Raw genomic sequence first — 55,876 nt, forward strand, 5'->3', positions numbered from 1 at the left:
CTGCTCGCACAAAACTCGCCATCGCAACCTCCTTCGCTGAAGTGTTGCGACGAACGGTTGAATCCGCCCAGTACGCCGCGGCCGTCGTGATGAATCTCGCTGCCTCTGGAATACTGGATGCCCCGGTCGAGCCGGGGCATGACACCGTTGGTGTGGCTCCTGCGCGCGCCTCAACGCCTCAATGCAAATGCAGCAGATGCGGCCACCACAGGCCGAGGGCGGTCATGACGAGGCCGGCGATCGTCAGCACGCCGCTGACATAGGCGAGTGCGAGCATGCCCGTGATGATGGTGGCCGAGGCCAGCACGATGCCGATCTGGAAGGCGGCTGAGGCCAGCTCGAAATGGTGGTATTTCGCGGTCGCCTCGTCGCGATCGTGCTCGGCGTGCTTGGCCTTGTCGGCGAGCTGCTCGGTACCTTCGCCGGTCTCCGGCTCGGAGCGGTAGCGCTGTGCGGTCTTGGTCCAGTCGTCGATCTGCTTCTGCACGGCCGGCTTCATGGCGGCGTCATCGGCCAGCGAGCCCAGCGTCAGCTTGCCCTGCTCGGCCGCAGTGATCACCACGGTGCGGCGGATGCTCTTGGCCTGGAAGAACGCCCAGAGATTGGCGGCCTCGACGTTCTTGCTGATCGATTCGGTCTGGGCGCCCTTGCCGAGCGTCTCCGAGATCGCCAGGAACAGCGCCAGCACCGCGATCAGCAGCGCGATCTTCTTGTTCGAGCCGGACGCGTGCTCGGCGTGCTCGGCGTGCTCCATGCTTTCGTGTGCGCCCATGATTCCCCTCTTGGTCGGTTCCGCAACGATTGACCGAACCGCGGCTGCCGCGCAAGAGGCACGCGAGCTATGACGAGAGTGTGTCAGCGCCGCGGATGCGCGCTCGCGTACACTTCCAGCAGCCGCTCGGAATCGATGCCGGTGTAGACCTGCGTGGTCGAGAGCGAGGAATGGCCGAGCAACTCCTGGATGGCGCGCAAGTCGCCGCCGCGCGAGAGCAGATGCGTGGCGAAGGAATGGCGGAGTGCGTGCGGCGTGGCGCTGTCGGGCAGGCCGAGTGCGCCGCGCAGCCGCTCCATCGCGAGCTGGATGATGCGCGGGTTCAAGGGGCCGCCGCGCGCGCCGACGAAGATCGGCCCCTCCGCCGGCAGCGGATAGGGGCACATCGCGACGTACTCCTGAATCAGCGCGAGCACGTTCTGGAGCACCGGCACCATCCGGGTCTTGTTGCCTTTTCCTGTGACAACCAGCACATCGCCTTCGCCGGGGCGCGGCACCTCGCGGCGCTTCAGGCCGAGCGCTTCGGAGATGCGCAGGCCCGACCCGTACAGCAGCGCCATCACCGCCGCGTCGCGCGCGAGAATCCAGGTCTCGCGGTCCTCGCCGGCGCGCTCGTCGGCGTCGGCCAGCCGTTTGGCCGAGGCCATCGGCAACGGCTTCGGCAGGCTCTTCGCAACCTTTGGCGCACGGATCGCGGAGAGTGCACCGACCTTGCCCTTGCCCTCGCGCTCGAGGAAGCGGCCGAACGAGCGCAGGCCCGCCAGCGCGCGCATCAGGCTGCGGCCGGCAATGTCGTCGGCCCTGCGCATCGCCATGAAGGCGCGGATATCGGTGGCTTCCAGCGCCGCGAAGCGCGCCAGCGTGACGCGCTCGCCCCAATGATTGCTGAGGAAATCCAGGCACTGCCGCAAGTCGCGGCCATAGGCCTCCAGCGTCTTCGGCGACAGCCGCCGCTCGGCGCCGAGATGCGACAGCCAGCGCGCCATCTCCTGCGCGATCGAGGGATCGGCGCTGGCGAGCTCGATCTGTGGGACGGCTGCTTTGCTCATGCGCTCTGGACGTGGTGATTCCGCACAGTATATCGCATCACACTCGTTTATCGTTCGCTAAGGCCGGCCCGTGGCGCTAGCCTTGAAGACCCCGGTTCCGATTCTCCCCTCATGGATCATTCGTCGCGCAGCAACGCCGCCCCCGCCAACGCGACCCGCATGGTCGACGTGCTGGTGCCGGTCGCGCTCGACCAGGCCTACTCCTACAAGGTGCCGCGCGGGATGGAGCTGAAGGCGGGCGATCTCGTCGGGGTGCCGCTCGGGCCCCGCGAGGTGCTCGCGGTGGTCTGGGGCGAAAACGCCAATCCGGATCCGCGCCTGCATAATCGCCTGAAGGAGGTCAGCGAGAAGCTCGACATCCCGCCGCTCAAGCCCGAGCTGCGGTCGGTGGTGGATTGGGTCGCCAATTACACGCTGAGCCCGCGCGGCATGGTGCTGCGCATGTGCCTGCGCATGGGCGAGAATCTCGGCCCGGAGCGGGTGCGCGCCGGCGTGCGCCTGGTCGGCGAGCCCCCGAAGCGCCTGACGCCGGCCCGGCAGCGGGTGATCGCGGTGCTGTCGGACCGGCTGCTGCACGGCAAGTCGGAGGCGGCCAAGGAAGCGGGCGTTTCGGCCGGCGTGATCGACGGCCTCGTCGATGAAGGCACGCTGACGGTCGAGCCGATGCCGCCGCCTCCGCCCCCTCCGGCGCCCGATCCGGATTTCGGCCGGCCGGATTTCTCGCCGCTGCAGCGTGCCGGTGTGGATGCGATGCGCGCGCTCGCGACCAACGGCACCTTCCACGTCGCGCTGCTCGACGGCGTCACCGGCTCGGGCAAGACCGAGGTGTATTTCGAGGCCGTTGCGGAAACCATCCGCCGTGGAAAACAGTCGCTGATCCTGATGCCGGAGATCGCGCTGACCGGCCAGTTCCTCGATCGCTTCGCGCAGCGCTTTGGCGTGCGGCCGATCGAATGGCATTCTGAATTGACGCCGCGCACGCGCGCACGCAATTGGGCGGCGATCTCCAATGGCACCGCGCCGGTCGTGGTCGGTGCGCGCTCGGCGCTGTTCCTGCCTTACGCCGATCTCGGCCTCATCGTGGTCGATGAGGAGCACGACCAGGCCTACAAGCAGGACGACGGCGTGCATTATCACGCCCGCGACATGGCGGTGGTGCGCGCGCACATCGCCAGGATCCCGGTCGTGCTGGCCTCCGCGACGCCTTCGGTGGAGTCCGAGGTCAATGCGCGCAAGAAGCGCTACCAGCGTATCGCGCTGCCCTCGCGCTTCGGTGGCCAGCACATGCCGCATATCGAGGCGATTGACCTGCGCCGCGAACCGCCCGCGCGCGGCCGCTTCATCTCGCCGCGGCTTGCCGGCGAGATCAGGACCGCGATCGAGCGGCGCGAGCAGGCGCTCTTGTTCCTCAACCGACGCGGCTACGCGCCGCTGACCTTGTGCCGTGCCTGCGGCCATCGCTTCGCCTGCACCATCTGCGATGCCTGGCTGGTCGATCATCGCTTTCGCCAGCGCCTCGTCTGTCACCATTGCGGCTTCTCGATGCCGCGTCCGCACATCTGCCCGAACTGTTCGGCGGAGGAATCGCTGGTGGCCGTCGGCCCCGGCGTCGAGCGCCTGCAGGAGGAGGCGGCCGCGCTGTTCCCGGAGGCGCGCACCATGGTGCTGTCGAGCGACCTCATCACCTCGATCGAGACGATGCGGTCAGAACTCGCCGAGATTGCGGAGGGCCGTGTCGACATCATCATCGGCACGCAGCTCGTGGCAAAGGGCCACAACTTTCCCCGGCTCAATCTGGTCGGCGTGGTCGATGCGGATCTCGGCCTCAGCAACGGCGATCCGCGCGCGGCGGAGCGCACCTGGCAATTGCTCAACCAGGTGATCGGCCGCGCCGGCCGCGAGCAGGGCCGCGGCGTGGGCTATCTCCAGACCCACCAGCCCGATCATCCCGTGATGAAGGCGCTGATCGCCTGCGACCGCGAGGCCTTCTACGACAGCGAGATCGATCTGCGCGAGAAGACGCTCTATCCGCCGTTCGGACGGCTCGCGAGCCTGATCATCTCCGCGGGCGACCGCCCAAGCGCGGAAGGTTTTGGCCGCAAGCTCGTCGCGCTGGCGCCGCGCGACGAACGCGTCGTCGTGCTGGGGCCAGCAGAAGCGCCGCTCGCCGTCATCAAGGGCCGCTATCGCTTCCGCATCCTGCTGAAATCGGCGCGCGGTTTTGATCTGTCGGATTATCTGCGCAGCTGGCTTGCGGTCTGCCCGAAGCCATCAGGCAATCTCAAGCTCGAAGTCGACGTCGATCCCCAGAGCTTTTTGTAGGTCGCGGTCGCGGCCTCATTCTCCGCCGTCATTCCGGGGCGCGCGAAGCGCGAGCCCGGAATCCAATTCACCGCAGACTTCGCCGCCTGGTGGATTCCGGGCTCGATGCTGCGCATCGCCCCGGAATGACAGAACGTAAAAAAGCCCGCGGTCCCCCAAGACCGCGGGCTTGTTTCATGCGCGCACCAAACTGATGAAAACTGCGCGTGTGAGAGGGCGCGTCGACGCCTTAGATGACTTCCGCGGTGACGCGGCCGACGCCGCGGCTGGTGAGGCCGATGGCACGGGCGGCGCCCGTGGAGAGGTCGAGCACGCGGCCGCGAATGAACGGGCCGCGGTCGTTGATGGTGACGACGACGCTCTGGCCGCCATGGGTGACGCGCAGCTTGGTACCGAACGGCAGAGAGCGGTGCGCCGCGGTCATGGCGTTCTGGTTGAAGCGCTGGCCCGACGCGGTCCGGCTGCCGGACTCGTTGCCGTAAAAGGAAGCCATGCCGGAGAAGCTGCGGCCCGTGCCGGAGGTCGGCGTCATCGACGCATTGGCGTTGCGCCAATCGGAGGTCGCGTTGGTATCGGTTTGGGCGTGGTGGCGGTGATGGTGACGGTGATGCCGGGATTTGGCGGCGGCTTCGGTGGCGGTTCCACCGACGAGGAGAGTTGCGGCTACGAACGCGATCGCCGTACGCGGCCGGGTCACAAGGCCCAGCGACTTCAAAGACAGCATTTAGTGGTCCCTAAGCTAGTATTGCCACACATGTGGCTAGTGAAGCTCCCATCAGTTTGTGAGCGGGTTGGCGTTTCGATTCCTAATGAGGCGTGAATTGGGCAGTAAATCCGCTATGTGTCGTCTTGAAACATCTTGTGACCCGAACCCGATATTGGGCTGATGTTCCGTAATCTTGCGCTTTAATGATCTATTAACCAGTTGATTACTTCAAATTACTGTAGAACGAAGTCATCGCTCTGATTGTTTAGAATTGGGTAAGTATTCGGCGAGTGGAACCGACGACGTCGGATTCACGCCTCTGCGATCCGTGTTCATGGCGGCTATGCGCTGAAAGCAGGAACCAAGGGAGAGGCGGGCGGCAGGCTCGTTTCATTCCGCGGGGTGGGATGTCATCGGCCTCAATGCGTCACTGGGCCCCTCTGGGATCGCCTTCTGCGACGAACTGGCGACAGAAGCTCGTGCCTTTAGTTTGGCGTCATGTTGCACCTGCGTGGCTGCTATGTTAGCAAAGCCGCGATTTTAACGACCCGGCACCTCCCGTGTTGGTCGAAAATCGAAGTCCCGCTTGAATTCCAAGGGCTTGGATCGCTAGGCGCCGCTTCGTGGCGACGGTTTTTCCCTTGCGAGTTTGACAGCAAAAAGAGCGCGTCTGTGGCAGCAGAAGATACGTCCGTTTCCGGTGTGTCGGGCCGTTATGCAACGGCCTTGTTTGAACTGGCCCGCGACCAGAAAGCGGTCGACGAGGTCAAGGCCGATCTCGATAAATTCGAGGCCCTGCTGACCGAGAGCGCCGATCTCAATCGCCTCGTCCGCAGCCCGGTGTTCGCGGCCGACGCCCAGTCGCGAGCCCTGTCGGCCGTGCTGGCCAAGGCCGGTATCGCCGGCATTGCCGCCAACTTCCTCAAGGTGCTGACCGCGAACCGTCGTCTGTTCGTGGTGGCCGACGTCATCCGCGCCTATCGCGCCCTGGTCGCCAAGTTCAAGGGCGAGGCGACGGCGGATGTGACCGTCGCGGAAGCGCTCTCTGACAAGAATCTCGACGCCCTCAAGGCCGCCCTGAAGTCGGTGACCGGCAAGGACGTCGCGCTGAACGTGAAGGTCGATCCCTCGATCATCGGTGGCCTCGTCGTCAAGGTGGGCAGCCGCATGGTGGATGGTTCGCTTCGCACCAAACTCAATTCGATCAAGCACGCGATGAAAGAGGCAGGCTGATGGACATCCGCGCCGCGGAAATTTCCGCGATCCTCAAGGACCAGATCAAGAATTTCGGCCAGGAAGCTGAAGTCTCCGAAGTCGGACAGGTGCTGTCCGTCGGCGACGGTATCGCCCGCGTCTACGGTCTGGACAACGTCCAGGCCGGTGAAATGGTCGAGTTCGAGAACGGCACCCGCGGCATGGCGCTGAACCTCGAAACCGACAACGTCGGTGTCGTCATCTTCGGTGCCGACCGCGAGATCAAGGAAGGCCAGACCGTCAAGCGCACCCGCGCCATCGTGGACGCGCCGGTCGGCAAGGGTCTGCTCGGCCGCGTCGTCGACGCGCTGGGTAACCCGATCGACGGCAAGGGTCCGATCCAGGCCGAGAAGCGCATGCGCGTCGACGTCAAGGCGCCCGGCATCATTCCGCGCAAATCGGTGAACGAGCCGATGGCGACCGGCCTCAAGGCGATCGACGCCCTGATCCCGATCGGCCGCGGCCAGCGCGAGCTGATCATCGGCGACCGTCAGACCGGCAAGACCGCGATCGCGCTCGACACCATCCTGAACCAGAAGCCGCTCAACGCGCAGCCCGACGAGAACATCAAGCTGTACTGCGTCTATGTCGCGGTCGGCCAGAAGCGTTCGACCGTCGCCCAGTTCGTGAAGGTGCTGGAAGAGCAGGGCGCGCTCGAATACTCGATCGTCGTCGCCGCCACCGCCTCGGATCCGGCGCCGATGCAGTACATCGCGCCGTTCACCGGCTGCACCATGGGCGAGTACTTCCGCGACAACGGCATGCACGCCGTCATCATCTATGACGATCTGTCCAAGCAGGCCGTCGCCTACCGCCAGATGTCGCTGCTGCTGCGCCGCCCGCCGGGTCGCGAGGCCTATCCGGGCGACGTGTTCTATCTGCACTCCCGCCTGCTCGAGCGCGCGGCGAAGCTGAACAAGGACCAGGGCTCCGGCTCGCTGACCGCGCTGCCGGTCATCGAAACCCAGGCCAACGACGTGTCGGCCTACATTCCGACCAACGTCATCTCGATCACCGACGGCCAGATCTTCCTGGAAACCGACCTGTTCTTCCAGGGCATCCGTCCTGCCGTGAACGTCGGTCTGTCGGTGTCGCGCGTCGGCTCCTCGGCGCAGACCAAGGCCACCAAGAAGGTCGCCGGCAAGATCAAGGGCGAGCTGGCGCAATACCGCGAAATGGCGGCGTTCGCGCAGTTCGGCTCCGACCTCGACGCCTCGACTCAGCGCCTGCTCAACCGCGGCTCGCGTCTCACCGAGCTGCTGAAGCAGCCGCAGTTCGCGCCGCTGAAGATGGAAGAGCAGGTCTGCGTGATCTGGGCCGGCACCAACGGCTATCTCGATCCGCTCCCGCTCAACAAGGTGCGCGCGTTCGAGGACGGTCTGCTCTCGCTGCTGCGCGGCAAGAACGTCGATATTCTCAACTCGATCCGCGACACCCGCGACCTCACCGACGACACCGCTGCCAAGCTGAAGTCGGTGGTCGAGGGTTTTGCGAAGAGCTTCGCGTAAGAGAGAACCGTCACGGCCGGGCTGAAGCGCGAGGCGCGTCTTCGCAACTGAAGTCCCGGCCATCCACGTCAATCGACGTGTGAGGCGGCAGGTGGATGCCCGGGACAAGCCCGGGCATGACGACTGGGATAGGCTAGCGGCTCGATCAATAGGCGTCGAACCGCCGGGGTGAACGAAGAATGGCGTCACTTAAAGACATGCGCGTCCGCATCGCCTCCACCAAGGCGACGCAAAAGATCACCAAGGCCATGCAGATGGTCGCGGCCTCCAAGCTGCGCCGCGCGCAGACCGCCGCGGAAGCGGCGCGTCCCTATGCCGACAAGATGAGCGCGGTGATCTCGAACATCGCCAGCGCCGCGGTCGGCTCGCCCGGCGCGCCGGTGCTGCTGGCCGGCACCGGCAAGGACCAGGTTCACCTGCTGCTGGTCTGCACCGGCGAGCGCGGCCTGTCCGGCGCCTTCAACTCCTCGATCGTGCGTCTCGCCCGCGAGCGCGCCCTGGCGCTGATGGCGCAGGGCAAGGACGTGAAGTTCTTCTGCGTCGGCCGCAAGGGCTACGAGCAGCTGCGCCGCCAGTTCGACAAGCAGATCGTCGAGCATCTCGACCTGCGCAGCGTCCGCCAGATCGGCTTCGTCAACGCCGAGGAGATCGCCAGGAAGGTATTGGCGCGCTTCGAGAATGGCGAGTTCGACGTCTGCACGCTGTTCTACGCGCGCTTCAAGTCGGTCATCGCGCAGGTCCCGACCGCCCAGCAGGTCATCCCGCTGGTCGTCGAGGAGGGCGCCGCCGCGAACACGACGTCTTACGAATACGAGCCGGAAGAGGACGAGATCCTCGCCCGCCTGTTGCCCCGCAACCTCGCGGTCCAGATCTTTCGCGCGCTGCTCGAGAACAACGCTTCGTTCTACGGCGCACAGATGAGCGCGATGGACAACGCGACGCGCAACGCCGGCGAAATGATCCGCAAGCAGACGCTGGTCTACAACCGTACGCGTCAGGCGCAGATCACCAAGGAACTGATCGAAATCATCTCGGGCGCCGAGGCCGTCTGATCAAGGCGCATCGGCACCCATCATACGCAACATCCCGGTCAAGCTGACCGAGGTTTAGAAGTTCGGATCGAAGGAGACATTCAATGGCAGCCCAGGTCGGTCGCGTCACCCAGGTCATCGGCGCCGTCGTCGACGTGCAGTTCGAAGGCCACCTCCCGGCCATTCTCAATGCGCTCGAGACCAAGAACGGCGGCAACCGCCTGGTGCTCGAAGTCGCCCAGCATCTCGGTGAATCCACCGTGCGCACGATCGCGATGGACACCACCGAAGGTCTGGTCCGCGGCCAGGAAGTGACCGACACCGGCGCGCCGATCCGCGTTCCCGTCGGCGAAGGCACGCTCGGCCGCATCATCAACGTCATCGGCGAGCCGATCGACGAAGCAGGTCCCGTCAAGTCGGAAGGCCTGCGCGCCATCCACCAGGAGGCGCCGTCCTACACCGACCAGTCGACCGAAGCCGAAATTCTCGTCACCGGCATCAAGGTCGTCGATCTTCTTGCTCCCTATGCGAAGGGCGGCAAGATCGGCCTGTTCGGCGGCGCCGGCGTCGGCAAGACCGTGCTGATTCAGGAGCTGATCAACAACGTCGCGAAGGCGCACGGCGGCTACTCCGTGTTCGCCGGCGTCGGCGAGCGTACCCGCGAGGGCAACGACCTCTATCACGAGTTCATCGAGTCCAAGGTCAACGCCGATCCGCACAATCCGGATCCGAGCGTGAAGTCGAAGTGCGCGCTGGTGTTCGGCCAGATGAACGAGCCGCCGGGCGCCCGCGCCCGCGTCGCGCTCACGGGTCTCACCATCGCGGAAGACTTCCGCGACAAGGGCCAGGACGTGCTGTTCTTCGTGGACAACATCTTCCGCTTCACCCAGGCCGGCTCGGAAGTGTCGGCGCTGCTCGGCCGTATTCCTTCGGCGGTGGGTTATCAGCCGACGCTGGCCACCGACATGGGCGCGCTGCAGGAGCGCATCACCACCACGCAGAAGGGCTCGATCACCTCGGTGCAGGCCATCTACGTTCCGGCCGACGACTTGACCGACCCGGCGCCGGCGACCTCGTTCGCGCATCTTGACGCGACCACGACGCTGTCGCGCTCGATCGCCGAAAAGGGCATCTATCCGGCGGTGGACCCGCTCGACTCGACCTCGCGCATGCTCTCCCCGCTGGTCGTCGGCGAGGAGCACTACGCGGTCGCCCGTCAGGTCCAGCAGGTGCTGCAGCGCTACAAGGCGCTCCAGGACATCATCGCCATTCTCGGCATGGACGAGCTTTCGGAAGAGGACAAGCTGACCGTGGCGCGCGCCCGCAAGGTCGAGCGATTCATGTCGCAGCCGTTCCACGTCGCCGAAATCTTCACGGGTTCGCCGGGCAAGTTCGTCGACCTCGCCGACACCATCAAGGGCTTCAAGGGCTTGGTGGAAGGCAAGTACGACCACCTGCCGGAAGCCGCCTTCTACATGGTCGGCACCATCGAAGAAGCCGTCGAGAAGGGCAAAAAGCTCGCCGCTGAAGCGGCTTAAGAGGCGAATGGCGAATGGGGAGTAGCGAATAGTCCGCTGCTCCCGACCGCCACTCGCTATTCGCCACTCGCTATTCGCAGGTTTCCCATGGCCACCTTCCATTTCGATCTCGTCTCTCCGGAGCAGCTCGCCTTTTCGGGTGAGGTCGATCAGGTCGACATCCCCGGCGTCGAGGGTGATTTCGGCGTGCTGGCCGGACATGCGCCGGTCGTGGCCGCGATCCGCCCCGGCATCCTCACCATCACCACGGGCGGCAAGCACGAGAAGATCATCGTTCTCGGCGGCGTCGCCGAAGTCTCCGAAAAGGGTCTGACTGTGCTCGCCAACGTCGCGACGTCGCTGGCCGAGCTCGACCGTGCGCAGTTCGCCGAGACCATCGCCGAGATGGAAGAGGGACTGAAGGAAAAGGAAGGCGACGAGCTGGACAACGCGATTGCTCGGCTCGACCACTTCAAGAGCATCCAGCAGCAGCTCAGCTCCACGGCTATGCACTAAGCCCCGGCGCAGCCGCTCCGGGGCTCGAGCCTGGAATTCCTGAACAGGTTCAGCGCTCGTCGCGAAAGCGGCGGGCGCTGAATTTTGTCGCACGAGCGACGGAGCTGCGATGCTTGGGCATTGCCGCCCATTTTATCTCGGCGGGTCAGCCACTTCGCTACGGTGCATGGGGTTGTTTTCGCAGCTTTCAGTTTCCGAAGGCCGCAAACTCTCGCGCCACCGCGGCATACACCTCACGCCGGAACGGCACCACGAGATCGGCGACACGGTCGAGACGCTCCCACCGCCAGGCGTCGAACTCCGCGGGCTGGCCGTTGCGCGGCGTCAGCGGATCGATCTCGTCGTCGCGGCCGGTGAAGCGCAGCGCGAACCATTTCTGGCGCTGGCCGCGGAACTTCGCCAGCCGGTGTGTCTGCGGTCCGTCGTAAGGAGGGAATTCGTAGGTGAGCCAGCCGGTCTCGCCGAGATAGCTGGCGCTGACGACGCTCGTCTCCTCCCAGAGTTCGCGCATCGCGGCATCGCGCAGATCCTCGCCCTCGTCGACGCCCCCCTGCGGCATCTGCCAGTCGAGCCCCGGCAGGATGATCTCGGGCCCGTCGCCCTTGAAGCGATGGCCGATCAGCACACGGCCATCGGCATTGAACAGGGCAATGCCCACGTTGGGCCGGTAGGGCTTTTCATTGGTCACGCGCGGATCTCTCGTGGTCGTTCCCGGCGATGGATTAGCACCGAACCCGGAATGACAACGGCCTTTATTCCTCCGCCAGGGCGGAAAATTCCTTCACCACGCGCTCGTAGACCGGGCGCTTGAACGGGATGATCAATCCGGGGAGATTCTTCATCGGCTCCCAGCGCCAGCTCACGAACTCGGCCTTGTGGCCGCCGCCGGGCTTTTCGACGTTGATCTCGCTGTCCTTGCCGGTGAAGCGCACCGCGTACCATTTCTGGCGCTGGCCGCGGTAGCGGCCCTTCCAGGCGCGCCCCGCGACCGTGCGTGGAATGTCGTAAGTGAGCCAGTCCGGGACTTCGCCGAGCCGCTCGACCGAGCGCACGCTGGTCTCCTCGTAGAGCTCGCGCTTGGCCGCCTCCCAGGTGTCCTCGCCGGGATCGACGCCGCCTTGCGGCATCTGCCAGACATGGGTGTCGTCGACATGCTCGATGCCGCCGGCGCGGCGACCGATGAACACCAGTCCCTTTGGATTGATCAGCATCACACCGACGCAGGTCCGGTAGGGCAGATCCTCGTAACGCGCCATTCCGCCAGACCTCTCGCATGCCCTGGGTGCGGCTCGACGCGGCCCCGCGGGGACACGTGCCGTACCAATTCGTTGATTTAGCTGGATTTTGATTTCAGCATCGCGGTTGTCAATGGCACCAAAAGGATACCTCGGTCGCCCAATGTCCTGGTCCAGGCGGCGATGCGCTCGATCGAGACGGGCAGCGCGGAGGCCGTGCCGACAGCGATGCCGCGCTCGCGCGCGGTCGATTCGAGCTTGTTCAGGGCGCGGTCGATCTCGGCCGAGGTCGGAACCACGTCGATCGCGATGTCGCCCTTGCCGAACGGCATGGACTGGCTCGCCGCAGCCTGGAGCGCGATGCTGCGCGGCGAGGAGCCGTCGTCGAAGAAGCCGAGCCCGCGCTTGGCCGCCTCGCGGATGATCGGCTGCATCGCCGGTTCCGTTGCGATGAAGCGGGCGCCCATGAAATTCGTCAGGCCGGCATAGCCCTGCATCCGGCTCAGGTGCCAGTACAGGCGGTCCATGTTCTGGTCGGGGCTGAGCGAGGTCAGCAGCGTCTGCGGTCCCGGATCATTGTCGGGGAAGTCGTAGGGCTCCATCGGGATCTGGAGGAAGATCTCGTGGCGCTGCGCGCGGGCGCGCTCGGCGAGCTTGCCGGGGTCGGTGCCATAGGGCGTGAAGGCCAGCGTCACCGCCGGCGGCAGCTTCATGATGGCATCGGTGGTCTTGGCGGCCCCGACGCCGAGGCCGCCGATCACGATCGCGACCACGGGCATCTTGGCGGCCTGGGCGCGGTCGGCGTCCGCCGCATAGACGTTGAACGGCTTCAATCCGTCGGCCGCCACCGGAATCATGCCGTAGCGTGATTTCTCCAGCAGCTTCGGATTGATCCCGGCCATCACGGGCGGCGATGCGGAAGCCGCACCACCACCCTTGTCACCATCCTCGCCAGCGCCGATCACCACGTCGTGGCGGGCTCCGGTGGAGCCGTCGATCATGGTGATGGTCTTCTGCGCGCCGGGAGCGGCCTGCTTCGGGGCTTCCTTGCTTTCCTGCTTGCCGTCCTGCCCGTGGCCGGCGGAGGGTTTCTCATCACTCGCCTTGTCCGCGGCATCGGGAGCGCGGATCGCGAGCCGGGTCATCGGCTCGCCGCCGAGCGGATCCTTGTTGAAGATGGCGAAGCCGGCAAAGGTGAGGAGGAACAGGCCGAGCAGGGCGGCAAGCAGCTGCATGGCCGTGAACGGCAGCCGCAGCCGGCGTTTCCGGCGCGGCTTATCCTGTCCGAGCGGCGCGCTCAGATCATCGGCCGTTTCAGTCATGCGAGATCCCGAATCACTCCAGCCGACGATACCACGCCGAGGTCAAGCGGCGGCAGGCCGGGATAGGCCGGGGGATCGGAGTTGCCAGCAAAAAGGGCGGCTCCGGGAGCCGCCCTTTTCCGTCAGATCGTAAACCGCGCGGACTTAGTTCGCCGCTTTGGGCTTGTCGGTCGTCGCCTTGTTGTCGCCGCCCGGCGTGGGCGCGGCGGAGGCGCTGTTCTTGATGCCGTGGAGCAGGTCGCCGGCGAGCTTGAGCGCCTTGTCGTCCTTGGCATCCGGCGGGACGTAGGACTGCGAGCCGGTCTTCTCGTCGCCGTCGTTCTTCAGATGGCCGCGCAGCGAAGCCTCGCCCTTGGTGTCGGTACGCGACTTCAGCTCGTCCGGCACGTCCTGCAGCACCTCGATGTCGGGCACGATGCCCTTGGCCTGGATCGACTTGCCCGACGGCGTGTAGTAGCGCGCCGTGGTCAGCCGCAGCGCGCCGTTGCCGCTTCCGAGCGGAATGATGGTCTGCACCGAGCCCTTGCCGAACGAGCGCGTGCCGACGATCGTCGCGCGCTTGTGGTCCTGCAGCGCGCCGGCGACGATTTCCGAAGCCGAGGCCGAGCCGCCATTGACCAGCACGATGACCGGCTTGCCCTTCGTCAGGTCGCCCGCATGCGCGGTGCGGCGCTGGGTTTCCTCGGCATTGCGGCCGCGGGTCGAGACGATCTCGCCCTTCTCGAGGAACGAGTCGGAGACGGTGACCGCTTCCTCGAGCAGGCCGCCCGGATTGTTGCGGAGGTCGATGATGAAGCCCTTGAGCTTGTCGCCGATCTGGTTCGTGAGGTTGGAGACCTCGCGCTTCAGGCCTTCGGTGGTCTGCTCGTTGAAGGTGGTGATTCGGATATAGGCGATGTCGTCCTGCTCGACGCGCGCGCGCACGGAGCGGACGCGGATGTTGTCGCGCACCAGGGTGACGTCGATCGGATTGTCCTGGCCCTTGCGGATGATCTTGAGCTTGATCTTGGTGTTGACCGGGCCGCGCATCTTCTCGACCGCCTGGTTCAGGGTCAGGCCCTGCACCGCCTCGTCGTCGAGATTGGTGATGATGTCGTTGGCCATGACGCCGGCGCGCGAGGCTGGCGTGTCGTCGATCGGCGAGACGACCTTGATCAGGCCGTCTTCCATCGTGACCTCGATGCCGAGGCCGCCGAACTCACCGCGCGTCTGCACCTGCATGTCGCGGAAGCTCTTGGCGTCCATGTAGCTCGAATGCGGATCGAGGCCGGTGAGCATGCCGCTGATGGCGGATTCGATCAGCTTGGTGTCGTCGGGCTTCTCCACATAGTCGGAGCGCACGCGCTCGAAGACGTCGCCGAACAGATTGAGCTGGCGATAGGTGTCCGCGGTGGCGGCTCGCGCGCTGGAGCCCATGAACACGGCGCGGGGCTGGGTCACGAACAGCGTCAGCGCTGCACCGGTGGCGGCGCTGAGGAGGATTACTGAAGTCTTGCGCATCATCCGCGAACCTTCTCGCCTTCATTTGCGGCCCACCATGGGCCTGGATCGACTGGAGTGCCGTCTTTACGGAACTCGACATACAGCACAGGTTGACTTGCGTTCGTGGCGAGAATGGAGGCGACTTGAGATGTCGACCCCATGGTCGCGACTGGCTCCCCCGTGAGCACAAACTGACCGATGCTGACCGAAATGCGCTCCATCCCGGCGATCAGGACATGATACCCGCCCCCGGCGTTGAGGATCAAGAGTTGTCCATAGCTGCGGAAGGGTCCGGCATAGACCACCCAGCCGTCACACGGGGTCGTGACCTGGGAGCCGGGCTTGGTAGCCAGCGAAATGCCCTTCTGGACCCCGCCGATTCCGTCGGAACCGCCAAAGTCCCTGATCTTGTTACCGTTAACAGGGAGGGGCAAAAGGCCCTTGGCTGAGGCAAAGGCGATCGCCGGGGTGGTGCGGGACTTGTCCTTGAAAGCGCCGGGTCCCGACTTGGCGCTCGCGGCCGCCTTTGCCTCGGCCTGCCTTGCGGCCTCCGCGGCCTTCTCGGCAGCCTTGGCGGCGCTTTGCAGGTCCTGCTCCATCTTGGCGATCAGCCCCTGGAGATCGCCGACCTGCTTTGACAGCGCGATGGCGCGCGAGCTCTCGGCGTCCAGATCCTTCTCGCGCGCCGCCTGCTGGCGCTGCCGCTCGTCGACCAGGGCGGCGAGCCGGGTCTGGTCGTTACGGACCTTGTCGCGATCGGAGGCGAGCTGGTCGCGCTCGGTGGCGATGGTCTTGCGCAGGGCCACGAGCTCGCCGAGCTCGGCCGCGATCTTCTCGGCGCGGCCGCGCAATTCCGGCACGACGGCGCCGAGCAGCATCGCCGTGCGCAGCGAATGCAGCGCGTCTTCGGGCCGCACCAGCAGCGCCGGCGGCGTGCGCCTTCCGGCGCGCTGCAAGGCCGCCAGCACCTCGACGATGTCGGCGCGGCGCGAATCGAGCGAGGCGCGCATCTGCTGCTCGCGGCCGTTCAGCGCGCGCAGTCGCGCTTCGGTCTCGTCGATCTTGGTCTCCACGGTGCGCACGTTGGCGGCGGTCTCGATCAGCTGCTGATTGAGCTGGGTGCGGTCCTGGCCGAGCGCGGCGATCTCGGCCTTGAGCTTGGCTTGCGCTTCTTCCGCGATCTTCTGCCTCGCACGCGCGGCCTCCAGCTCCTGCTCGCGCTGCTTGATCGCATCGGGCGAGATCGCCGCGGTCTGCGGAGCCGGTGTCGCCGTCTGGGCTTGCGCGAGGCTTTCTTCGGCGAAGAGGCTTGCGCCGGCGACGTTGGCGATCAGCAACAGGTTGAGGAGCGGCGCTCGCATCGTGTCGGCAAAGGTGCTCGTTGTGGCGCGCATCACGCGCGGTGATAGGGATGGCCGGCCAGAATGGTGGTGGCCCGATAAAGCTGTTCCAGAAGCATGACGCGGACCATTTGGTGCGGCCAGGTCGCAGAGCCGAACGCGATCGCGAGCTTGGCCTTACGGCGCAATTCGGGCGAAAGTCCGTCCGCCCCTCCGATCACGAAGAAAGTATGTCCGGCACCCTCGTCGCGCCAGCGCCCGAGATGCCGTGCGAATACGGTGGAGTCGAGATTCTGGCCCCGCTCGTCCAGCGCCACCAGGATCGATTTCTCCGGCATATGCGCGCTGATTGCCGCGGCCTCTTCGGCCATCCGCGTCGCAGCGTCGCGCGCACGGCTTTCTGGAACTTCATAAACGGCCAGATCGCGAAATCCGAGCTTGCGGCCGGTCTCCATGAACCGCTCGAAATAGCGGTCGGCAAGTTCCCGTTCGGGGCCTTGCTTCAGCCGGCCCACCGCAATGACGGCAACACGCATGATCTTCTTCAGGGTCGCGTTTCAAGACCGCGCGCCATGAGCGCGCGCACGACGCTAGCATGCGCGTCAGCCGATTCGAAATCGGCTCCAAGAGCCTGGATCGCCCTTCGAGCCTAGATCGCCTTCGCCGCCCCCGGGCCCTGCGTGTACAATCTCTCGAGATTGTAGAACTCGCGGACTTCGGGTCTGAACACGTGCACGATCACGTCGCCGCAATCGATCAGCACCCAGTCGCAATTGGGCAAGCCCTCGACATGGATGTTCTTGATGCCGTTTTCCTTGAGGCTCTTGGTGACGTTTTCCGCGATCGCGCCGACGTGCCGGTTCACCCGGCCGGTGGTGACGATCATGTAGTCGGAATACGCCGATTTGCCGCGAAGGTCGATGGTGACCGTCTCTTCCGCCTTCATGTCCTCGAGGCGGGAGAGGATCAGGCTCAGAGTCTTGTCGGCGTCGGGTTGCGCCTTCAAGGCCGCAGCTTGGGTCGAAGTCTTACGCGTTGGCTTGGCAACCTTGGGTAAAACAGACTTCGTCGAAGCTGACTTGGACAATACAGATGTGGCCAGGGACCATTCCTTTCACTGTATCGCGAACGCCGAATCCGGCGCTCACCGGTTACACTACATCATGTGGGGTTAAGGGTTTCAATATGCCAGAGAGCCCCTAGCCCGCACACTTCGTCTCACTTCGTACCTTTCCAGCTCCCGTCCGGGTTCCGCAGGCCCGTCGAGGACAGATTCAGCTTCAATCCGGTCAGGAAGACCCAGGCCGGCGCCGGCCGATCCGCAAGCAGTGCTGCCTTATTCTCCGGCAGCCGGTACCTCGATAACGCCTGGGCGGCGACCGAGCCGAGAGCGCGAAAACTCTGCGGAGGGCGATCGATGACTGCAATCGGCACCAGTGCGGCGATGCGGCGCCACTCCTGCCAACGATGGAATTGAGCCAGATTGTCGGCGCCCATGATCCAGACAAAGCGCAAGCCGGGAAAGCGGCGGCGCAAGATGTTGATCGTGTCGATAGTGTAGCGCGTGTGAATGACGGATTCGAGACAGCTCACCTCGATGCGCGGATCGTTCGCGACGTCGCGCGCGGCCTGCACACGTGCGCCGAGCTCGTGCAGCGTGCCGTTCTCCTTGAGCGGATTGCCCGGCGTGACCAGCCACCACACGCGATCGAGCTGCAATCGCTTCAACGCGAACCGGCTGATGGCGCGATGCGCCTGATGCGGCGGATTGAACGAGCCGCCGAGCAGGCCGATGCGCATGCCCGGCGTGTGGGGCGGGACTGCTTGCGCCGGGAAACGCGGCACGACGAAGTTGTTGCTCAATGTCCGCGCCTCGCGACGTCTACGGCCGCGTCTGCCCGGTGCCGCGAACGCGATATTTGAAGCTGGTCAACTGCTCGGCGCCGACGGGGCCGCGGGCGTGGAAGCGGCCGGTGGCGATGCCGATCTCCGCGCCGAAGCCGAACTCGCCGCCATCGGCGAACTGCGTCGAGGCGTTGTGGAGCACGATCGCGGAATCGACCTCGTTCAGGAACTTCTGCGCCGCACGCTCGTCCGCGCTCACGATCGCATCGGTGTGATGCGAGCCGTGGTTCTGGATATGCGCGATCGCGCCGTCGACGCCGTCGACCACCTTCGCCGCGATGATCGCGTCGAGATATTCGGTGTCCCAATCCTCTTCGCTGGCAGGCTTGACCCGCGCATCGGTCTTCTGCACGGCGTCGTCGCCGCGCACCTCGCAGCCGGCATCGAGAAGCATCTCCACCAGCGGCTTCAGGTTCTTGCCGGCAGCGGCGCGATCGACCAGCAACGTCTCGGCCGCGCCGCAGACGCCGGTGCGTCGCATCTTGGCGTTGAGCACGATCGACTTCGCCATGGCGAGGTCGGCGCTGCCGTCGACATAGACGTGGTTGACGCCTTCGAGATGCGCGAACACGGGAACGCGCGCCTCCTGCTCGACGCGTGCGACGAGGCTCTTGCCCCCGCGCGGCACGATCACGTCGATGGCGCCGTTCAACCCCGACAGCATCATGCCGACCGCGGCGCGGTCGCGCGTCGGGACCAGCGTGATCGCGGCTTCGGGCAGGCCAGCTTCGCGCAGGCCCTGCACAAGGCATTCGTGAATGGCGCGGCACGACCGGAAACTGTCGGAGCCGCCGCGCAGGATCACGGCATTGCCGGACTTCAGGCACAGCACTCCGGCGTCGGCCGCGACGTTGGGCCGGCTCTCGAAGATCACGCCGACGACGCCGAGCGGCACGCGCACGCGCTCGATCGTCATGCCGTTCGGCCGCTGCCAGCTCTCGGTGACGACGCCGATGGGATCGGCAATGCCGCGCACGATGGCGATCCCTTCGGCCATGCCCTCGATCCGCGCCGCCGTCAGCGTCAGGCGGTCGATGAAGGAAGCGGTCATGTTGCCGGAGGCACGGGCCTCGGCGACGTCCTCGGCATTGGCGGCAAGGATCGCTGGAGCGTGCTCGCGGATCGCCCGCTCCATGGCCTCGAGCGCCCGGTTCTTCTGCTCCGGCGGCGCCAGCGCCAGCACACGCGCGGCAGCGCGGGCTCGGGTGGCGAGATCGGACATCAGCGCCAAGAGTTCGCTCGTTCGATCGGCAGTGCCGTCAACGGCTTTGAGGGGGGCGGCCATGGGGTCAAACCTTCTGCTAAGGCAGTGTCCTAGCACGGAAATCCCGCTTCTGCGAAGGGCGGGAAGGGTATGGCAGGTCTCCCTGATGGTTTGGCACTGGTCAACCCGGACGTCATGGCCGGGCCTGTCCGGGCCATCCACGACCTTTCGCGCGGCACCAAGAACGTGGATGCCTGGGACAAGCCCGGGCATAACGGCAGCGTGCTACCCGCCCACCACGAGATCGTCGCGGTGGATCATCTCGGACCGCCCGCTGATGCCGAGGATGGACATCACGTCCGGGGAGGAGCGGCCCTTGATCCGCTCGGCGACCTCCGCGTCATAGGCGATCAGGCCGCGGCCGATTTCGCTGGTGTCGGGGCCACGCACGATCACGGCATCGCCGCGGGCGAACTGGCCCTCGACCTTGATCACGCCGGCCGGCAGCAGGCTGGCGCCGGCGCGCAGCGCCGTCACGGCGCCGGCATCGATGGTCAGCGTGCCCTTCGGCTCCAGCGTGCCCGCGATCCAGCGCTTGCGCGAGGTGATGGGATTGGCCGGCGTCAGGAACCAGGTGCAGCGGCCGCCATCTGCGATGGCCTGCAGCGGATGTTCGATCTTGCCGGATGCGATCAGCATATGCGTGCCGCCGGTGGTGGCGATCTTGGCCGCCTCGACCTTGGTGCGCATGCCGCCGCGCGACAGCTCGGACTCGGCGTCTCCCGCCACCGCCTCGATCTCCGAGGAGATGCTCTCGACCACGGGAATCAGCCTGGCGTTCGGATTGTTCTTCGGCGGGGCGTCGTAGAGCCCGTCGATGTCGGACAGCAGCACGAGCAGGTCGGCGCTCGCCATGGTGGCGACGCGCGCGGCGAGGCGGTCATTGTCGCCGTAGCGGATCTCGTTGGTGGCGACCGTGTCGTTCTCGTTGATCACGGGAATGGCGCGCCACTCCAGCAGCTTGCCGATGGTGGAGCGGGCATTGAGGTAGCGGCGGCGCTCCTCGGTGTCCTGGAGCGTCACCAGGATCTGGCCGGCGCCGATGCCGTGGGCGCCCAGCACCTCCGACCAGATCCGGGCCAGTGCGATCTGGCCGACCGCGGCGGCGGCCTGGCTCTCCTCCAGCTTCAGCGGGCCGCGCGGCAGCTTGAGCCGGCTGCGGCCGAGCGCGATCGAGCCCGAGGAGACCACCAGCACGTCGCGGCCCTCGCGGTGCAACTTCGCCATGTCGTCGGCCAGGGCCGCCAGCCAGGACGCCCGCACCTCGCCCTTGTCGGAATCGACCAGCAGCGCGGAGCCGACCTTGACGACGATACGGCGGAATTGACTGAGTTCGGGGCTGGCCATGTGTATGTGGGTCGGCGCTGGATGCGAATTGCTCGGGAACGGCGGAGCGACAGGCGGCGCCGATGAGCCCTGCTTTTGCAGCAGGACCGTGACCGGCGCAAGGTATCGGCGTGGTAAACGGCGCAGGTCGGCCTTGTGTCCGGCGTCCGCCTGGCTCTAATGGCCGCCAACGATAACGAGCCGAAAGAGGAAACGAATGGATCGCCGCAAATTCATGGCCGGATGTCTTGGGGGATATCTTGGGCTGCCGCTGTTGGCGCAGGCGGGCGGGGCGCACGCGCAGGCGGGGCTGACCAAGGTCATCTTCCCGTTCGCAGCGGGAGCTGGCGGCGACACGTTGTGCCGTCTCATCGCGCAGGAAATGGCGCCACTGCTGCAACGGACCATCGTGGTCGAGAACCGCACCGGCGGCGACGGCCTGATCGGCATCAAGGCGGTGAAGGGGGCAAGCCCCGACGGCAGCATGGTGCTGGTGACGACCGGCCCGACCATGTACCTGCTGCCGATGGTGGAGACGACACCGAGCTTCGACACGGCCACGGATTTCATGCCGGTGTCGCTGCTGGCGCGGTTCGAGTTCGCCGTCGTGATCAGCCCGGGGATCGACGTCCCGGATTTCAAGAGTTTCGTCACGTGGCTGAAGGCGCATCCGGACAAGACCTCGTTCGGCGTGCCGAGCAACGGCACCATCCCGCATTTCACGGGCTCCAAGCTCGAGAAGGACCTCGGTATTCCCCTGACCCGCGTGCCCTATCGGGGCAGCGCGCCCATCCTCAACGATCTCGTCGGCGGCCATCTCTCGTTCGGCATCACGACATTGGCCGACGCTCTGCCGCAGCATCGCGCCAAGGGCGTTAAGATCATCGCGGTCGCAAGCGCCGAGCGCTCGCCCTTCGCGCCCGACGTTCCGACGCTGAAGGAGAACGGCATCGATCTCGTCGCGGACGCCTGGTACGGCATGTGGCTTCCCGCGGGCAGTCCGCCGGAGTTCGCCGGCAAGCTTGGTGCGGCCGCGAGCGCCGCGCTGGCCAAGCCCGAGGTGAAGGAAAAGCTGACGGCGATCGGGATGATCCCGGTCGGCAGCAATGCGGATGGGCTTGCGAAGGAGCTCGCCGCGAATATCGCGCTGTGGCAGCCGATCGTGAAGGCGACGGGCTACAAGATCGAGAATTAGACCTTCGCGGTCTTTCTGTCCCCTCATCCTGAGGAGCTTGCGAAGCAAGCGTCTCGAAGGATGCAGGCCGAGGTGCGAGGGCCGGGCCTGCATGGTTCGAGACGGCGCTGTCGCGCCTCCTCACCATGAGGGTTCTACATCTTCGCGCGCTGTGCGATGCCGTCCTTGATCGCGGCGAGCTCTCTCTCGTCCCAGATGCCGATCAAAACCCCGCCCTTCACCTGGAGCTGGTTGTCCGCATAGGCCGCGATCTTCTCGCGCGGCGTCGTGATGTGGCCGTTCGGATGCAGCGCCCAGTCGAACAGCTCGGCCTGCAATCGCGCGATGATCGCAGCGCAATCGGGGTCGTCGCCGCGATCCAGATACTCGTCCGGATCGGTTTCGAGATCGTACAGCATCGGCCGGAAGCCGGAGGCGTGGATGTACTTCCAGCGGCCGTCGAAAACCATGAACAGGCGGCAGCGCTCGATCGGCTGGTTCAGCTTCAGCCGCACGTCCTGCATGGCATAGTCGTATTCGGAGAACGCGACCTTGCGCCAGTCCGGCGGCGCCGGCCCGCGCAGCAGCGGGAGCAGCGAGCGTCCTTCGAGAATGTGGCCCGGCACCTTGCCGCCGAAATAATCGACGAAGGTCGGCGCGAGATCGATCGCCTCCACCAGCGCGTCGCTGCGCGTGCCCCGCGTGGCGTCGGCCTCCTTCGAGGGATCGATAATGATGAGCGGGATCTTCGCGGACTGCTCGTGGAACAGATCCTTCTCGCCCATCCAGTGATCGCCGAGATAATCGCCATGATCGGAGGTGAACACGATCATCGTCGTCTCCAGCAGGCCGCGCTCACCTAAGAATTTCATCAGTACGCCCATCTGGTCGTCGATCTGGGTGATCAGGCCCATATAGGTCGGGATCACCTTTTCGCGGGCATCGTCGCGCGCCATGTTGCGGGAGTAGCGCATGTCCATATAGGCGCCGAACACGGGATGCGGATTTTGCCGCTCGCGCTCGGAGCGAGTCACTGGGATCATGTCGTCGGTCGAGTACATGCTGGCGTAAGGTTCGGGCGCGATGTAGGGCCAGTGCGGCTTGATGTAGGACAGATGCAGGCACCACGGCCTGCCGTCGGTCTCGGCCTCGCTGATGAAGTCCATCGCCCGCCGCGTCATGTAGGGCGTCTCGGAATGCTCGTCCGGCACGCGCGCGGCCTTGTCCGCATGCACCAGCAGCCAGCCGTTCTGCAACGAGCCGTCGTCGGCCGCGCCTGAATTCGCCCAATGCTCCCAGGGATTGGCGGCTTCGAACCCCTGCCGGCGCAGATAGTCATCGTATTTCGGCCGCGGCCGTCCGGTCGGATGCAGGCCGTCGTCGCGCTCATAGGGCTCGAAACCGCATTCGGCGACATGCACGCCGATCACCGATTCCGGGGGAATGCCGAGTGCCTTCATGCCTTCGAGATCGGGAGCCATGTGGGTCTTGCCGACCAGCACATTGCGCACGCCGATCTTTTTGAGGTGATCGCCGAGCGTGGGCTCGCCGACGCGCAGCGGCCAGCCGTTCCAATGCGAGCCGTGCGAGCGCATGTAGCGGCCGGTGTAGAACGACATCCGCGACGGGCCGCAGATCGGCGATTGCACATAGGCCTTGGTGAAGAGCACGCCGCGCCTCGCCATGGCGTCGATGTTCGGCGTCTTCAGCGTGGGATGGCCGGTGCAGCCGAGATAGTCATAGCGAAGCTGGTCGCACATGATCCAGAGAACGTTCTTCGCGCGCGCCATGCGTCATCCCTGCCGTTTTTTGATCGTGCGATGCTGCGATATCGGAGCGGCGAAGACAAGCCAGTGCTCAATTTGCTCCCGTCAAGACCACCGACCCTCATCCTGAGGAGCCCGCGCAGCGGGCGTCTCGAAGGATGGCAACGGGCGAGAGCCGGGCCTTCATGGTTCGAGACGCGCGTTCCGCGCTCCTCACCATGATGGTCTCCGAGTTGGATCGTTCACGCCGACCACGGCTCCGCTTCGGCCGCGCTCTTGGCCTTGGCCGACACCGGGGCCTCGCCGATCACCGCGACGAGCGCGCGCAGCGCTTCCTTGACGCCGTCGCCGGTGACCGCCGACAGCAGCAGCGGCGTCTTCTTGGCGGCGCGCTTCAGCCGGTCCTTCTGCTTCTTCAATTCGTCCGGCTCGACCGCATCGATCTTGTTCAGCGCGACGATCTCGATCTTGTCGGTGAGCTGCCCGCCATAGGCGTCGAGCTCCGTCCGGACCGTCTTGTACGCCTTGCCGGCATGCTCGCAGGTCGCATCGACCAGATGCAGCAGCACGCGGCAGCGCTCGACATGGCCGAGGAAACGATCGCCGAGGCCGGTGCCTTCATGCGCGCCTTCGATCAGGCCCGGGATGTCCGCCAGCACGAACTCACGGCCGTCGGCATTCACGACGCCGAGCTGAGGATGCAGCGTGGTGAAGGGATAATCGGCGATCTTCGGCTTCGCCGCGCTCACCTTGGAGAGGAAGGTCGACTTGCCGGCATTGGGCATGCCGACGAGGCCGGCATCGGCGATCAGCTTCAGCCGCAGCCAGATCCAGCGCTCTTCGCCGGGCTGGCCGGGATTGGCGTTGCGCGGCGCGCGGTTGGTCGACGATTTGAAATGCGCGTTGCCGAAGCCGCCATTGCCGCCCTCGGCCAGCACGAACTTCTCGCCGACCTCAGTGAAGTCGTGGATCAGCGTCTCGCGATCCTCGTCGAAGATCTGCGTGCCCAGCGGCACCTTGAGCACGATGTTCTTGCCGTTGGCGCCGTGACGGTCGGAGCCCATGCCGTTCTCGCCCTTCTGGGCCTTGAAGTGCTGCTGGTAGCGGTAGTCGATCAGCGTGTTGAGGCCGTCGGCGACCTCGATGATGACATTGCCGCCGCGGCCGCCATTGCCGCCGGAGGGGCCGCCGAATTCGATGAACTTCTCGCGGCGGAACGCCACGCAGCCGTTCCCGCCGTCGCCGGAGCGGATATAGACCTTTGCTTCGTCAAGGAATTTCATGGGGCATAGGTAGGCCAGCCGGCGCCCTGCGGCAACCCGCATTGCCCCGCGGATAGGCCGAATTTCTCCTGAAGTCGCGCCTTGCTTAACTCGCCGGGCGGCGCCGGATCAGGAATTTCTGCATGCCCTCCAGCACCAATTCCTTGCGCTGGTTGAAGATCGTGCTTCGAAGCGTCACGACGCCGGTCGATCGTCCCGGGACCAGCTCGGCGACTTCCAGCGCCGGATAGATCGTGTCGTCGGCGAACACCGGTTTGAGGAACCGGCTCGATTGCTCGAGGAAGCCGACCAGGGAGTCCTCGACCATGAACGGAAACAGGCCGGCGCCGGGCGCTGTGTGGATCAAGGTCTGGAAGCCGTGGGCGAGCAGATGCGGCATGCCGCGGCTGAGGCAATATTCGACGTCATAGTGCACCGGATGGGTGTCGCCGCTCGCGGTCTGGAATGCGGCGAACACCGCCGAGGTCTGGGTGCGGCTAGGCAGCACGAAACGCTCGCCGAGGACGAAATCCTCGAACCAGCGCTGCGTCGGGATCATGCGATGCCGGGTTGGATCGAAATCGGTCATGCGCTGCACCATCGGAACGGAGTTGGAGAATGATCCGTATCGCGCTGCACGCAGTGCGACAATCCGTTCAATTCGGCTTGCGTGGGCTTGTCGCGGTCGCTCACGTCATTAAAACGACCGCAAGCGACCCTACCAGCCGATTCCCGACGCTCTCTCCGCCGTCTGCGCTCGCAATGACGAGCTCTCAGATCCAGACTCGTTTCAATGCCCCTGTTCAAGAACCTCTCCGCCTATGACGACCGCTCGGCGCGGCTGGCCGGCATCGCCTTGATGGTGCTGTCGATCTTCATGTTCTCGTTCGGCGACGCCATGGGCAAGTTCCTGGTCGGCACGTATTCCGTGGGGCAGCTGCTGTTCCTGCGCGCCTGCGCGGCGCTGCTCCTGCTGGCACCGCTGATCTGGCGGCAGCGTCACGAGTTCCTGCATCTGGAGCGGCCGCGCCTGCAGCTGATTCGCGTCGTGCTGTCGACGCTGGAGGTGGCGGCCTTCTTCCTCGCGACCGTCTATCTGCCGCTCGCCGACGTCATCACCTACTATCTCGCCGGACCGATCTTCGTCACTGCGATGTCGGCGATCTTCCTGGGGGAGAAGGTCGGCTGGCGGCGCTGGACCGCCATCCTGATCGGCTTCTGCGGCGTCCTGATCGCACTGCGCCCGTCGGCGCAGACCGTCAGCCTGCCGGCGCTGATCGCGCTCGGCGGCAGCCTGTCGTTTGCGACCCTGATGCTGATCACGCGCAGCCTGCGCAAGACGCCCGACATCGTGATGGCGTCCTCGCAATTCATCGGCACGTTTTCGCTGGGGGCCGTGCTGTCGGCCTTCCATTGGGTGCCGCCGACACCCGGCAGCCTCGTGATCTTCGCGCTGGCGGGCTGCGTTTCGGTCGCCGCGCTGTTCTGCGTCAACCGCTCGCTCAAGCTCGCGCCGGCCAGCGTCGTCGTGCCCTACCAATATTCGATGATTGTCTGGGCCGTGATCTTCGGCTTCGTCGTGTTCGGCGATGTGCCGTCGATCGCAACCCTCGTGGGCGCCGCCATCATCATCGGCGCCGGGTTCTACATCTATTTGCGCGAGCGCGATCTGGGGCGCCCGAGCGCCGACGTGAATCCGCCTGCGTGAACGCTTCCTCTTCGTCCCGGGCCGCGCGAAGCGTGAGCCCGGGACGACAGCGGAGAATGTGGCGCGCCCGTGCCCTACCTCATGCGCCGCGCACTGCTCCAGCTCTTCAGCGACGCCCAGACGCCGCGTGAGAGGCGGAAGCAGTCGACGGGCGTCGAGGAGCCCAGCGCGAGGAAACGGTGCAGCTGCACGCCGCTCCACTGGAAGCCGCACTTCTCCAGCACCTTGCGCGAGGCCGGATTGGTGACGCGCGCACCGGCATGGAGATGCTCGTCCTCGAACTCCTCGAAGAAGAAGTCGATCGCACCGCGCGCCGCTTCGGTCGCATAGCCCCGGCCCCAATGCTCGACGCCGAGCCAGTAGCCGAGCTCGGCATTGCCGGGCGTGGAGCAGTCGATGCCGACCATGCCGACCGGCCCTGAATCGTGCTCGATCAGGAACACGGTCTCGCTGCCGAGCGCGGCGGTGGCGCGGATGAATTCCACGGCGTGGTCCTGCGAATAGGGATGCGGCAGCCGGCGGGTGTTTTCCGCGATGCGGCGGTCGTTGGCGAGCCGGGCGATGGTCCTGACGTCGGCGAGTGTCGGCCGCCGCAAGGTCAGCCGCTCGGTGGCGACGACGCTGGGTCTCGCCTCCTGCAAGGTCACGCTCGAGAAATCCTGCAACATGTCCGGCTCCGTGAAAGTCACTAAGTCAAAGTGAGCAACGAAAAGGGGAGGCCGGTTTCCCGCCTCCCCTGGAGCCTTTGATCTCTCGATCTCTAGGACTCCGCCGGTTCAGTCAGGACCCGGCGGACTCCAAATTTGATCCACCGTCTATTCAGCCGCCTCGGCGATCGGGAGCACCGATACGAAGGTGCGGCCGTTGGCTTTGGCCTGGAACGCAACACGACCCTCGATCTTGGCGAACAGGGTGTGGTCCGTGCCCATGCCGACATTGAGGCCGGGGTGCCAGGTCGTGCCGCGCTGACGCGCAATGATGTTGCCGGGAGTGACGATCTCCCCGCCGAACGCCTTGATACCGAGGCGCTTGCCTTTGGAATCGCGTCCGTTACGCGATGAACCGCCTGCTTTTTTGTGAGCCATGGCTCGTCTCCGAAATCCTGCGTATGTCTAGGTCAATTCCTTGACGGAATCATTTCAAAAGGTCTCACGCATCAATTCGTGAACTGGCGTGATCGATTCTCGTTACTCGGCGGCTTCCGCTGCCGGCTCCTTGGCCACCTTCTCCCGCTTCGGGCGCGGGCCCTTGGTGGGCTTGGCGCCATCCGTCAGGATCTCGCTGATGCGGAGCACCGTGATCTCGTCGCGATAGCCGCGCTTGCGGCGCGAATTCTTGCGGCGGCGCTTCTTGAACGCGATGACCTTGGGGCCGCGCTTGTGGTCGAGCACCTCGACCGCAACGGACGCACCCGCCACCGTCGGAACGCCCAGCACCGGCGTGTCGCCGCCTACCACCAGAACTTCATTCAACTGCACGATCGAGCCGACTTCGCCTTCGATCTTGCCAACTTCCAGGACATCATCCGGCACGACGCGGTATTGCTTGCCGCCGGTTTTGATGACTGCGAACATCGTTTTTTTCCTTCGTGTTCAATCCCGGCCTCGCGACAGTTTGTCCGGGCCGGCTTTTTATCAGTCGCTAAGGGTTCATGCGCGTTTGTGCGGGTGGGGCTTACCCCTTTGAAAACCCACGCAAAAGCAAGCGGCGCGAGAAACGCCCCGCGCCGATTGTGGGACTTATAGCCGCTGGACGCCGCGAGTCAAGGAAAACCGCGGGAAAAGGGCCGAGATTTGAAGGATTTGCAGCGTTTGCAAGGGCCGAGCGGAATCTCGGCCCGCGCTGCAACCAAGGGGTTCCCTCGCCGTTGTCCTCGCAAATCTCACGCGGGCCAAATCTCAAGCGGGCAGGGCTATCATGGCAACGGACGAACTGGTCAAGACGACGGGCATTGCCCAGCACGGGGCCGAGCGGCTGCCGTCGGTGGATGTCGACAGCTTCAACATCGAGATCAAGGACGAGGACGGTTTTCTCGGCGACCGCGCCAGCAGGGGCGCCTTTCGCGAGATCCTCGACCATTGGCGCAAGCCGCTGCGCAAGAGCGGCGAGGACCCGTTCGGCAAGGAGCCCACGGAAGACATCAGCAAGAAGACGCTGGACGCCATCATGGTCGGCGACGACGTCGAGGCCTCGGCCGTGGTGCACAGCGCCATCGAGGAGTTCGCGCAGGAGCTTGCCTATGTCACGCGCCGCTTCCTCAAGACCAAGGCCTGGGCCAAGACCGAGTGCATCGTGGTCGGCGGCGGCTTCCGCGATTCCCGGCTCGGGGAGCTCGCGATCGCGCGCACCGAGATCATCCTGAAATCCGAGGATTTCAAGATCGACCTCCACCCGATCCGCCATCATCCCGACGAAGCCGGCCTGATCGGGGCGCTGCATCTGGCGCCGTCCTGGATCTTCGAGGCCCATGACAGCATTCTCGCCGTCGACATCGGCGGCACCAACATCCGCTGCGGCCTGGTGGAAACCGGCTGGAAGAAGGCCAAGGATCTGTCGAAGGCCAAGGTGGTGCATTCGGAGCTGTGGCGCCACGCCGACGACGAGCCCACGCGCGAAGGCGCGGTGAAGCGGCTCACCAAGATGTTGAAGGGGCTGATCACGGTCGCCGAGACGGAAGGCTACAAGCTCGCGCCTTTCATTGGGATCGCCTGCCCCGGCGTGATCAATCCGGACGGATCGATCGAGAAGGGTGCGCAGAACCTGCCGGGCAATTGGGAGAGCAGCAAGTTCAACCTGCCGGCGAGCCTGATCGAGGGCATCCCCGCCATCGGCGATCACGACACCGCCATCCTGATGCACAATGACGGTGTCGTTCAGGGCCTGTCGGAAGTGCCGTTCATGCAGGATGTCGAGCGCTGGGGCGTGCTCACCATCGGCACCGGGCTCGGCAATGCCCGCTTCACCAACCGCCGCAAGGAGAACGGCAAGGACAAGGAGAAGGACGCGCCGGAGAACGGCAAGAAGAAGAGCAAGAACGACAAGAACGACAAGAACGACAAGAACGACTAGCTCGCGACGGGCCTTGCTTGAACCAGTGCGCGCCCGGAACTCGACACCTCTCCCAATGGGAGAGGTCGAATTGCATCGCAGATGCAATTCGGGTGAGGGATTTCGGCCCCCGGCAACGTGGACCGATCGGGTTCTCTGGTCCCGGTCCGGCCTCATCGGCGCCGGAGTAACCTTGACCGGTTAGGTTAAGGAGCGGATTGCGTTGCGGTGCCCGGGGTGCACGCTACGGTCGAATCGTCGCTTCCACTCGGCCGGCGAAGCCGCCCTTCCCGGTCAGTATTTCAATAAGCGGCACCGGGACCGCCAGTTTTTACCGCGTCTGGCGGTCCCACCCCTCTCCTGAGTGATTCGAGCGCACCCCAGGCCCCTGTCGCCGGGAGCGTGGCGCTCCGATCGACCTGCGTCCGCGCCAATTCTCTCCATCTGCCGCTGAAAACCTGCTTGATCGGCTTGGTCGCCGCCACTTGGCATCGCCAGTTCCGAAAACGGCGCCGATTTTCGTCTCCCGTGCCTTGTCTGACCCGCCATCCTCGCCTATTAACGCCCCCAACCACAGGGGCCACTGCTCCTATATGGCGCCTTCAGGAGAGGTGGCAGAGTGGTTGAATGCACCGCACTCGAAATGCGGCATAGGTGCAAGCCTATCGGGGGTTCGAATCCCTCCCTCTCCGCCACCCCCCTCGAAAACCCCTAGAAAACAGCGGACCTTTTGAATCCAAAGGGTTTTCCGGATCCACCGTCGGTACACAACGTCGGTACACACGGATCATGGTTAACGCATCGTTTACGCCCAAGCGCCATCCGGAAAGCGGAATCTATCTGTTCCGGAAACGCGTCCCCGAACGATTGAAGGACGTCGTCGGCAAGAGCGAGATCAAGTTCTCGCTGCAGACGCGCGATCCCGCCACGGCGCGGATCCGCAACCTCGAAGAGCTGGCGCGGCTCGAGCGCGCCTGGGCGGAGATCGACGGCACGCGCACCACGAATTCGGAGCGCTTCGCCTCCTACCTGGACGCCAAATTCTCGCGCGCGCCCGCGGCGGCCCGTCAGCCGGCTCCGGCCGCCACCGACACCGCGCCGATGCCGGCCGCGCCCGCCTCGTCGCCGATATCCGCGACGGCAGCTATGTCCGCGACGGCAGCCTCGCCGACGGCACGGGCCGGAGGGGCGCCGAAGCCGCCGGTGCCGCTGCGCCGGGTGTTCAAGTCCTACGCCAAGGAGGCGAAGCTCTCCCACGGTACCGTCAAGCGGTGGTCGCCGGTGATCGACCGCCTGATCGCGCGTCTTGGCCACGAGGACGCCGCGGCGATCCAGCCCGCCGACCTGGTCGCCTGGAAGGACGCCCTGCTGGAGGAGGGCATGTCCAACATCACGGTCCGCGACGTCTACATCGCGGCGACCAAGGCGACGCTGCAGTTCGCGGTCGACCAGCGCTGGCTTTCCGCGAATCCGGCGAAGGAGGTCAGGGTGCGCGTGCCGAAGAAGGTCAAGGAGCGCGAGAAGGGCTTCGACGGCGACGAGGCGATCACCATCCTGTCCGCCACGCTGCGTCCGTTCTCGCATCTGATCAGCAAGGAGATGAAGGCGGCGCGGCGCTGGGTGCCGTGGATCTGCGCCTACACCGGCGCGCGGGTCAACGAGATCACGCCGGTCACCGGCGCCTCCTTCGTCAAGCGCGACGGGATCTGGATGATCCGCATCCGCGGCGCCGACGCGAAGACGCGCAACTACCGCGAGGTGCCGCTGCACAGCCACCTGATCGAGATGGGCCTTCTGGATCTCGCGAAGTCGTGCGGCGCGAAGCCGCTGTTCTACGACCCGGGCCGCAGCCGCGGGGGCAAGGACTCGAACCCGCACCACAAGAAGGTGGCCGAGCGCCTCGCCGAGTGGGTCCGCTCGCTCGGCATCGACGGGGACGTCGCGCCGAACCACGGCTGGCGCCACCGCTTCTCGTCGATGTCGCGCCTGATCGGCATGAGCGAGGAGGTGCGCAACATCATACAGGGCCATGCCGGAACGCGGACCGCCGGCGACTACGGCGAGACCTGGCCGCTGGTGGCGCTGCGCGAGATCGAAAAGTTGCCGCGCTACGCGGCCTGAAGGAGAAGAGAATGTCCGACGTCACCTACACCATGTTCATCGACCGCTGCGGCAGGCCGGGGGAGATCGTCGCGCGCCGCGTCACGTCGTCCCGGGCGCTGGTCATCGCGCTGGGGCACGGCGGCGCCGGCCAAGCCGAGGTCGTCCACAAGGACGTCGGCCGGCTGCGCTACTTCGCGATCGGGCGGCGGCTCGCAGACGGCTCCTTCGAGTGCGCGAAGCATGTCGTGATGCCGCGCTCCGACGACATGTCGCTCGACACCGAACGCGCGATGGAGGCGTTCGAGCGAGTGCTGCTGCAGCACCCCCACGAATTCTGGGACGGCCGCGTCGTGGTCGACGAGGCGTTCGCGCGCCGGCACGTCCACTGAGATCGGAGGAAACGATGCAGTCCAGATACACGATGTTCATCGAGAACGCAGATGGCCGCGAGGAGGTCGTGGCGCGCGGCGTGTCGCTGCCCGGCGCGCTGGTCGTGGCGCTCGCGCATGGCGGCAAGGGTAAGCCCGCGATCGTCTACAGCGACCTCGGCAGTCAGCGTTGTTTCGCGATCGGGCGGCGTCCGATCGCCGGCGGCCCGTTCGAATGCGCGACCTACACCCTCGTGCAGCGCTCGGACGACGCCGGCCGCGACGCGGACCGCGCCTTCGAGGTCTTCGAGCAGATCCTGCTGCAGCATCCCCATGAGTTCTGGAACGGCCGCGTCGTGACCGACGAGGAATACCGGCGCCGGCAACATGATCAGGAGAGCGCGACGTGACCGAGACGACGAGACTGACGACCTTCCTGCCGGGCTTCGGCGGCTTCCACGGCACGCGATGGACGGACCTGTTCCCGTTCGCACTGCAAAGCTGCGCGGAGCGCTTCGCGCGTCACGAAGCCGCCGACGAACTGACCGCCGCCGACCTCGCCGCGATCCTGCGCGAGGCCAGCGAGGCGCCGCGCTTCTTCGCTGCGCTGGCGGAGCGCTTCTGCCGCCGCTACGACGCGGAGATTTCGCGCTGGCTCGGCTTCGAGCTGGAGCTGAAGTTCGCGGAGCTCGACATCCCGCGCGCGCACGGCAGCACCACGGACTTTATCCTCGCGACGATGCCGGCGAGCAGCGCCGGCAAGCTGCTCGCGCGCAGCGCCGCGGAAGGGCACCAGCGGCTGATCGGCTCGATCCGGGACCGCTTCGCGCCCCCGGGCGGCGCCGTTCCCTATCCCGCCGACGTCGTGGAGGAATGGCTGGCCCTGCCGATTGAACGCTGGAGCCGCACCGAGCTCTGCGACCTGCTCGCCGGCTTCGTCGATCCCGAGATCGACGAGCGGCTCTACGCCGACATGACGCGCGGAAGCGACGTCAGCACGGCATTCGAGGCGGCCGTCGACTGGGAGCGGTTCGCCGCGACCCGCGAAGCGGCCCGCCGCGCGCTCTCGGCCGCCCCGGCGAAGCTCTAGTCCGACCACAACGAAAGGAAGAAGGAAATGCGGATCGTTCCGATGTTCGAAGCTCACCTGCCGGAGTTCTCCGGCTTCGCCTCGCCCGGCTGGGCGGCGCTGCTGTCCGGCCCCAGGCTGCAGGCCGCACAGAGCCGCGAACTGATCGCGATGAACGACCACGTGCTCGACGCCGATGAGTACCTGGAGATCTTCGACCAGACCGTGGACGAAGCCCGGCAGCGCTCGGCGCTCTCGAGGTCGTTCTTCGAGATCTTCCGCACCCATCTGTCGGCCGGTCACGGTCTCGGCGACGGCCTGCGTTTCAAGGAATACGACGCGAAGGCCGACCGCGTCGTGGCGCTCGTCCCGCTGCCTACGGTCATGCGCATCGTCGGTCTGCGCGCGGACGACGGCACCCTGCCGGAGGCGTTCGCGCCGTTCGCGGAGATCGCCCGCGGATCGGGGGAACGCTCCTACGAGATCGCGCTGCGCCGCCTGCGGCCGCTCGACCCCGCGTCGTTCGGCGACCTGCTGCGGTCGGTCACCACGACGGGGCTGGAGACTTCGGCGATCACGGCGATCTGGCACCGCCAGGCCGACGATGCGCTGGAGCATTCGGTCGACTGGAGCCGCTTCTGGACCCTAGTGGAAGCGCGATGGCGCAAGAAGGTGGCTTCGATCGCCGAGAGGAGCTGTTCATGAGCCGGCCGAAGGAGAGCGGGCGCGCCCAGGCGGCCGACGACTGGTATTCGGTCTTGATCGCCTCGCCGCGCCACCTGAGCGGCGCCGCCACCTACGCGATGGTCGTCAGGCGCGACGACGGCGACGAGATCATCGCGCCCCACGCGACGATCGCGCAGGCCCTCATCATCGCGCTGGAGTATCGCAAGGGACACAGCGCCGCGATGTTCTACCGCGACCGCGGCGACCTCCGCGAATACGTCATCGGTCGCCGCCGGTTGGACACGGGCGGCTTCGAGCCCGTCCTGCGCGGAGCCGTCCCGCGCACCGCTCGCATCGCGATCGATCACGTCCGCGCGCTCGAATTCTTCGAGGAGGTTATGGAGCACGACCCGCGCGTGTTCTTCGACGGACGCCTAGTGCGGAATCGCCCGGAGCGTCGCGCCGACCTCGATGGAGACGCGACATGAACGAAGCGACGGGGATGGGCAAGACGCAAGGCGAGGGGCGGTCGAAGCGCTTCTTCGCGTATTGCAAGGTCGCGAGCCCGACCTCCGCCGTAAGGCGGCGCCAGCAATGTCGATCCTTTGTCGCCGCGCAAGGCGGCGCGATCGTCGACGAGGCGTTCGACGTCGGGACCGGCGCTGTCGTCGACATGCCCGGATACGCGCGTCTCTACGACGCGCTGGACTTGGGAACGGTCGACGCCTTCGTGACGGACATGACGATGTTCGGTCCAACCGTGATCCTCGGCCTGTTCGCGATCTGCACCGTCAGCGGCGTCGAGATGTGGGATCTCGCCGGAGGAGGGGTCACGGACGAGCAGATCGACGCGCTCGGCGAATCGTTCCGGCAGGGGCTCGCGGCGAACGAGACCGTGCACGACATGCTGGATCCGAAGCGTTCGGTAAATTGACGGCCGAAAGGAATAGAGAATGACCAAGAAAACGAGCGTGGAAACCTTCCTGCCGGCCTTCGGCGGCTTCTACCAGAGCCATTGGGAACAGCTGCTGTCCGACACCGAAGAGCTGTACACGACCATGCACGCCGAAGCCGAGCGGGCGCAGGGCGGCCTGTCCAGGGACGATATCGCGAGCATCTTCTCCGAGACGGCCAGCGGCTCCCTCCTCTGCACCGGCCTTGCGCGTAGCTTCTGCGAGCGCTTCGACGAGGAGATGTCCGAGAGGCTCGGCTTTCGGTTGGGCTTGAAGTTCGTCGAACTCAAGAGCCCGAGCGAGTACAATTTCACGACCGACCGAATCCTCGCCACGATGCCGCTGCGCAGCGCCAAGAAGTTGTTCTATGCGAGCATGGGCGAGCGGCACCAGCGATTGAACGACGAGATCGTCGATTGGTTCACGCCGTTTCCGGGTTTCGTCCCGTACTACAGCGATTACATCGGCGACTGGATCGCCAAACCCATCGGCAAGTGGGACAAGAACGAGCTCTGCGTCCTGCTGGACGCCTTCGTGGACACCGACATCGACGAGGAGATCTATCATGCCGTCGCCGAGCACGACGCCTGCAGCGCGTTCGAGGAATCGGTCGACTGGAAGAAGTTCGAAAGGAAGGCGGCCACTCTCCGCCACAGCAAGACGAAGGCGTTTCTGAAGAATCTGGAATTCGACGGCGAGGCATCATGAACAAGACGCAGACCTACACGCTCTATCTCCCCGAGGACCACATCGACAACGACGACACCGTGATCGCGCGGGGGCTGTCGGCCATGGAAGCGATGAAGGTCGTCTTCGGCTACGAGAGCGGCTGGAAGACCTACGTGCACGACACCGAGTATGACGGCTTCACGCACTATGTGCTCGCGGCCTCGCCCGACAAGCGCCCGCCCGAGCGGACCTTCAACGAGCGCCTGCACGCCACGGTGATCCGCAGCAGCGACTCCGGCCGCGACAAGGCGCTCGCGATGGAGATGATTGCGGCGCAGGTCATCCGGTTCAACCATCTATACTGGGAAGGCCGGGTGGATAGCGACAAGAACTTCGACGAACGCCTCGTCCGCACGGCGAGGGCGCGCGAGGTCCGCCGCATCGACCGCGAGATCACGACCAAGCTCGTCGACGCCTTGCTGGCCGACGGCTACACCATCACATGCGACCTGCAGGACGACGAGCCGGAGTTCGACCGTTCGACCGATCGCGCTGGCATCCTCGACTACCTCTGCGCGGTCGAGTGCGCCGAACTGGCCGTGCACAAAGGCAAGAAGAACGGCTCCGTCCGCCTGACGTTCGACGAGGACGGCTGGGACGTGGTCCGCGACTACAGCGTCGGCCTCGAACGCATCGTCGATCCGATCTGCGAGCCGTACCTGCCGTGGAACCAGCCGGACGCCGACCCGCGCGACCACGGCATCCGCGTCCTGGTTCTGAACTCGCCCGACGACGTCCTCAAGATCGAGAAGATGCTCGAATGACGGGGCACGCCGACACGCGCTCGTTCACGGTGTACGTCCCGCGCGAGACCACTCACGAAGAAGATTTGGTCGTCGCCCGCGCCCTTTCCGGTCCGGCGGCGATCAAGACGGCGCTCGAACTCGACGGCTCCTGGAGCGTCCATCTCTGGGAGGACGAATACGAGCAGTTCAGGCTCTACCGGTGGCAGCCTCATGCCAACCATTGGCCTCACGACGCACGCGCACCCGAGGTGTTGCAGGCCACCGTGGTCAAGACGACCGACGGCGCGCGCGACCGCGCGCTCGGCATGTCGATGATCGTCGATCAGTTCATGCGACGGAGCGGCAAGTATTCGATAGCCTACGTCGAAACCGACAAGGCGTTCGACAAGCGGCTGCTCCACGTCGCGAAGCGGCGCGAGGTCCACCGCCTCGACAAGGCGATCGCCACGGCGCTGCTCGACGCCCTGCTCGCCGAAGGCTACGTCGTCACCGACGCGTCGTACCAGGAATTCGAACGCTCCACCAATCGTGAAGCGATCCTCGAGATATTGCTGGACGTCGATCGGATCGAACTCGTCGCCGAGAGGAACGGCGAGGAATCGTCGCTGCGGCTGATCTTCGGCGAGAACGGCTGGGATCTCGTGCAGGACTACACCGTCGACCTCGGCTACCTGATCGATCCCATCGTCGAGCCGCTCCTGCCCTGGAAGCGGGACCGCGCCGACCGCCGCAACGACGGCATGAAGGCGTCGAGCCAGCCTGAGACCCAAAGGATGCCGAAATGACGGACGAACGAGACCGACCGCTGGAACAGCGCTTCCTCGACGAGATGACCGATGGATATCTCGACGGGCTCAAGCCGGACAACCCTGAGCCGTCGGCGAACAGGTCCGCGAGCTACCGGCACGGCTTCGCCAACGGAAGGGACGATCTGGCGCATTCGCCCCGCCTGCCGGCGCAGGTGCTGCGCCTCCTCGCCGATCAGGCGATCAGGGAGGACGTCGCCCGAATCACCTCGCCGCCGCTGATAAAGGGATGACCCGCTTAGGCTCCGCCCGTCACTGATAGTTGGGTGCGTCCTTCAGGATGGGCGCCAGGTCCGAGCAGTGCGCCTTCTTCTGCGCGACGACGAGTTTTCGCGTTTTCTCGGTGAAGGTGGCGAAGTACTTCTTGTCGTTCTGCTCGCAAAGATAGGGCAGGTGGTCCTGGATGTCGTATTCGAAGGAAGCGACCCATTCCTTGTCGTCGATGATCTGGAATATCTCGTCGTAGGCCGTGAGCATGTTCGCAACGTAGATCTGATAGCGAACGAGTTCCGTCGGATCCGGATCGGTCTTCAGGCGGAGATAGTTCGGCCGCGCCAGTCGCGGATATTGAAGCGTAGCCTGGCTATAGGCGAGATAGACTTGACGCGCGCTCGCGCGTAACGCGTTGACCCGCGTCAGATGAACCTGAACGTAGATGCCGGCGAGCGCCACGATCGCCACGACCGCGGACACGATCTGCGCCATGTTGCTCTCAGGCCGCGGCGCCGGCGGGTCGGATGTCGTCGTCATGCGAGGGTCCTCCAGGTCGGCGCGCGAATCGGATCTCGGGTCGAATGTCGCGTTCCATCGGCGATGTTAACATTCTTGAATCCCAGGATCCCAAAACCTGCTAGGATGGAGCCCAGAGGGGCGCTCCCATGTCAGATCGGACCACGACGGCGCTTTTGCGCACGATACTCGACGAGATCTGCGCGAGCGTATCGCGCTCCGAGACGGGAGCGCGTACCCATGTGGCCACCAAAGATCCTCGAAGCCGCCAACAGGGGCGAGACGCCGCCCGAGGGATTGAAGCAGATCCGTCGCGATGCCCTCTCGCAGGCGGCAACCATGTGGCGCTGACCGGGCGAGGGGCGGGCGTGAATTTTCAGGTCACGGTGTTGAAGATCCTGGTGAGCTATCCCGACGGCTTCGCAGTCATGGATGACCTCAAACGCGACATGGCGCTTTTGGCCACGAGCGGCCGTGACTGGGCCGATCGCACGAGACGGCTGGCCGCGCGCGTGCCGGACCTCGACATCTTCTCGCAAGGTCTCGTCGCGCGCGAGCGCGGCGGCTGGAAGATCACCGGCGAGGGCCGCGCGGTGCTGGAATCCATGGAGGCACGCCCACCCATCGACGAGCAAATCGAAGTGGCTGCCGTCGAACCATCAGGTGGCGCGATACCCCCGCTTCCGCAGCCCGCGGAACGGGCCAAGCGCCGGCGCGAACGTCGGGAGCGTCGACGCGAAGCCGCGGAACGGGCACGGGCCGCCGCTTCCTAGCTGCTCCGACTCCGCGCGCCCGAGGCGCGTGACGGTCTAGCTGCAGGTGATCGGTTGGAATGCCGGGGCGCCCGCCGGCGCCGCGGTGGCCTGACCGCATGCGCAGCTCTTCTCCTGCTGGACCGCGAGGGTTACCTGCCCCGCGCACACGCGCGCTCCCTTGTTGGAGACGGACACCTGGCTATCGCCGCTGGGAAGCAGGATCCTGCGCCCGCACTGCGCGATCTCCGCGTCGCCGATCGAAACCATGCCGGCAGGATAGTCGGCACATTCGACCTTCAGGATGCCGAAACTCCGCCGATCCATTCGCCCCAGTCCCTTTCGGCTGCCCAAGGCGTCGGCGACAAGCGCTTGCGTGGCGGTCGACCGGCCACTTGCGAGCGCGTTTTCGAGATACCGCCGGGTCGCGTCCGAACTTGCCACGGCGACCCGCGCCTTTGATCCGGCGGCGGAGACTTGGGAGCAGGTCTCCGACGCGATCTCCTTGGCGACGTCCTCGAAGATCGTCCCGTCCACGCGAACGCCATGGCCGCGCTCGAATTCGGCGCGGACCTTTCGCGCCGCGGCGAGGGCGCCGACGGCGCAGGATCGATCCGGCTCGGCAATCCCCGGCGTCCCGAAGACGAATAGGGAGATCAGAACCAGGATGCTCCGACCGATGACGCTAGACCTTTTCCTTGTCGATGATGGCATTGATGGACCTCAGACATGCGATTCCGAGAAGAAGGGCTCCCAGCACGAACGAATAATATTGAAGGGTTTGCGGCCACCACACCAAGTTGGCACGCGCGTCGAAGCCGCCGGCCGCCGACAGCAGATTCAGCGCGCCGTCGAGCGCCACGAAGCCGAAATACAGCGATGAGCACAGAGACAGGAAGGCGAGCCCTCCCCACAATACGCGCTTCTTCAACTCGGCTTCGTCCGTGAGGGGGCGCGTGAAGAGCCATATGTTGCCGCCGATCAGTCCCGTCGCCAAGGTCACGACCAGCTTGACCATCTCGGTGACCAGCGTGAGCTGGCGTACCGGCGCGTCCGCAACGTTCTTGTCGGGAAGGGCGATCGGGCCGAAGGAGTTGGCCAGCACGAAGGTGGCGGCCCCGAGCCCCGCCACGACGCAGACGAAAAGAAGAGAAAGGCGGTCGATGTACTTCTGATCGATCATCTTGCGCTCCGCGGCCTGCGCAGCCCACTGCAGGCCGTCGCGCGGTATTTCCATCCCTCTTCCGTCATGCTGTTCAGCATCATGGTCTCCGCGATCGATATGCAGAAATCGCGTCGATATGCATCCAGCATGGCCGCCGGAAAGAACCCCGCCGGCTGGTTCTTCATCTGAAGATGGCCCAGCCCGAGGAAGTGACCCATTTCATGCAACATTACCGCATCGAGGTCGACCGCCGGCCCCGATTTCGGATTGCCGAGCAGGTTCGAGGCCGAAGCACCGGTGCCGACGGCGTACAGGGTGTCCGCAATGTCGAAGTCGATCCGCTTGGCGGGATCTCCGCAGGCCAGATAGTCCTTTCCGCAAGGATTGTCGCCGAAGGACACCGTCAGGCGGACAAACCTGCTCGCCTCGCCGCCGGGATCGCGCGCGCACAACGCGTTCTGCAATTTGCCGGGCCACATCGACGAAAGCGCCGACAGGTTCGCCGAGCAGATATCGCTCGCGAGCGCGGCCGCTCGCGAAATCCGCACGTAGGAGTCGATGGCGTTGCCGTCCGAACTCGGCACCGCGTCCAGACCGAGCATGATGCGTTCGGCCCGCAGGATGCGTTCGAAGACGGTGCCATCGTTCGAGAAGATGGCGGGGAAGATCTTTTCGTCGACGTAGACGAAGTCGCCGACGAGAACGAACGCGAGGAACCCGGGCTTGCAGCGTAGGCACAGATGTCGCCAAAGATTCACGCTGTCGGCCAGCGCCAAACCGATGCGAGCCGAGCACGCGTCGTCGCAATCGCGCGACGGAGCCTCGATCCTCACGGAAAGAACGGGCGTGTCGACGATCCAGGAAGGGTTCGCGGGCCGCCCCTTCATGTCCTTCGACGCCAGCTCGTCCTTCCCGTAAGGCCGGAGCGGCGACGCAGGGCACCATCGGTCGGTGCGCAACGGAATGCGGACGACGTTCGATGCAGAGGAGGCGTCTGGCATCGATGCCGCTTCGCGCATGCCTTCCGCAGCCGCGGACGTTGGCACGACGATGCAACAAAGCAATCCGCAGGCGACGCCAGCCGCCCGAAGGGAGAAGAAGCCGTTCATCGCCAATTTCGTCGCCTTTCGGCGGCAGCCGAACCTCTAGCAGCTATTGTTGCCACACCCGTTGCCGCAGCTTCGGCAGGGGGTGCAGGTGTTGTCCGAAGGGCCGCCCACATACCGACGTCGGCATTCCGGCTTACTGTAGAGAGTGCAAGGATTGTCGATCGGCCCTCCGCAGGCGCTCGAGGCCCGCTGAATCAGCGGCGATGCCGGCCGGCTGAACTTCTGAACAAGAAACGCCAGGTCCGTTTCGGGGGATCGTTGGCTTTTTCCGTCCTCGGCCGAGGCCGCTCCGATTGCCAGACAGACCGCAAACGACAACAACATGAATATACGACGGACGAACATCGCAATTGTCCTCCAATCGAAAGGCTAATTGTGCCACACTCTACCTGCAGTCGCAAGGATGTCGATACGCAAGGGCCTTCGCGTTCATGGCCTGCTGACGGCCGAACTTCGACGCCGGTCAGGCCGTGATCACGTTCCGCAAACGTGGGGATTGCGCTTCCGGTCTTCGATGTTCTCCGCTCACGCCGAATATCTGAAGATCAACACGCCGTTCGCAGGTACGACAATTCCGGCGCTGGCGGGCAGACCATGCATGCCGCCTCCGTTCGCCTCGACGCTACCCCCGTTACCAGCCGTCGCCGGATTGACCCAGCCATCATAGACATCGGAATTGAAGACCTCGATCCAACGCCCGGCGCGCGGAAACCCCAATCGATAGCCATAGTAGGTCACCTCGCTCAGGGATGCGACCACCACGACGTCCTCCCCCGAACCATCGATCCAGCGATGGAACGCGAGCACTCGGTTGGCGTCCGACCGGTGGTAGACGTTCATCCGGCCCCGCCGAAGGGCGACCTCGTTTCGGCGCCGGGCTATCAGTTCACGCATGAAACGTAGGTAGTCTGCCATGGTCCGGTCCGCAGCGAGGCCGTTCCACCAGATCAGCAGGTCGGCTTGCTCCGTGGAGTCGCTCCAATATTTGTCCTCGAGAAACTCCTGCCCCATGAAGAGCATCGGAATACCCAGGCCCGTCATGAGCAAACCTGCGGCCACCCGAGCACGACTGCGCGCGTACCAAGAGCGGGAATTGCTGGGATCCGCCGCGGCCGCGATCCGAGGTTTTTTGTCTCCTCCGGAGTGGGAAGCCAAAAGGACATCGTGGTTCTCAAGCATCGCCACCGCGCGCCACGGCTGATCGAAGCCCGGAGCCGACTCGAGTGCTCTCGCGACATCCGACCAAGAGAACGGTGCGTCCCGCCCGGCAGTGGCTTGCGCGAGCGCACCTCGCACGGCGTCGCGCATCCGGTCGTCCCAAACGAGATCGAAACCCGCTCCGCCGTCTCCGACGGATTTCACCGCGAATTCCTTGCTCGGGTTCCAGAACTCGGCGATCTGGATCGCGGACGGTTTCGCGAACTTCAGGGTCTGGGTCAACGCTTGGCAGAATGCCCAGCCGCCGAACCGATCGATGACGCTCACCTCGTCGTAGCGAAAACCGTCGACATGGAATTCCTCCAGGAAGAACTTGGCATTATCGATCAGGAACTGCCTGACGGCGTCATTCCAATAGGCGAAGACCAGACCCCCCGCCCATCCTCGGTCGGTGAAGTAGAGACTGTTGTTGTTGTCGCCATAGGCAAGCCGGTCGACGAAAAACAGGCTCTCGTCCCCGAATTCGCCGCCGGCATGGTTGTAAACCACGTCCAGGATCACCGCGATGCCGTAGACGTGGAGCACGTCGATGAGCACGCGAAGCTGGTTGGCTCCGCCCTTGAGGCTCTCCCGCGCGAGTGGCTGCTTCCCGCGGGCCGCCAGCAACCTGTTCGCCGTCCCCAGATAACGGTCCAAATCGCCGTCGTCGACGCTGTAGAGGAATTCCGGAGAGAAGTAGTCCGTGCCGTTGTAACCTTGGCTGAACCTAGTCTGGAATTCCACGATCGGCAGCGGCTGGACCGCCGTGACGCCGAGCTCTGCGAGATACTCCACCCGGTCGAGCACGTCCAAAAAACGGGCACCATGGCTGGATCGGCGATCAGCACCGCGATCGTCGGTAGCGTAGTATGTCCCAACGTGAAACTGATAGATGATGAGCTCTTCGAATGCCGGCGGCCTAAATCCGGCGTCATGCCACGGGTAAGCCTGCGGATCGCAGATCACACAATTCCAAAACACGCCCTCGAGCTCGCGCGCATAAGGATCGCGCTTGAAGCCGGACGAGCCACGCCCTACCACCCAGTATTTGTAGGTTTGACCCTCGCGCGCGTCGGGAAAGAACCCGCTCCAGTGGCCCTGACGTTCTTGGAGCAAGGATGCGTCCGATTTCCGCCAGTCGTTGAAATCTCCGAGCACGTACACCTCGCGAGCGCGGGGCGCCCATATTCTGAACGCGCAGCCTCCCCCGACCAAAGTGGAACCCATCGGTGTGTTCGGACCGATGTGCATCTGACTCGCCGGCATATCGCCCTCCACTTATCGGGAACGATGAACTCTGCCACAAATTTGCTACCTAGACGAGAACCCAACGATGTGTGATTGTTTGCGACGGAGATGAGATCATGCTCGCCACCGTCGTCGACAAAGAGTCCGACTGGGTTCTCAACCACTGTGCCAAATACTTGGCGCGAGACAACACCGACGATCGGCACAGTTTCTTCGGCTTGGACGCAGGACTCCCCAGAGCCAGAATCAGCGAATCTTGGCGGTTCCCCATCGTCGACGCCGACGACAGCGGCGGGGCAGGTGCGTCCGAGCACAACCACGTAACGTTCGTATATCGGGGGAAAGACGCTTCGGTTCGCCTTCTGACTCCTTGTCTCGGGCTTCACGCCCCGACGGCCCTGAGGCCGGTCGGCGACAGCGACTATCTCTCCCTGACGGTGCGCGTGCCGAAGGGCCGTCGCTACCGTTACCGGTTCATCGTCGACGACAAGGCGCAGCTCGATCCGATCAACCCCCAGGTCCTGACCACAGCCCAAAACGAGACGTGGTCGTGCTTTTGGACGTGGTCCTACAACGAGCCCATAAACCTCGAACGTTGGGAATTGGCGCTGATCGGCCGCATGACATCTGCGCTTCTGCCGTTCCAAGGCCGCGAGACGCGCAATCTCATCGAGCGCGGGCTGAACGACGGCAACGTTGCGCACTTCTTCCGAATGGACATTCCTGTCGGCGTCGCCAACTACATCGACAACATTCTGGCGCGCGAGGAGCGCCACCATCTGTCCTCATACAAAACATGCCTGCCGATGATCGATCGAGTGCTTCGGCTACGTTTCCCTCGCCTCGAGCCCGTCGAGGTCAACGATCCGAGCTACAAGACGCTTTTCGACGACATGAAGAGCAACTCGCAGGATCTGGTACGGGACGGCTGGGATCTCAAGGCCTACGACAACCCCGGCTATTTTCTCTATATCCTTCGTCGGCATACCTGGACGGGGGCCTTCTCACATCCGAAATACGGCGGGAACCCGGGAGGGCTCGGCTGGGCGTTTTTGGGCGAGACCTTCCGCACCAGCGCCGACAAGAACGTATCTGCGTTCAATTGGGCCCGTGCACTCGAGCCACCCTTGGGCAGCAGCAACGAGTATCGAGGCTAGACATGGCCGAGTTGCGCGACCGGTTCGACGTAGTGGTAATAGGCAGCGGGGCCGGCGGAGCGCCAATCGCCTACGAACTCGCGAGGGCGAACAGGTCGGTGCTGGTGCTCGAAAAGGGACCGCTTCTGCGCACTCAGGACGAACGCGGTCCGGGCAGGCTCAGCGATTTCAAGCGCGACGAGATGTTCAACGCCGGCCCCGAACGGATCATCACCACCCCGGGCATGGTCAACACCGGCGCCAGTTTCTTCACCAGTCACGTCGAACCGGATCTCAACGACGAACCTCACGTCTTCACGAACGTCGACCGCCCGCAAGACGGTTCCAAGATCACGATCGAGGGCTATACGGCTCAGGTCGTAGGCGGCGGCACGCAGCTATATGGCGCGGTTTCTCTCCGTTTCGCCGAACGAGACTTCAAGCTCAAGACCGCGAACGAGGGACGGGCGCTCCGCGGCGATCCGGGCAAGGACGCATTGAAGCACGTGATCGACTGGCCATTCGATTACGATGCCCTCGAGCCCTACTACGTAAAGGCCGAGCACCTCGTCGGCATAAACGGCACGGTGGCCGGGCAAGCCAAACGCTTCTCCAGAGACAGCTACCAGACGCCCCGGCCGCCCAATCCGATCAGCGAATTCGCGCGATTGGGTATGGAGCGACTTGGCCTTCAGACCTATCGCACGCCGCTCGCAGTCATCACGGAGAATCACGAACCGAGCGGTCGGACGGCGGGCGATCCGAAGGTCGGCTACGTCAATCGGTACGGCGATCCGCTCGGGTATAAGTCGAATACCTGGGTTTCATTGCTCCGGCCCACGATACGCGATCGTCACGATCTAGAACTCCGCGCGAACTGCGTCGCGACCCACCTGGAGGCCGACGGCCGCACCATCTCGAAGGTCCACTACCGCGATCCGAGCGGCAATCGTCGCAGCGTCAGCGGCAGAATCGTGGTCGTCGCTTGCTCGGCGATCGAGTCCGTCCGCCTTTTGATGCTCTCGGCCGAAGAAGACCGGAGCAATTTCGCGTCTCTCGTGCGTTATCAAGAAGACGGCGGCCTGCTGGGGCGGTTCTTCCTGACGCATGCATTCGGCGGAGCCGAGGTGCAGATCAAAGGGCAGCGCTTCGACAAGTCGATCTCGCTCGACAGCGACTACGCCACCGATGCCTGCGCGTCCGAGGACTTTCTGAACGAGCACGGATTGTGGGCAGGAGGCGCCATCTACAACAACACGTCCGACCAATGCTTGCCTATCACAATGGCCCGCACCGAGGGCGATACCGATCTCGATTTCTTTTGGGGCGGCTTCATGGGCGCCCAAGACCATACGTCGGAGGCCGCGCTGCAGTGGCTCAACGGAGCGTTCGGGGCGCGCCTCTCCGCAGCATTCATGGCCAACCAAGTGCCCCGCTTCGAGAACAGAATCGAGCTTCACCCGGACGTTCGCGACAAATGGAACCGAAAGTGCGGGCACGTCATCAAGAACTTCCACCCGCACGACGAACAAGTGATGAGTTCGTTCGCCGAGGTGTGTAGACAGATCATGCTCAGGGGCGTGCCAGAGTACACCGAATTGGGGTGGGGCTCGGTCTACGGCAACGCAGTCCGTATCGCCAACCACATCCTCGGCGGCGCGCGGTTCGCTCCGAGCCGCGAACTCGGCGTGCTGGATCCCAACTGCCGGGTCTGGGATGCCGACAATCTGTACGTCACCGACGGCTCGTTCATGCCCACGTCCGGTGGTGCCAATCCGACTTTGACGATTCAGGCGAACGCATTCCGCGTTGCTTCCCACTTGATGACGATTTGAGGATCGGATGGACCCGAGATTCAACGACATCGCCGCCGATCCCCGCACTTCCATATTCGAAGTCGTATTCTTCCCCGATCGGGTCTATCACGCTCAATATCTGAATGCGACGCGCAGCAGTCGCTATCGCTACGTCGTGCAGGAGGTGCGCGGAAAGTCCGACAGCAACGTGCTCAAGGGCTTCGTGTTCATCGACGGACTGCAGATCTGCAATTTCCTGCGGATCGAGGCGCGCGGAGGTCGCCTGGCGGAAGTCGTCCGCGAGCGGGGCCGTTTCATGGGGCCAGACATCATGGCCAACGTCGGCCTCACGACAGTCGATGGGCGCCGGGTCGATGCCCAGGTGCGGATGCACTTCTGCCCGTGGATCCACGCCTTCCAGGTCGAGCTGTGGGAAACGCTCGATGCGCCTGCCGGCAAGCATCACGACTATCAAATCCTGGACATGATGGGCTATCGCGGTCCGATCACAAAGGTTCCCGCATTCGCGGCCGCCCTCTCCGATCTCGACGCGCTCAGGCGGATCGATCTGGCGTTTCGGGAGAACGATGTTTCTTATCCGTCGCGGGTCACCATTTCGGACGCCGACGCGGCTTGGGACAATTACTATCAACGGAACGTTCAGGTACCCAACACTCAAGATCCCAGCAGCGACCAAAACACGGTCCGCCAGGACGGATACGGCGTCGACTTCCAACGCGGCTGGTTCGTCAGGAAAGTTCGCGACATTCCACCCGTTCGCTATCGCAACGGGATGATGGAGGCGGGCAATCCGGACGCAAACGACGCGAATGTCATCGAAATGAGATGGGTGCTTCAGCAGGAATTCGGCGGCACCGTCGTCTTCTTCCATGAAGTGACCATCCCTCCGCATACGATCGAAGGGACGCATCAGCACATCGGGAGCGAGGAGCTCTACTATGTGTTCGAGGGCCGCGGGATTGCCTACATGGGGGCAAAAGACGATCCGGCGCTCGCCCGGGACGAGACCATCCCGGTGGTAGAGCGAAAGATCATCTACGGTCTCGATCCCAAGCCATGCAAGAAATTGGACGTCGGTCCGGGAAGCGTGATCTACACGAAGAGCGGCGGTATCCACGGAATCGAAAATCCTTACGACGAGCCGCTGCGGTTCGTCGCCTTCTTATATCACAGCACATAATCAAGTCGGGAGTTCGCCGACCATGTCCATTGTCGACGCGGAGATCGCAAACGTAAGAACGTTTCCGCCAAATACTCGCCCGAACTACGACCAGAACAATCCCATCTGGAAGCTCGTCAAGGTGCTTGAGGCCGTAAATCCCCAAGCCGATCGTGAGCATTATCTTCCGGAAACGCTCCAGCATCTGTTCGGCCTAGAAAGTCTTGCCCTTCTCGGACCTTCGGGCGACGATCGGGATCAGAAAGATCCGCGTCGGCAGGACGCGAAAGAAGATTTCCGGAAGCAGAACCTCTACGACTTCGTATTGACGGGTACGGAGATTACCCGCGGCTTCGCGCGTGCTGGCGATTGGATCGGAAGTTTTCTTCGCATCTCGTACGTTCCGCGATCGCCGCTTGTGGGGCCGGATGGCGTCTTTCCGGGCGATTCCATTCGGCTCTATCTCAAGGTCGGGCAGGACGAAACCGGGTCAAATTATCTGGTCGTTCCCTACAACGAAGATACCGCCCGCTACGAGCTGGAGCTTTGGGCCTATCCTCGCGAAGATCTGGCGGCGCAACTGGGACCTCGGGGCAGGGATGCCGTCGCCCGGCGCGCCATCCTGGCCAGGCCCGGTCTGGTCCGCGGCCAGCTCAGCGACTTCGTCGGCGCCCCGTTCGACGATGCCCGCGCGAACGCTCGGGCCGCCGGGCAAGGCATCGACATGATGGCCCGTATGCCCAACCATACGATGCATCCGATCCGCCCCCTGCGGCTCGAGCTTGCCTGGACGGACGCCGGCGAGACGAAATGGGACAACGCGAACGGCCGCAACTACGTCTACGAGTTCTCGATGGCTGTCCGTGGGTGGGGCAGTTACTTCTCGATTGGCGACAGCCAGAACCCTCATGGCGGCGTCGGTGGGCTCGAATACCGCAATCTCTATTCGAACTATTTCGGTCATGAGAGCCAGCGGCGCGGAGAACTAGGGGCAGCGTGGACACCTGAACTTGGCCGCGTGCTGAGAGATTGGCAATTCGATGCCGATCGTCAAAAGCCCTCCAAAAAGGCCCGCGAGGACTTTTTTGCCGTCGACTACATGGATCTCCACATCCTGAAGCGCGCTGCAATCATCGGAATGCATCGGCACCGCGACAATCAGGAAGTCTTCCTGCTGATGGAGGGACGTGGACTCATGGTGATGGGCGATTGGGAGAAATTCCCTTCACGCGACCGCGCGGTCGAGCTTCGGATCATGAAGCCGGGCGACCTGTCACTGGTCAAGCCGGGGCAGTTTCATGCGCTCGTCAACCTTCTGGATGAAAATCTGCTGCTTTTCATGTTTGGCGGCTACGATTGATATGAAGAGAGCAACCGCTGGGGACACGGCGTTTGCCCGCCGGATCGCTGCGGCGATGCCGGCATGCACGTCGTACGCAGAGGATTCGGCCTAGCGACCCGCCTACAGGAGTCGACAATGGGTTCAGACGATCTGATCACGAGGGAGCGATCGGCAATACTCGTTTCGGGGGGGACCGGGGCGTGGACAGACGGCACTACCATTCGACTCGATTGGATCTTCCATTTTCTGGGGTCGCGAGCGGGCCACTACAAGGCCGCCCCGGTGAAAGTCGCGGTGCATCCATCCGATGCGAGCTTGGTGACCGGGGCTACGCTGCGCATCGTCGAACGAAGCCGTTACTCGGGGATGATCGCGAAACAGGCGGAATTCCGCTTGCTGCAAAACGGAGCGGGCTTCGGAGCCGAGCTCGAATGGGATTCGACGGTCAACAACTCCGAACAGGAATTATCGATTCAACTTGACACGACCGTCGCCGACACGCCTACGATGTTGCTGGCCGATCCCATTTCCAGGCGAAGAGATTTCCTCATTTCCTTTCCATCGGAAGCCTAGTCCCACGACGCCGCAAACTTTGGCAAGTTCGTAACCGGCTGTCCGACATCGTCGGCGGATAACCGGCTTGGCGACAAGCGTTGGGACACGGATCATGCCACCGCAGCGCACCTGCCGCGGCGAAGAGGCATCGAAACCGTGCGTTCACGCGCGATCCGGTCATCGAACCGCCCGCCCCTTCGGACCCTCGCGAGCTTAGCGAATAGTTCACGGTATCGGACGATAATGCTCGGCCGTCATCCATCGCCGGTCCTCGGAGCGTCGTCGTGCCGAAGAAGAAAGAACAGACAGAGCGGGGACCGATCCGAGACAAGGCGGGCGTCTACCACTATCGTCGCCGGATTCCCGACGACGTGCGGCGGGCGCTGCGCGAATTGGACGCGAATTCCGTTGCCAACGGTCCGAAGCACGACAAGCGCGAGGAAAAGAAGCGCCTCGGCCGAAACGAGGGGCTTGCCAAGGCCGCCTGGGACAAGCACGATCGCGCCGTCGAGGCCAAATGGGCGGCACTGCGAAGCGGCCTATCGGCCGAACTCTCGCGGATCGAAATCCAGGCTCTAGCCGGCGAGATCCATCGCCGCTGGCTCAAGATCTATCCGCCCGGCGAGGCGAACTCGCGAGAGGATGCGAGCCATACGTTGCGCGTCATGCAGGAGATCGACGGCGAGATCGAAAGGGAGTTCACGTCCCCCGCTTTCGACGACGACCGGCTCGAATTTCTTCACGGCGATCACGTCGATGCGGTGCTGGCCGCACGCGGCCTGACCGTGAGCTACGGCGTCCGATGGCTTCTGATCGCCGCCGCGCAAGCCGCCGCCAAGCACGCCTGCCGGGTCGCGATCAGGAAAGCCGGCGGCGATCTGCGCCCCGATCCGGATGCGGACCTCTATCCCGATTGGCCGGATCCCGAGAACACCACGCTGTCGGGCCTGTGCGCCGCCTGGACCCGGCGGACGCCCGACGCGAAACCCGATACCCACGCCGCCTTCAAAGCGTGCGTCGACCAATTCATCGCCTTCGCCGGACACAACGAGGTCTCCGAGGTGACCGTGGACCAACTGCGCAGATGGCTGGAGCACCTGAAGGTCGCGCGGGGACTGAGCGATCTGCGGATCAAGGACGGATATTTCGCCGCCATCAAGACGATCTTCAACTCCGCCCGCAAGCAGGGCCTCATCCGCGTCAATCCGTGCGACGCGATCGTCCCCGAAGGAAAGCCGCTGCCGCGGAAACGCGAGAAGGATCTCCGCGACGGCGAGATCTACGCGATTCTGAAGGCCAGTCTCGGTCCCCACGAAGAGGTCTCGCGAGACGTCGCGAACACGCGCCGGTGGGTGCCGTGGCTGCTCGCCTATACCGGCGCGAGAGTAGCCGAGATGACCCGGCTTGAGTCGAAGCACATCCTGTTCGAAGCCGGCGTTTGGGCCATCGACATCCAGCAGAGCAAGAACGGACGGCCTCGCATCGTTCCGATCCACCGTCACCTCATAACCCAGGGCTTCCTCGAGTTCGTGCGGGAGCGCGAGGGATCGCCCCTGTTCTTCGACACCGAAAAGCTGAAGGACGAGCCTCTCGTCGTGCACAAGACCCGTGCCGAGGGCTTGGCCGAATGGGCACGGAAGATCGCCAAAATAGAGATTGGCTCCGTTGCTCCCAACCACGGCTGGCGACATCGTTTCAAAACCGAGTGCCGCCGCATATCGATGGACCGGGAAGTACGGCTTTATATTCAGGGCCACTCGTTCAAGATGGAAGGCGAAAAATACGGATTCTTTCCCGTCGACGTGACCGCCGCCTGGATGGATCTGTTCCCGACCTACGTCGTGACGGAACGCGCGCTGCACGTCGAGCGGGTCGGCGGCAACGACGTAATCGAACGGGCGCTCGCCGTACTCCACAACGAGAGACGGTCACGAGCCGCCGCACAGAGCAGCGTAGGTCTCAGGGCGGTCATGCATACGAGATAGGACGCGATCGGATGAGCGTGGCGCGGGCCGCCCGACGGCCGCTCCGCCGGAGAGGCCGCGGAGTAGGCGACAAGAGATCAGAGCGGCGCACGCGCTGCGGATCGTCTTGCGGAGGCCGATAGTCCGTCGTGGCGAGAACCCGAGCCGCGCTCCGTGCCGTCCGGGCAAAACTTTGGCCGGATGGAGTGCGGATCGGTTAGAATAGACGGGCTCTCCGCCACGGAGCGATGATTCGCCGGAGCCCTCAATGACCGATACGAACGATGCAGTGGAAGCCGCTGCAGAACGAGACTTTCAGCGCAAAAAGGTGATCTTCGAGCAGGACTGCCAAGAGTTCCGCTCCCTGAACGGCTTCCTGTGGCAGATCCCGGTTATCGTCTCCACGCTGACCGGAGGCTTGTGGTTCGGCGCCGGCAAGATCGACGACCGCTTCCTGCAAGCGGCGCTCTTTCTGCTCGCGGGTTGCGCAAACCTGTGCTTCGTGTTCGTGCTGTGGCGACTTAGAAGCGGCGTCATGGAGCCTCTGCTCGGCCGGATCACCGAATATCAGGGCCGGCCGCGAAACGCCGGTAAGTACACGATGATCATCATGTTCTCGTTTCTGCTGGTATTGTCTTTCCTCCTGAGCGTCGCGGCGGTCGTAATGACGCTGACTTCAAAAGTCGGACCGGCCTGCCATGTGTCCACCTGAAACCGCCGCCCTCACCGCCGCAACCGACCGCTACTACGAGGAGCGCTCGGAAATCCTGCTGCGGAAATACGAGCAGGTCGGTTTCGAAGACGTCCATGCGGACCTGCTCGGGCTGATCGACGGCGTGACGGGCAGCGCTCTCGACATCGGTTGCGGGTCCGGGCGCGATGCGGCCTGGCTCGCGCGGCACGGGTGGCTAGTCACGGCCGTCGATCCTTCCGCCGCCATGCTCGTCGGAGCCAGGCGGCTCCACCGCAGTCTTCGCATCCGATGGATGCAGGACGGTCTGCCCAAACTGGCAAAGGTCGCAAGCCTCGGCGCGACATACGATCTCGTGCTGCTCAGCGCGGTATGGATGCACGTTCCCGAGACGCTACAGGCCGAATCCGCCGCGACGGTCGCCCGCCTGACCGCGCAGGGCGGGATCGTCAATCTGACGATACGATCCGGCGGGAGCGAGCCGGAACGGGGCTTCCACGATACGGATGTCGATCTGCTCGGCGCGACATTCGCCGAACATGGCATCCTGCCCGTCGACGACGTCGTCGACGGCGACATATTCGCCCGGGAAGGGGTGGTATGGAATAAGCTGACGTTCCGGAAAACGCTCTGACTGCCACGCGTTCGGCGATGATAGGTCGGGCACCCAGTCACCGGATCGATTGTCCACATCTATATATCTGAATGGCATAAATAGAATAGATATCCGACTCATTCTAACCTATTGCATCTGCCTGCGAATCTGACGGCCTTTCGAGGGGGTGGTCGAGAAGGGCAGTGGTCGGATTTCGGGGAAAAGGCCGGCCGTCGCGCGATTGTGCTTGCTGGTAACTACAACGTATGGGACGGATTCGATCGGGCTCAGGGCGGACTACGGCATGGAAGAAAAGGGGAAATCCGTTCGGAGAGGCAAGCCTGGGCGCAAACCGGTCGAGGGCAACGACCTGCGCAAATTTTTGGCGACGCTTGAGGCGGAAACGATCAAGGGACTGAAGCATGCCGCAATTCAGGAGGGGACCACAGCCTCCGAAGTCTTGGAAAAGGCTGCCGCCGAATGGTTGGTGCGACGGAAGGCGGGGGCGGTGAAATAATGAAGCGTGGGGGTGCGCCGGGATTTCCTCGGCAGTTTTCGTTCTCCGATCTGCAGGCCGCGTTTCGGGACGCTCGCGGATCCCGGGCCATGAGAGACTGCGCCGACATCGCGGCGGTCCCGTTCGGGTTCGACCTATGAACAGGGTCGAGCTGGCCGAAAGAGGGCGGCCGGCCCGGGACGACCGGGTCGCTTCGGCGCGTCCAATATATATGGACCACCATGCCACCACCCCGGTCGATCCGAGGGTCGCGGACGTCGTACTCGATGCGATGGTCAACGTCTTCGGCAATGCGAACAGCGTCGACCATACGCATGGCGAGGCGGCGCTGGAGCTCGTGGAGCGGGCGACCGCGGAAGTCGCCGGCCTGATCGGTTCCGACGCCGCCGGTGTCAGATTCACCTCCGGATCGACCGAATCCATTCGGCTCGCCGTCGGTCACGCTATCGCGACGCGCCGCAATCGGGTGTTGCGGATAGCGGCGACGACGGTGGAGCATCAGGCGGTGCTCGATGCCATCAGAATCGGGGTCCGCTCCGGGCTTGCCGAAGTCATTTGGATCGAAGTCGACGCCGAGGCCAACCTTCGTGCGGAAAGTCTTCAGGCCGCGTTATCGGAGAACGTCGATCTCGTCTGCGTCATGGGGGCGAACAACGAAGTAGGGACGATCTATCCGGTCGAGCAGATCGCGCGCGACGTTCATCTGGCCGGTGCGAAGGTGCTGGTGGACGGCACCCAGGCGGTCGGACGCGCGGACCTGAGAGTGCTGGATTGGGATCTGGACTATCTCGCATTCAGCTCCCACAAGATCTACGGCCCGAAAGGGGTCGGAGCCCTTGCCGTCAGCAGCGACGCGGTACATTCCGAAATCACGGAGCATGTCCTGGGGCATGACGGCACGTTGAACGTCCCCGGGATCGCGGGTTTTGGAGAGGCTTGCCGTCTGATGAGGGTGGAGGGTGCCGGCGACGAGAGGCGTATCAGAGCGTGCCGCGATCGCCTGGAAACCCACCTCCTACGCGGCCTTCCCGACATCGTGGTGAACGGAAACCGTGGCAACAGGCTGGCGCACAACCTTCATCTCTCTGCGCCGGGGATACCCAACGACGCGGTCATCGCCAGGCTGCGCAACAAGGTGGCGGTCTCGACCGGCGCCGCCTGCTCGTCGGGAGCGCAGACGCCGTCTCACGTGCTAAGGGCCATGGGCCTGTCGGAAAACATGCAGGAAGGCGCGATCCGGATCGGACTCGGGAAGTACACTACCCAGGACGAAGTCGATCGCGCCGCCGCCGAAATCGTCGCGGCCGTCCGCGGAGTCGCCGGATCGATGCGGGGAGTTTGAGGATGATTGAAGGCGCGTTGATCTCGAGCCCGAACGAGGTGCTGCGGTTCTCCGGACACGAGACCTTCGCCTGCCGTTACGCGTGGCTTCCGAAGGCTTATAGGGCGATCAAGGCCGATCCGGCGGCGTTCGCCGACGAGCAGGCCGCCATGGTCGATCTCGGTATCGGCAAGAACATGGTTCGGTCGCTCCGGTTCTGGGTCGAGGCGACAGGCCTGGCGGAGCCGAAAAATGGGGATCTTCGTCTGACCGACTTCGCGCACGCGATCTTCGGCCCGAGGGGATTCGATCCGTACCTCGAAGATATCCGCACTCTGTGGCTTCTCCACTGGAAGCTTTCCTCACGCCGGAAGGGCGGCCTGTTCGCATGGCGCTTCCTGCTGAACCACTGGCCCTATCCCGAACTCACGCGCTCGGAAGCGCTCGGCGCGTTCGCGAGGGAATCGGTCAAGCTCGGCCACTCGCACTCGGCGATCACCCTCTCCCAGCACTTGGACGTCTTCCTGCACACGTATCGCCCGACGAAGTCGGCCGCTGTCGGCATCGAGGATTCTCTCGATGGTCCGTTGGTCCAGCTCGCGCTGCTGCAGCCCGTAGGAGAGCGAAAGGTCGACGGCGAGCGCTGGGAAAGCGTCTACTCGTTCAGGCGCGAACCGAAGCCGGAAATATCGGATGCGCTGTTCGCCTATTGCATCTCCGAATTCTGGGACAATTTCCGACCGGGCGAAAAGTCGTTGACCCTGCGCGAGGTCGCGTTGGCGCCGTGCTCGCCCGGTCAGGTCTTCAAGCTGCCGGAAGACGATGTCCGCAACAGGCTCGAGCGCGTCGGAGCTCCCGGCCGTACGGCTGCCTTCAACTATCAGTCCTCCGCCGTCCAAGGACTGCTGTCCCGGCAGAAGGGGGGGCGCGCCCCGACCTTGGCCGACGTCTACTCGGAGATGCCCGAACATGCATAAGACTATCGGCGGCCTGTTCGACATTCCGACCAGATTCCTTCGGTCCGTCCAGATCGATCGCGACTTCCACGACGCCGCGGCGTGCAGGAACTACATCGTCACGCCTTCCATGGCGGACGCCTTCCTGCGCATCGCCGAAGGTCTTGCCGCGGGATCTGGACGCCGGGCCTGGCGCATCACCGGCGATTACGGCGTCGGCAAATCCTCCTTCGCGCTGGTTCTTGCCCATCTGCTTTTCGATCGTTCGCCGCCGGACATTTCGAAGATCGCCCGCGCGATCGATTGGCCGAAGCGTGTGCCGGTCATGTTTCCCGTCCTGGTCACCGGCTCCCGCGAAGGAATCATTCCCGCCATCGCCCGCGGCGTCGCCGAGGCTCTCCGCAAGCGGCGCGCCCAACCAGGGCGGATTCCGCAGGCGGTGCTCGATATCGTAAGTTTCGCCGAAGACGTCGAACGATCGGGCGACCTCAAGGGACTGGAGAAGCTGATCGGGAAGATCCGTCAGCATGCCGGCGACAACGGTCAGGGCGTCTTTCTCGTCATCGACGAACTGGGAAAGAACCTCGAGCACGCAGCCCAACGGCCCGAATTCGAGGACGTCTACGTCCTGCAGCGTCTGGCGGAGCTGGCGGCCCGCAGCGGCGAGCGCGCGTTC

57 protein-coding genes and 1 tRNA gene (1 of these 58 cut by a window edge) are annotated in these 55,876 nt (G+C 64.5%); 34 read left to right on the top strand and 24 right to left on the bottom strand.

The window, feature by feature from the left end:
- Positions 1-178 precede the first annotated feature (178 nt).
- Together AX729_RS34695 and AX729_RS34700 are read right to left on the bottom strand one after the other, a co-directional pair.
- On the bottom strand, positions 179-772 hold the full coding sequence (locus AX729_RS34695) for a DUF4337 domain-containing protein (protein ID WP_061028887.1): 594 nt from the start codon (positions 770-772) through the stop codon (positions 179-181).
- Positions 773-855: 83 nt separating this feature from the next.
- Positions 856-1,821: a tyrosine recombinase XerC gene (locus AX729_RS34700; protein WP_061028889.1), complete on the bottom strand. Its 966-nt coding sequence runs from the start codon at positions 1,819-1,821 to the stop codon at positions 856-858.
- Positions 1,822-1,932: 111 nt separating this feature from the next.
- Here AX729_RS34700 and AX729_RS34705 point away from each other — a divergent pair, with 111 nt between their 5' ends.
- Positions 1,933-4,143, top strand: coding sequence for a primosomal protein N' (locus AX729_RS34705; protein WP_061028892.1), 2,211 nt, complete (start codon positions 1,933-1,935; stop codon positions 4,141-4,143).
- Between the two features lie 229 nt (positions 4,144-4,372).
- Here AX729_RS34705 and AX729_RS34710 read toward each other — a convergent pair whose 3' ends face one another.
- Entirely contained in the window at positions 4,373-4,867 is a 495-nt protein-coding gene (locus AX729_RS34710) for a septal ring lytic transglycosylase RlpA family protein (RefSeq protein ID WP_061028894.1), read from the bottom strand.
- A 654-nt stretch (positions 4,868-5,521) separates the two neighbouring features.
- On the opposite strand from AX729_RS34710, the gene AX729_RS34715 reads away from it, so the two are divergent.
- The 5 genes from AX729_RS34715 to AX729_RS34735 all read left to right on the top strand — a co-directional run bounded on the left by AX729_RS34715 (position 5,522) and on the right by AX729_RS34735 (position 10,675).
- Entirely contained in the window at positions 5,522-6,082 is a 561-nt protein-coding gene (locus AX729_RS34715) for a F0F1 ATP synthase subunit delta (RefSeq protein WP_061028896.1), read from the top strand.
- Positions 6,082-7,611 (top strand): F0F1 ATP synthase subunit alpha, encoded by a 1,530-nt coding sequence (gene atpA, locus AX729_RS34720; protein ID WP_061028897.1) that lies wholly within the window; start codon positions 6,082-6,084, stop codon positions 7,609-7,611. The genes AX729_RS34715 and atpA overlap by 1 nt, the downstream gene beginning before the upstream one ends.
- Positions 7,612-7,790: 179 nt before the next feature.
- A complete protein-coding gene (locus AX729_RS34725; protein ID WP_061028899.1) occupies positions 7,791-8,663 on the top strand; it encodes a F0F1 ATP synthase subunit gamma in 873 nt (290 codons plus the stop codon).
- An 83-nt stretch (positions 8,664-8,746) separates the two neighbouring features.
- Positions 8,747-10,180, top strand: a complete 1,434-nt coding sequence (gene atpD / locus AX729_RS34730; protein WP_061028901.1) for a F0F1 ATP synthase subunit beta — start codon at positions 8,747-8,749, stop codon at positions 10,178-10,180.
- A gap of 87 nt (positions 10,181-10,267) precedes the next feature.
- Complete coding sequence (locus AX729_RS34735; RefSeq protein ID WP_061028903.1) at positions 10,268-10,675, top strand: F0F1 ATP synthase subunit epsilon; 408 nt, start codon at positions 10,268-10,270, stop codon at positions 10,673-10,675.
- Positions 10,676-10,862: 187 nt separating this feature from the next.
- On the opposite strand, the gene AX729_RS34740 is transcribed toward AX729_RS34735, so the two are convergent.
- From AX729_RS34740 to proB, 10 genes are all read right to left on the bottom strand, one after another.
- Positions 10,863-11,363: an RNA pyrophosphohydrolase gene (locus tag AX729_RS34740; protein WP_061028905.1), complete on the bottom strand. Its 501-nt coding sequence runs from the start codon at positions 11,361-11,363 to the stop codon at positions 10,863-10,865.
- 64 nt (positions 11,364-11,427) lie between these two features.
- A complete protein-coding gene (locus AX729_RS34745; protein WP_061028907.1) occupies positions 11,428-11,931 on the bottom strand; it encodes an RNA pyrophosphohydrolase in 504 nt (167 codons plus the stop codon).
- A 77-nt stretch (positions 11,932-12,008) separates the two neighbouring features.
- Positions 12,009-13,232, bottom strand: a complete 1,224-nt coding sequence (locus AX729_RS34750) for a divergent polysaccharide deacetylase family protein (RefSeq protein WP_061028909.1) — start codon at positions 13,230-13,232, stop codon at positions 12,009-12,011.
- 144 nt (positions 13,233-13,376) lie between these two features.
- Complete coding sequence (locus AX729_RS34755) at positions 13,377-14,735, bottom strand: S41 family peptidase (protein ID WP_061028911.1); 1,359 nt, start codon at positions 14,733-14,735, stop codon at positions 13,377-13,379.
- On the bottom strand, positions 14,732-16,075 hold the full coding sequence (locus AX729_RS34760; RefSeq protein ID WP_061028991.1) for a murein hydrolase activator EnvC family protein: 1,344 nt from the start codon (positions 16,073-16,075) through the stop codon (positions 14,732-14,734). The genes AX729_RS34755 and AX729_RS34760 overlap by 4 nt, the downstream gene beginning before the upstream one ends.
- Before the next feature lie 32 nt (positions 16,076-16,107).
- Positions 16,108-16,590 (bottom strand): 23S rRNA (pseudouridine(1915)-N(3))-methyltransferase RlmH, encoded by a 483-nt coding sequence (gene rlmH / locus AX729_RS34765; RefSeq protein WP_061028913.1) that lies wholly within the window; start codon positions 16,588-16,590, stop codon positions 16,108-16,110.
- A gap of 113 nt (positions 16,591-16,703) precedes the next feature.
- Entirely contained in the window at positions 16,704-17,060 is a 357-nt protein-coding gene (gene rsfS / locus AX729_RS34770; RefSeq protein WP_061028915.1) for a ribosome silencing factor, read from the bottom strand.
- A 212-nt stretch (positions 17,061-17,272) separates the two neighbouring features.
- Positions 17,273-17,917 (bottom strand): nicotinate-nucleotide adenylyltransferase, encoded by a 645-nt coding sequence (locus tag AX729_RS34775; RefSeq protein WP_061028917.1) that lies wholly within the window; start codon positions 17,915-17,917, stop codon positions 17,273-17,275.
- 19 nt (positions 17,918-17,936) lie between these two features.
- Positions 17,937-19,244, bottom strand: a complete 1,308-nt coding sequence (locus AX729_RS34780) for a glutamate-5-semialdehyde dehydrogenase (RefSeq protein WP_061028918.1) — start codon at positions 19,242-19,244, stop codon at positions 17,937-17,939.
- A gap of 204 nt (positions 19,245-19,448) precedes the next feature.
- A complete protein-coding gene (gene proB / locus AX729_RS34785; protein ID WP_061028920.1) occupies positions 19,449-20,570 on the bottom strand; it encodes a glutamate 5-kinase in 1,122 nt (373 codons plus the stop codon).
- A gap of 196 nt (positions 20,571-20,766) precedes the next feature.
- Here proB and AX729_RS34790 point away from each other — a divergent pair, with 196 nt between their 5' ends.
- Positions 20,767-21,744 carry a Bug family tripartite tricarboxylate transporter substrate binding protein gene (locus AX729_RS34790; protein ID WP_061028922.1) on the top strand — a complete coding sequence of 326 codons (978 nt, stop codon included), beginning with the start codon at positions 20,767-20,769 and terminating at the stop codon, positions 21,742-21,744.
- Positions 21,745-21,878: 134 nt separating this feature from the next.
- On the opposite strand, the gene AX729_RS34795 is transcribed toward AX729_RS34790, so the two are convergent.
- From AX729_RS34795 to AX729_RS34805, 3 genes are all read right to left on the bottom strand, one after another.
- Entirely contained in the window at positions 21,879-23,513 is a 1,635-nt protein-coding gene (locus tag AX729_RS34795) for an alkaline phosphatase family protein (protein ID WP_061028924.1), read from the bottom strand.
- A gap of 218 nt (positions 23,514-23,731) precedes the next feature.
- Positions 23,732-24,772 carry a GTPase ObgE gene (gene obgE, locus AX729_RS34800; protein WP_061028927.1) on the bottom strand — a complete coding sequence of 347 codons (1,041 nt, stop codon included), beginning with the start codon at positions 24,770-24,772 and terminating at the stop codon, positions 23,732-23,734.
- A gap of 85 nt (positions 24,773-24,857) precedes the next feature.
- A complete protein-coding gene (locus AX729_RS34805) occupies positions 24,858-25,340 on the bottom strand; it encodes a MaoC family dehydratase (protein WP_061028993.1) in 483 nt (160 codons plus the stop codon).
- 204 nt (positions 25,341-25,544) lie between these two features.
- On the opposite strand from AX729_RS34805, the gene AX729_RS34810 reads away from it, so the two are divergent.
- Positions 25,545-26,459 (top strand): DMT family transporter, encoded by a 915-nt coding sequence (locus AX729_RS34810; protein ID WP_061028928.1) that lies wholly within the window; start codon positions 25,545-25,547, stop codon positions 26,457-26,459.
- A 74-nt stretch (positions 26,460-26,533) separates the two neighbouring features.
- Here AX729_RS34810 and AX729_RS34815 read toward each other — a convergent pair whose 3' ends face one another.
- The 3 genes from AX729_RS34815 to rplU form a co-directional block, all read right to left on the bottom strand.
- Complete coding sequence (locus AX729_RS34815) at positions 26,534-27,127, bottom strand: GNAT family N-acetyltransferase (protein WP_061028930.1); 594 nt, start codon at positions 27,125-27,127, stop codon at positions 26,534-26,536.
- Positions 27,128-27,274: 147 nt separating this feature from the next.
- Entirely contained in the window at positions 27,275-27,544 is a 270-nt protein-coding gene (rpmA, locus tag AX729_RS34820) for a 50S ribosomal protein L27 (RefSeq protein ID WP_008538809.1), read from the bottom strand.
- Between the two features lie 102 nt (positions 27,545-27,646).
- Entirely contained in the window at positions 27,647-28,033 is a 387-nt protein-coding gene (gene rplU / locus AX729_RS34825) for a 50S ribosomal protein L21 (protein WP_061028931.1), read from the bottom strand.
- Between the two features lie 343 nt (positions 28,034-28,376).
- Here rplU and AX729_RS34830 point away from each other — a divergent pair, with 343 nt between their 5' ends.
- From AX729_RS34830 to AX729_RS34890, 13 genes are all read left to right on the top strand, one after another.
- Positions 28,377-29,528, top strand: coding sequence for an ROK family protein (locus AX729_RS34830; protein ID WP_061028933.1), 1,152 nt, complete (start codon positions 28,377-28,379; stop codon positions 29,526-29,528).
- A gap of 584 nt (positions 29,529-30,112) precedes the next feature.
- Positions 30,113-30,202, top strand: a tRNA-Ser gene (locus AX729_RS34835).
- Positions 30,203-30,296: 94 nt separating this feature from the next.
- Positions 30,297-31,628: a DUF6538 domain-containing protein gene (locus AX729_RS34840; protein ID WP_156457370.1), complete on the top strand. Its 1,332-nt coding sequence runs from the start codon at positions 30,297-30,299 to the stop codon at positions 31,626-31,628.
- Between the two features lie 11 nt (positions 31,629-31,639).
- Positions 31,640-31,999, top strand: a complete 360-nt coding sequence (locus tag AX729_RS34845; protein ID WP_061028937.1) for a hypothetical protein — start codon at positions 31,640-31,642, stop codon at positions 31,997-31,999.
- A 14-nt stretch (positions 32,000-32,013) separates the two neighbouring features.
- Positions 32,014-32,388: a hypothetical protein gene (locus tag AX729_RS34850; RefSeq protein ID WP_156457371.1), complete on the top strand. Its 375-nt coding sequence runs from the start codon at positions 32,014-32,016 to the stop codon at positions 32,386-32,388.
- A complete protein-coding gene (locus AX729_RS34855) occupies positions 32,385-33,068 on the top strand; it encodes a hypothetical protein (RefSeq protein ID WP_061028940.1) in 684 nt (227 codons plus the stop codon). Before AX729_RS34850 ends, AX729_RS34855 begins: the two co-directional genes overlap by 4 nt.
- A 27-nt stretch (positions 33,069-33,095) precedes the next feature.
- Positions 33,096-33,752: a hypothetical protein gene (locus AX729_RS34860; RefSeq protein ID WP_156457372.1), complete on the top strand. Its 657-nt coding sequence runs from the start codon at positions 33,096-33,098 to the stop codon at positions 33,750-33,752.
- On the top strand, positions 33,749-34,201 hold the full coding sequence (locus AX729_RS34865) for a hypothetical protein (RefSeq protein WP_061028945.1): 453 nt from the start codon (positions 33,749-33,751) through the stop codon (positions 34,199-34,201). Before AX729_RS34860 ends, AX729_RS34865 begins: the two co-directional genes overlap by 4 nt.
- Complete coding sequence (locus tag AX729_RS34870) at positions 34,198-34,647, top strand: hypothetical protein (protein WP_156457373.1); 450 nt, start codon at positions 34,198-34,200, stop codon at positions 34,645-34,647. The genes AX729_RS34865 and AX729_RS34870 overlap by 4 nt, the downstream gene beginning before the upstream one ends.
- Positions 34,648-34,666: 19 nt before the next feature.
- Entirely contained in the window at positions 34,667-35,374 is a 708-nt protein-coding gene (locus AX729_RS34875) for a hypothetical protein (RefSeq protein ID WP_061028949.1), read from the top strand.
- A complete protein-coding gene (locus AX729_RS34880; protein WP_061028951.1) occupies positions 35,371-36,159 on the top strand; it encodes a hypothetical protein in 789 nt (262 codons plus the stop codon). The genes AX729_RS34875 and AX729_RS34880 overlap by 4 nt, the downstream gene beginning before the upstream one ends.
- Positions 36,156-36,926 (top strand): hypothetical protein, encoded by a 771-nt coding sequence (locus AX729_RS34885; RefSeq protein WP_061028952.1) that lies wholly within the window; start codon positions 36,156-36,158, stop codon positions 36,924-36,926. Before AX729_RS34880 ends, AX729_RS34885 begins: the two co-directional genes overlap by 4 nt.
- Positions 36,923-37,180, top strand: a complete 258-nt coding sequence (locus tag AX729_RS34890; RefSeq protein WP_061028954.1) for a hypothetical protein — start codon at positions 36,923-36,925, stop codon at positions 37,178-37,180. Before AX729_RS34885 ends, AX729_RS34890 begins: the two co-directional genes overlap by 4 nt.
- Positions 37,181-37,199: 19 nt before the next feature.
- On the opposite strand, the gene AX729_RS34895 is transcribed toward AX729_RS34890, so the two are convergent.
- Positions 37,200-37,697, bottom strand: a complete 498-nt coding sequence (locus AX729_RS34895) for a hypothetical protein (RefSeq protein ID WP_061028956.1) — start codon at positions 37,695-37,697, stop codon at positions 37,200-37,202.
- A gap of 347 nt (positions 37,698-38,044) precedes the next feature.
- On the opposite strand from AX729_RS34895, the gene AX729_RS34905 reads away from it, so the two are divergent.
- Entirely contained in the window at positions 38,045-38,449 is a 405-nt protein-coding gene (locus AX729_RS34905) for a hypothetical protein (RefSeq protein ID WP_061028995.1), read from the top strand.
- A gap of 36 nt (positions 38,450-38,485) precedes the next feature.
- Here the strand turns inward: AX729_RS34905 and AX729_RS34910 are convergent, their stop codons facing one another.
- The 4 genes from AX729_RS34910 to AX729_RS34930 all read right to left on the bottom strand — a co-directional run bounded on the left by AX729_RS34910 (position 38,486) and on the right by AX729_RS34930 (position 43,165).
- A complete protein-coding gene (locus AX729_RS34910; RefSeq protein ID WP_061028958.1) occupies positions 38,486-38,965 on the bottom strand; it encodes a hypothetical protein in 480 nt (159 codons plus the stop codon).
- A 148-nt stretch (positions 38,966-39,113) separates the two neighbouring features.
- Positions 39,114-39,611, bottom strand: a complete 498-nt coding sequence (locus AX729_RS34915) for a hypothetical protein (RefSeq protein WP_197433748.1) — start codon at positions 39,609-39,611, stop codon at positions 39,114-39,116.
- Positions 39,608-40,369 carry a zinc metalloprotease gene (locus tag AX729_RS34920; protein WP_197433749.1) on the bottom strand — a complete coding sequence of 254 codons (762 nt, stop codon included), beginning with the start codon at positions 40,367-40,369 and terminating at the stop codon, positions 39,608-39,610. Before AX729_RS34920 ends, AX729_RS34915 begins: the two co-directional genes overlap by 4 nt.
- A gap of 858 nt (positions 40,370-41,227) precedes the next feature.
- Positions 41,228-43,165, bottom strand: coding sequence for an alpha amylase C-terminal domain-containing protein (locus AX729_RS34930; protein ID WP_061028998.1), 1,938 nt, complete (start codon positions 43,163-43,165; stop codon positions 41,228-41,230).
- Between the two features lie 98 nt (positions 43,166-43,263).
- Between AX729_RS34930 and AX729_RS34935 the strand changes: the two genes are divergently transcribed.
- From AX729_RS34935 to AX729_RS34990, 12 genes are all read left to right on the top strand, one after another.
- Complete coding sequence (locus AX729_RS34935; protein WP_061028966.1) at positions 43,264-44,304, top strand: early set domain-containing protein; 1,041 nt, start codon at positions 43,264-43,266, stop codon at positions 44,302-44,304.
- A gap of 2 nt (positions 44,305-44,306) precedes the next feature.
- Entirely contained in the window at positions 44,307-46,118 is a 1,812-nt protein-coding gene (locus AX729_RS34940) for a GMC oxidoreductase (protein WP_082770616.1), read from the top strand.
- 169 nt (positions 46,119-46,287) lie between these two features.
- Positions 46,288-47,280, top strand: a complete 993-nt coding sequence (locus AX729_RS34945) for a cupin domain-containing protein (RefSeq protein ID WP_245325506.1) — start codon at positions 46,288-46,290, stop codon at positions 47,278-47,280.
- 22 nt (positions 47,281-47,302) lie between these two features.
- A complete protein-coding gene (locus AX729_RS34950; RefSeq protein WP_061028970.1) occupies positions 47,303-48,619 on the top strand; it encodes a cupin domain-containing protein in 1,317 nt (438 codons plus the stop codon).
- A gap of 117 nt (positions 48,620-48,736) precedes the next feature.
- Entirely contained in the window at positions 48,737-49,174 is a 438-nt protein-coding gene (locus AX729_RS34955) for a hypothetical protein (RefSeq protein WP_156457375.1), read from the top strand.
- A gap of 266 nt (positions 49,175-49,440) precedes the next feature.
- Positions 49,441-51,141, top strand: coding sequence for a tyrosine-type recombinase/integrase (locus AX729_RS34960; RefSeq protein WP_061028975.1), 1,701 nt, complete (start codon positions 49,441-49,443; stop codon positions 51,139-51,141).
- 247 nt (positions 51,142-51,388) lie between these two features.
- Positions 51,389-51,832, top strand: coding sequence for a hypothetical protein (locus tag AX729_RS34965; protein ID WP_061028977.1), 444 nt, complete (start codon positions 51,389-51,391; stop codon positions 51,830-51,832).
- Complete coding sequence (locus AX729_RS34970) at positions 51,819-52,445, top strand: class I SAM-dependent methyltransferase (RefSeq protein ID WP_061028980.1); 627 nt, start codon at positions 51,819-51,821, stop codon at positions 52,443-52,445. The genes AX729_RS34965 and AX729_RS34970 overlap by 14 nt, the downstream gene beginning before the upstream one ends.
- A gap of 265 nt (positions 52,446-52,710) precedes the next feature.
- Positions 52,711-52,923, top strand: a complete 213-nt coding sequence (locus AX729_RS34975; protein ID WP_063817328.1) for a hypothetical protein — start codon at positions 52,711-52,713, stop codon at positions 52,921-52,923.
- 136 nt (positions 52,924-53,059) lie between these two features.
- Complete coding sequence (locus AX729_RS34980) at positions 53,060-54,265, top strand: cysteine desulfurase family protein (protein WP_082770617.1); 1,206 nt, start codon at positions 53,060-53,062, stop codon at positions 54,263-54,265.
- A gap of 2 nt (positions 54,266-54,267) precedes the next feature.
- Positions 54,268-55,221, top strand: coding sequence for a DUF4007 family protein (locus tag AX729_RS34985; RefSeq protein WP_061028985.1), 954 nt, complete (start codon positions 54,268-54,270; stop codon positions 55,219-55,221).
- Positions 55,214-55,876 carry the 5' end (the start) of a hypothetical protein gene (locus tag AX729_RS34990; protein ID WP_061028987.1) on the top strand. It continues 2,814 nt past the right edge of the window, so the window shows 663 of its 3,477 coding nt (coding positions 1-663); its start codon is at positions 55,214-55,216; its stop codon lies beyond the right edge, outside the window. Before AX729_RS34985 ends, AX729_RS34990 begins: the two co-directional genes overlap by 8 nt.

This window comes from Bradyrhizobium sp. CCH5-F6, from assembly GCF_001556045.1.
GTDB lineage: Bacteria > Pseudomonadota > Alphaproteobacteria > Rhizobiales > Xanthobacteraceae > Bradyrhizobium.

What these genes read in the sequence shown, in the direction of transcription:
- AX729_RS34750 (WP_061028909.1), bottom strand. Translation starts at nt 13,232, where the DNA reads ATGACTGAAACGGCCGATGATCTGAGCGCGCCGCTCGGACAGGATAAG.
- AX729_RS34705 (WP_061028892.1), top strand. Translation starts at nt 1,933, where the DNA reads ATGGATCATTCGTCGCGCAGCAACGCCGCCCCCGCCAACGCGACCCGC.
- AX729_RS34895 (WP_061028956.1), bottom strand. Translation starts at nt 37,697, where the DNA reads ATGACGACGACATCCGACCCGCCGGCGCCGCGGCCTGAGAGCAACATG.
- AX729_RS34755 (WP_061028911.1), bottom strand. Translation starts at nt 14,735, where the DNA reads ATGATGCGCAAGACTTCAGTAATCCTCCTCAGCGCCGCCACCGGTGCA.
- AX729_RS34935 (WP_061028966.1), top strand. Translation starts at nt 43,264, where the DNA reads ATGCTCGCCACCGTCGTCGACAAAGAGTCCGACTGGGTTCTCAACCAC.
- AX729_RS34930 (WP_061028998.1), bottom strand. Translation starts at nt 43,165, where the DNA reads ATGCCGGCGAGTCAGATGCACATCGGTCCGAACACACCGATGGGTTCC.
- AX729_RS34880 (WP_061028951.1), top strand. Translation starts at nt 35,371, where the DNA reads ATGAACAAGACGCAGACCTACACGCTCTATCTCCCCGAGGACCACATC.
- AX729_RS34885 (WP_061028952.1), top strand. Translation starts at nt 36,156, where the DNA reads ATGACGGGGCACGCCGACACGCGCTCGTTCACGGTGTACGTCCCGCGC.
- rpmA (WP_008538809.1), bottom strand. Translation starts at nt 27,544, where the DNA reads ATGGCTCACAAAAAAGCAGGCGGTTCATCGCGTAACGGACGCGATTCC.
- AX729_RS34870 (WP_156457373.1), top strand. Translation starts at nt 34,198, where the DNA reads ATGAACGAAGCGACGGGGATGGGCAAGACGCAAGGCGAGGGGCGGTCG.
- AX729_RS34760 (WP_061028991.1), bottom strand. Translation starts at nt 16,075, where the DNA reads ATGCGAGCGCCGCTCCTCAACCTGTTGCTGATCGCCAACGTCGCCGGC.
- AX729_RS34745 (WP_061028907.1), bottom strand. Translation starts at nt 11,931, where the DNA reads ATGGCGCGTTACGAGGATCTGCCCTACCGGACCTGCGTCGGTGTGATG.
- AX729_RS34810 (WP_061028928.1), top strand. Translation starts at nt 25,545, where the DNA reads ATGCCCCTGTTCAAGAACCTCTCCGCCTATGACGACCGCTCGGCGCGG.
- rlmH (WP_061028913.1), bottom strand. Translation starts at nt 16,590, where the DNA reads ATGCGTGTTGCCGTCATTGCGGTGGGCCGGCTGAAGCAAGGCCCCGAA.
- AX729_RS34815 (WP_061028930.1), bottom strand. Translation starts at nt 27,127, where the DNA reads ATGTTGCAGGATTTCTCGAGCGTGACCTTGCAGGAGGCGAGACCCAGC.
- AX729_RS34865 (WP_061028945.1), top strand. Translation starts at nt 33,749, where the DNA reads ATGAGCCGGCCGAAGGAGAGCGGGCGCGCCCAGGCGGCCGACGACTGG.
- AX729_RS34830 (WP_061028933.1), top strand. Translation starts at nt 28,377, where the DNA reads ATGGCAACGGACGAACTGGTCAAGACGACGGGCATTGCCCAGCACGGG.
- AX729_RS34840 (WP_156457370.1), top strand. Translation starts at nt 30,297, where the DNA reads ATGGTTAACGCATCGTTTACGCCCAAGCGCCATCCGGAAAGCGGAATC.
- rplU (WP_061028931.1), bottom strand. Translation starts at nt 28,033, where the DNA reads ATGTTCGCAGTCATCAAAACCGGCGGCAAGCAATACCGCGTCGTGCCG.
- AX729_RS34965 (WP_061028977.1), top strand. Translation starts at nt 51,389, where the DNA reads ATGACCGATACGAACGATGCAGTGGAAGCCGCTGCAGAACGAGACTTT.
- AX729_RS34845 (WP_061028937.1), top strand. Translation starts at nt 31,640, where the DNA reads ATGTCCGACGTCACCTACACCATGTTCATCGACCGCTGCGGCAGGCCG.
- AX729_RS34695 (WP_061028887.1), bottom strand. Translation starts at nt 772, where the DNA reads ATGGGCGCACACGAAAGCATGGAGCACGCCGAGCACGCCGAGCACGCG.
- AX729_RS34790 (WP_061028922.1), top strand. Translation starts at nt 20,767, where the DNA reads ATGGATCGCCGCAAATTCATGGCCGGATGTCTTGGGGGATATCTTGGG.
- AX729_RS34780 (WP_061028918.1), bottom strand. Translation starts at nt 19,244, where the DNA reads ATGGCCGCCCCCCTCAAAGCCGTTGACGGCACTGCCGATCGAACGAGC.
- AX729_RS34850 (WP_156457371.1), top strand. Translation starts at nt 32,014, where the DNA reads ATGCAGTCCAGATACACGATGTTCATCGAGAACGCAGATGGCCGCGAG.
- AX729_RS34735 (WP_061028903.1), top strand. Translation starts at nt 10,268, where the DNA reads ATGGCCACCTTCCATTTCGATCTCGTCTCTCCGGAGCAGCTCGCCTTT.
- AX729_RS34980 (WP_082770617.1), top strand. Translation starts at nt 53,060, where the DNA reads ATGAACAGGGTCGAGCTGGCCGAAAGAGGGCGGCCGGCCCGGGACGAC.
- AX729_RS34875 (WP_061028949.1), top strand. Translation starts at nt 34,667, where the DNA reads ATGACCAAGAAAACGAGCGTGGAAACCTTCCTGCCGGCCTTCGGCGGC.
- AX729_RS34950 (WP_061028970.1), top strand. Translation starts at nt 47,303, where the DNA reads ATGTCCATTGTCGACGCGGAGATCGCAAACGTAAGAACGTTTCCGCCA.
- AX729_RS34805 (WP_061028993.1), bottom strand. Translation starts at nt 25,340, where the DNA reads ATGACCGATTTCGATCCAACCCGGCATCGCATGATCCCGACGCAGCGC.
- AX729_RS34710 (WP_061028894.1), bottom strand. Translation starts at nt 4,867, where the DNA reads ATGCTGTCTTTGAAGTCGCTGGGCCTTGTGACCCGGCCGCGTACGGCG.
- AX729_RS34725 (WP_061028899.1), top strand. Translation starts at nt 7,791, where the DNA reads ATGGCGTCACTTAAAGACATGCGCGTCCGCATCGCCTCCACCAAGGCG.
- AX729_RS34970 (WP_061028980.1), top strand. Translation starts at nt 51,819, where the DNA reads ATGTGTCCACCTGAAACCGCCGCCCTCACCGCCGCAACCGACCGCTAC.
- AX729_RS34795 (WP_061028924.1), bottom strand. Translation starts at nt 23,513, where the DNA reads ATGGCGCGCGCGAAGAACGTTCTCTGGATCATGTGCGACCAGCTTCGC.
- AX729_RS34860 (WP_156457372.1), top strand. Translation starts at nt 33,096, where the DNA reads ATGCGGATCGTTCCGATGTTCGAAGCTCACCTGCCGGAGTTCTCCGGC.
- atpA (WP_061028897.1), top strand. Translation starts at nt 6,082, where the DNA reads ATGGACATCCGCGCCGCGGAAATTTCCGCGATCCTCAAGGACCAGATC.
- AX729_RS34975 (WP_063817328.1), top strand. Translation starts at nt 52,711, where the DNA reads ATGGAAGAAAAGGGGAAATCCGTTCGGAGAGGCAAGCCTGGGCGCAAA.
- AX729_RS34700 (WP_061028889.1), bottom strand. Translation starts at nt 1,821, where the DNA reads ATGAGCAAAGCAGCCGTCCCACAGATCGAGCTCGCCAGCGCCGATCCC.
- obgE (WP_061028927.1), bottom strand. Translation starts at nt 24,772, where the DNA reads ATGAAATTCCTTGACGAAGCAAAGGTCTATATCCGCTCCGGCGACGGC.
- AX729_RS34955 (WP_156457375.1), top strand. Translation starts at nt 48,737, where the DNA reads ATGGGTTCAGACGATCTGATCACGAGGGAGCGATCGGCAATACTCGTT.
- proB (WP_061028920.1), bottom strand. Translation starts at nt 20,570, where the DNA reads ATGGCCAGCCCCGAACTCAGTCAATTCCGCCGTATCGTCGTCAAGGTC.
- atpD (WP_061028901.1), top strand. Translation starts at nt 8,747, where the DNA reads ATGGCAGCCCAGGTCGGTCGCGTCACCCAGGTCATCGGCGCCGTCGTC.
- AX729_RS34915 (WP_197433748.1), bottom strand. Translation starts at nt 39,611, where the DNA reads ATGATCGATCAGAAGTACATCGACCGCCTTTCTCTTCTTTTCGTCTGC.
- AX729_RS34940 (WP_082770616.1), top strand. Translation starts at nt 44,307, where the DNA reads ATGGCCGAGTTGCGCGACCGGTTCGACGTAGTGGTAATAGGCAGCGGG.
- AX729_RS34985 (WP_061028985.1), top strand. Translation starts at nt 54,268, where the DNA reads ATGATTGAAGGCGCGTTGATCTCGAGCCCGAACGAGGTGCTGCGGTTC.
- AX729_RS34890 (WP_061028954.1), top strand. Translation starts at nt 36,923, where the DNA reads ATGACGGACGAACGAGACCGACCGCTGGAACAGCGCTTCCTCGACGAG.